Origin of the sequence: Pseudooctadecabacter sp., assembly GCF_965657175.1 — a bacterium.
GTDB lineage: Bacteria > Pseudomonadota > Alphaproteobacteria > Rhodobacterales > Rhodobacteraceae > Octadecabacter.
Genome location: NZ_CBFHNH010000003.1, coordinates 112,268 through 166,553 on the forward strand (window position 1 = coordinate 112,268; position 54,286 = coordinate 166,553).

59 protein-coding genes (2 of these 59 cut by a window edge) are annotated in these 54,286 nt (G+C 60.8%); 21 read left to right on the top strand and 38 right to left on the bottom strand.

The features are described from left to right. The 5 genes from pheT to pheS all read right to left on the bottom strand — a co-directional run. Positions 1-931, bottom strand: the start of a protein-coding gene (gene pheT / locus ACTG36_RS04535) for a phenylalanine--tRNA ligase subunit beta (protein WP_375279973.1). The gene continues 1,469 nt to the left of window position 1, outside the view; only the first 931 of its 2,400 coding nucleotides appear in the window; its start codon is at positions 929-931; the stop codon falls past the left edge of the window. Positions 932-991: 60 nt separating this feature from the next. After that, positions 992-1,192, bottom strand: a complete 201-nt coding sequence (locus ACTG36_RS04540; protein WP_375279974.1) for a phenylalanyl-tRNA synthetase subunit beta — start codon at positions 1,190-1,192, stop codon at positions 992-994. Continuing rightward, positions 1,189-2,391, bottom strand: a complete 1,203-nt coding sequence (locus ACTG36_RS04545; RefSeq protein WP_375279975.1) for a PqqD family peptide modification chaperone — start codon at positions 2,389-2,391, stop codon at positions 1,189-1,191. The genes ACTG36_RS04540 and ACTG36_RS04545 overlap by 4 nt, the downstream gene beginning before the upstream one ends. A 16-nt stretch (positions 2,392-2,407) precedes the next feature. Then, positions 2,408-2,800 carry a hypothetical protein gene (locus tag ACTG36_RS04550; RefSeq protein WP_375279976.1) on the bottom strand — a complete coding sequence of 131 codons (393 nt, stop codon included), beginning with the start codon at positions 2,798-2,800 and terminating at the stop codon, positions 2,408-2,410. A 107-nt stretch (positions 2,801-2,907) separates the two neighbouring features. Beyond that, positions 2,908-3,972: a phenylalanine--tRNA ligase subunit alpha gene (gene pheS / locus ACTG36_RS04555; RefSeq protein ID WP_375279977.1), complete on the bottom strand. Its 1,065-nt coding sequence runs from the start codon at positions 3,970-3,972 to the stop codon at positions 2,908-2,910. 126 nt (positions 3,973-4,098) lie between these two features. Here pheS and ACTG36_RS04560 point away from each other — a divergent pair, with 126 nt between their 5' ends. Beyond that, entirely contained in the window at positions 4,099-5,178 is a 1,080-nt protein-coding gene (locus tag ACTG36_RS04560; RefSeq protein WP_375279978.1) for a GGDEF domain-containing protein, read from the top strand. A 78-nt stretch (positions 5,179-5,256) separates the two neighbouring features. On the opposite strand, the gene rplT is transcribed toward ACTG36_RS04560, so the two are convergent. From rplT to pyk, 4 genes are all read right to left on the bottom strand, one after another. Further along, entirely contained in the window at positions 5,257-5,619 is a 363-nt protein-coding gene (gene rplT / locus ACTG36_RS04565; RefSeq protein ID WP_375279979.1) for a 50S ribosomal protein L20, read from the bottom strand. Between the two features lie 14 nt (positions 5,620-5,633). After that, positions 5,634-5,834 carry a 50S ribosomal protein L35 gene (rpmI, locus tag ACTG36_RS04570; protein WP_085865235.1) on the bottom strand — a complete coding sequence of 67 codons (201 nt, stop codon included), beginning with the start codon at positions 5,832-5,834 and terminating at the stop codon, positions 5,634-5,636. A 134-nt stretch (positions 5,835-5,968) separates the two neighbouring features. After that, the gene (locus tag ACTG36_RS04575; RefSeq protein ID WP_375279980.1) at positions 5,969-6,193 is read right to left on the bottom strand and encodes a hypothetical protein; all 225 of its coding nucleotides are present in this window, start codon (positions 6,191-6,193) and stop codon (positions 5,969-5,971) included. A 30-nt stretch (positions 6,194-6,223) separates the two neighbouring features. Beyond that, positions 6,224-7,675 (bottom strand): pyruvate kinase, encoded by a 1,452-nt coding sequence (gene pyk, locus ACTG36_RS04580; RefSeq protein WP_375279981.1) that lies wholly within the window; start codon positions 7,673-7,675, stop codon positions 6,224-6,226. A 112-nt stretch (positions 7,676-7,787) separates the two neighbouring features. Between pyk and ACTG36_RS04585 the strand changes: the two genes are divergently transcribed. Both ACTG36_RS04585 and ACTG36_RS04590 read left to right on the top strand, forming a co-directional pair. Further along, positions 7,788-8,546 carry an N-formylglutamate amidohydrolase gene (locus ACTG36_RS04585; RefSeq protein WP_375279982.1) on the top strand — a complete coding sequence of 253 codons (759 nt, stop codon included), beginning with the start codon at positions 7,788-7,790 and terminating at the stop codon, positions 8,544-8,546. A 1-nt stretch (position 8,547) separates the two neighbouring features. Next, positions 8,548-8,865, top strand: a complete 318-nt coding sequence (locus ACTG36_RS04590) for a DUF1244 domain-containing protein (RefSeq protein WP_375280067.1) — start codon at positions 8,548-8,550, stop codon at positions 8,863-8,865. Positions 8,866-8,951: 86 nt separating this feature from the next. On the opposite strand, the gene ACTG36_RS04595 is transcribed toward ACTG36_RS04590, so the two are convergent. The 3 genes from ACTG36_RS04595 to ACTG36_RS04605 form a co-directional block, all read right to left on the bottom strand. Further along, positions 8,952-9,542, bottom strand: coding sequence for an NADH-quinone oxidoreductase subunit E (locus ACTG36_RS04595; protein ID WP_375279983.1), 591 nt, complete (start codon positions 9,540-9,542; stop codon positions 8,952-8,954). Positions 9,543-9,563: 21 nt separating this feature from the next. Next, complete coding sequence (locus tag ACTG36_RS04600; protein ID WP_375279984.1) at positions 9,564-11,714, bottom strand: OmpA family protein; 2,151 nt, start codon at positions 11,712-11,714, stop codon at positions 9,564-9,566. A gap of 96 nt (positions 11,715-11,810) precedes the next feature. After that, on the bottom strand, positions 11,811-12,671 hold the full coding sequence (locus ACTG36_RS04605; protein WP_375279985.1) for a D-amino-acid transaminase: 861 nt from the start codon (positions 12,669-12,671) through the stop codon (positions 11,811-11,813). Between the two features lie 91 nt (positions 12,672-12,762). Here ACTG36_RS04605 and ACTG36_RS04610 point away from each other — a divergent pair, with 91 nt between their 5' ends. Then, complete coding sequence (locus tag ACTG36_RS04610; RefSeq protein ID WP_375279986.1) at positions 12,763-13,212, top strand: DMT family transporter; 450 nt, start codon at positions 12,763-12,765, stop codon at positions 13,210-13,212. On the opposite strand, the gene dgcA is transcribed toward ACTG36_RS04610, so the two are convergent. Together dgcA and dgcN are read right to left on the bottom strand one after the other, a co-directional pair. Next, the gene (gene dgcA, locus ACTG36_RS04615; RefSeq protein ID WP_375279987.1) at positions 13,209-14,174 is read right to left on the bottom strand and encodes an N-acetyl-D-Glu racemase DgcA; all 966 of its coding nucleotides are present in this window, start codon (positions 14,172-14,174) and stop codon (positions 13,209-13,211) included. The genes ACTG36_RS04610 and dgcA overlap by 4 nt on opposite strands. A 67-nt stretch (positions 14,175-14,241) precedes the next feature. Then, positions 14,242-15,243 (bottom strand): N-acetyltransferase DgcN, encoded by a 1,002-nt coding sequence (gene dgcN, locus ACTG36_RS04620; RefSeq protein ID WP_375279988.1) that lies wholly within the window; start codon positions 15,241-15,243, stop codon positions 14,242-14,244. Positions 15,244-15,477: 234 nt separating this feature from the next. Here dgcN and ACTG36_RS04625 point away from each other — a divergent pair, with 234 nt between their 5' ends. From ACTG36_RS04625 to ACTG36_RS04635, 3 genes are all read left to right on the top strand, one after another. Next, positions 15,478-16,437, top strand: a complete 960-nt coding sequence (locus tag ACTG36_RS04625; RefSeq protein ID WP_375279989.1) for an L-malyl-CoA/beta-methylmalyl-CoA lyase — start codon at positions 15,478-15,480, stop codon at positions 16,435-16,437. 130 nt (positions 16,438-16,567) lie between these two features. Then, positions 16,568-17,530, top strand: coding sequence for an acetyl-CoA carboxylase carboxyltransferase subunit alpha (locus ACTG36_RS04630; RefSeq protein WP_375279990.1), 963 nt, complete (start codon positions 16,568-16,570; stop codon positions 17,528-17,530). After that, positions 17,527-18,021, top strand: a complete 495-nt coding sequence (locus ACTG36_RS04635) for a hypothetical protein (protein WP_375279991.1) — start codon at positions 17,527-17,529, stop codon at positions 18,019-18,021. The genes ACTG36_RS04630 and ACTG36_RS04635 overlap by 4 nt, the downstream gene beginning before the upstream one ends. On the opposite strand, the gene ACTG36_RS04640 is transcribed toward ACTG36_RS04635, so the two are convergent. The 6 genes from ACTG36_RS04640 to ACTG36_RS04665 are packed head-to-tail and all read right to left on the bottom strand — an operon-like array spanning position 18,018 to position 22,171. Further along, positions 18,018-18,734 carry a hypothetical protein gene (locus ACTG36_RS04640; protein ID WP_375279992.1) on the bottom strand — a complete coding sequence of 239 codons (717 nt, stop codon included), beginning with the start codon at positions 18,732-18,734 and terminating at the stop codon, positions 18,018-18,020. The genes ACTG36_RS04635 and ACTG36_RS04640 overlap by 4 nt on opposite strands. After that, positions 18,731-19,267 carry a hypothetical protein gene (locus ACTG36_RS04645; protein ID WP_375279993.1) on the bottom strand — a complete coding sequence of 179 codons (537 nt, stop codon included), beginning with the start codon at positions 19,265-19,267 and terminating at the stop codon, positions 18,731-18,733. The genes ACTG36_RS04640 and ACTG36_RS04645 overlap by 4 nt, the downstream gene beginning before the upstream one ends. Further along, positions 19,268-19,867, bottom strand: a complete 600-nt coding sequence (locus ACTG36_RS04650; RefSeq protein ID WP_375279994.1) for a pyridoxamine 5'-phosphate oxidase family protein — start codon at positions 19,865-19,867, stop codon at positions 19,268-19,270. It abuts the gene before it with no gap. After that, positions 19,864-20,601: a lysophospholipid acyltransferase family protein gene (locus ACTG36_RS04655; RefSeq protein WP_439141572.1), complete on the bottom strand. Its 738-nt coding sequence runs from the start codon at positions 20,599-20,601 to the stop codon at positions 19,864-19,866. The genes ACTG36_RS04650 and ACTG36_RS04655 overlap by 4 nt, the downstream gene beginning before the upstream one ends. After that, positions 20,598-21,500 carry a cell division protein FtsX gene (locus ACTG36_RS04660; protein ID WP_375279996.1) on the bottom strand — a complete coding sequence of 301 codons (903 nt, stop codon included), beginning with the start codon at positions 21,498-21,500 and terminating at the stop codon, positions 20,598-20,600. Before ACTG36_RS04660 ends, ACTG36_RS04655 begins: the two co-directional genes overlap by 4 nt. Beyond that, positions 21,500-22,171 (bottom strand): cell division ATP-binding protein FtsE, encoded by a 672-nt coding sequence (locus ACTG36_RS04665; protein WP_375279997.1) that lies wholly within the window; start codon positions 22,169-22,171, stop codon positions 21,500-21,502. Before ACTG36_RS04665 ends, ACTG36_RS04660 begins: the two co-directional genes overlap by 1 nt. Before the next feature lie 165 nt (positions 22,172-22,336). Between ACTG36_RS04665 and ACTG36_RS04670 the strand changes: the two genes are divergently transcribed. Then, on the top strand, positions 22,337-23,230 hold the full coding sequence (locus tag ACTG36_RS04670; RefSeq protein WP_375279998.1) for a zinc-ribbon domain-containing protein: 894 nt from the start codon (positions 22,337-22,339) through the stop codon (positions 23,228-23,230). 1 nt (position 23,231) lies between these two features. Here ACTG36_RS04670 and ACTG36_RS04675 read toward each other — a convergent pair whose 3' ends face one another. The 5 genes from ACTG36_RS04675 to argH form a co-directional block, all read right to left on the bottom strand. Beyond that, complete coding sequence (locus ACTG36_RS04675; RefSeq protein ID WP_439141607.1) at positions 23,232-25,874, bottom strand: DUF4175 domain-containing protein; 2,643 nt, start codon at positions 25,872-25,874, stop codon at positions 23,232-23,234. Positions 25,875-25,946: 72 nt separating this feature from the next. Continuing rightward, the gene (lysA, locus tag ACTG36_RS04680) at positions 25,947-27,212 is read right to left on the bottom strand and encodes a diaminopimelate decarboxylase (RefSeq protein ID WP_375279999.1); all 1,266 of its coding nucleotides are present in this window, start codon (positions 27,210-27,212) and stop codon (positions 25,947-25,949) included. A 114-nt stretch (positions 27,213-27,326) separates the two neighbouring features. After that, the gene (locus tag ACTG36_RS04685) at positions 27,327-27,647 is read right to left on the bottom strand and encodes a DUF2834 domain-containing protein (protein ID WP_375280000.1); all 321 of its coding nucleotides are present in this window, start codon (positions 27,645-27,647) and stop codon (positions 27,327-27,329) included. Continuing rightward, positions 27,647-27,820: a hypothetical protein gene (locus tag ACTG36_RS04690; protein ID WP_375280001.1), complete on the bottom strand. Its 174-nt coding sequence runs from the start codon at positions 27,818-27,820 to the stop codon at positions 27,647-27,649. The genes ACTG36_RS04685 and ACTG36_RS04690 overlap by 1 nt, the downstream gene beginning before the upstream one ends. Then, positions 27,817-29,211 carry an argininosuccinate lyase gene (argH, locus tag ACTG36_RS04695; protein ID WP_375280002.1) on the bottom strand — a complete coding sequence of 465 codons (1,395 nt, stop codon included), beginning with the start codon at positions 29,209-29,211 and terminating at the stop codon, positions 27,817-27,819. Before argH ends, ACTG36_RS04690 begins: the two co-directional genes overlap by 4 nt. Before the next feature lie 30 nt (positions 29,212-29,241). Between argH and ACTG36_RS04700 the strand changes: the two genes are divergently transcribed. Both ACTG36_RS04700 and ACTG36_RS04705 read left to right on the top strand, forming a co-directional pair. Continuing rightward, positions 29,242-29,829, top strand: coding sequence for a TlpA disulfide reductase family protein (locus ACTG36_RS04700; RefSeq protein WP_375280003.1), 588 nt, complete (start codon positions 29,242-29,244; stop codon positions 29,827-29,829). Between the two features lie 118 nt (positions 29,830-29,947). Next, positions 29,948-30,898 (top strand): helix-turn-helix domain-containing GNAT family N-acetyltransferase, encoded by a 951-nt coding sequence (locus ACTG36_RS04705; protein ID WP_375280004.1) that lies wholly within the window; start codon positions 29,948-29,950, stop codon positions 30,896-30,898. Between the two features lie 50 nt (positions 30,899-30,948). Here ACTG36_RS04705 and ACTG36_RS04710 read toward each other — a convergent pair whose 3' ends face one another. The 3 genes from ACTG36_RS04710 to ubiA are packed head-to-tail and all read right to left on the bottom strand — an operon-like array spanning position 30,949 to position 34,169. Continuing rightward, positions 30,949-31,263 (bottom strand): hypothetical protein, encoded by a 315-nt coding sequence (locus tag ACTG36_RS04710; RefSeq protein WP_375280005.1) that lies wholly within the window; start codon positions 31,261-31,263, stop codon positions 30,949-30,951. After that, positions 31,260-33,152 (bottom strand): OmpA family protein, encoded by a 1,893-nt coding sequence (locus tag ACTG36_RS04715; protein WP_375280006.1) that lies wholly within the window; start codon positions 33,150-33,152, stop codon positions 31,260-31,262. The genes ACTG36_RS04710 and ACTG36_RS04715 overlap by 4 nt, the downstream gene beginning before the upstream one ends. Before the next feature lie 57 nt (positions 33,153-33,209). Beyond that, a complete protein-coding gene (ubiA, locus tag ACTG36_RS04720; protein ID WP_375280007.1) occupies positions 33,210-34,169 on the bottom strand; it encodes a 4-hydroxybenzoate octaprenyltransferase in 960 nt (319 codons plus the stop codon). Positions 34,170-34,180: 11 nt separating this feature from the next. Here ubiA and ACTG36_RS04725 point away from each other — a divergent pair, with 11 nt between their 5' ends. The 4 genes from ACTG36_RS04725 (at position 34,181) to ACTG36_RS04740 (ending at position 37,704) form a co-directional block, all read left to right on the top strand. Further along, the gene (locus tag ACTG36_RS04725) at positions 34,181-34,921 is read left to right on the top strand and encodes a 16S rRNA (uracil(1498)-N(3))-methyltransferase (protein WP_375280008.1); all 741 of its coding nucleotides are present in this window, start codon (positions 34,181-34,183) and stop codon (positions 34,919-34,921) included. Continuing rightward, on the top strand, positions 34,918-35,757 hold the full coding sequence (locus tag ACTG36_RS04730) for a GNAT family N-acetyltransferase (RefSeq protein ID WP_439141578.1): 840 nt from the start codon (positions 34,918-34,920) through the stop codon (positions 35,755-35,757). The genes ACTG36_RS04725 and ACTG36_RS04730 overlap by 4 nt, the downstream gene beginning before the upstream one ends. After that, positions 35,754-36,263, top strand: a complete 510-nt coding sequence (locus ACTG36_RS04735; protein ID WP_375280010.1) for a hypothetical protein — start codon at positions 35,754-35,756, stop codon at positions 36,261-36,263. Before ACTG36_RS04730 ends, ACTG36_RS04735 begins: the two co-directional genes overlap by 4 nt. A gap of 70 nt (positions 36,264-36,333) precedes the next feature. After that, positions 36,334-37,704 (top strand): glutamate--cysteine ligase, encoded by a 1,371-nt coding sequence (locus tag ACTG36_RS04740; protein ID WP_439141580.1) that lies wholly within the window; start codon positions 36,334-36,336, stop codon positions 37,702-37,704. 89 nt (positions 37,705-37,793) lie between these two features. Here ACTG36_RS04740 and ACTG36_RS04745 read toward each other — a convergent pair whose 3' ends face one another. Genes ACTG36_RS04745 through ACTG36_RS04770 form a run of 6 tightly spaced genes read right to left on the bottom strand, consistent with a single transcriptional unit; the run spans position 37,794 to position 41,885 of the window. Continuing rightward, positions 37,794-38,048 (bottom strand): hypothetical protein, encoded by a 255-nt coding sequence (locus tag ACTG36_RS04745; protein WP_375280012.1) that lies wholly within the window; start codon positions 38,046-38,048, stop codon positions 37,794-37,796. Further along, on the bottom strand, positions 38,045-38,647 hold the full coding sequence (plsY, locus tag ACTG36_RS04750; protein WP_375280013.1) for a glycerol-3-phosphate 1-O-acyltransferase PlsY: 603 nt from the start codon (positions 38,645-38,647) through the stop codon (positions 38,045-38,047). Before plsY ends, ACTG36_RS04745 begins: the two co-directional genes overlap by 4 nt. After that, positions 38,640-39,908 (bottom strand): dihydroorotase, encoded by a 1,269-nt coding sequence (gene pyrC, locus ACTG36_RS04755; protein WP_375280014.1) that lies wholly within the window; start codon positions 39,906-39,908, stop codon positions 38,640-38,642. Before pyrC ends, plsY begins: the two co-directional genes overlap by 8 nt. Positions 39,909-39,961: 53 nt before the next feature. Beyond that, a complete protein-coding gene (locus ACTG36_RS04760; RefSeq protein WP_375280015.1) occupies positions 39,962-40,510 on the bottom strand; it encodes a hypothetical protein in 549 nt (182 codons plus the stop codon). Continuing rightward, entirely contained in the window at positions 40,510-40,926 is a 417-nt protein-coding gene (locus ACTG36_RS04765) for a hypothetical protein (protein ID WP_375280016.1), read from the bottom strand. The genes ACTG36_RS04760 and ACTG36_RS04765 overlap by 1 nt, the downstream gene beginning before the upstream one ends. Then, positions 40,923-41,885 carry an aspartate carbamoyltransferase catalytic subunit gene (locus ACTG36_RS04770; protein WP_375280017.1) on the bottom strand — a complete coding sequence of 321 codons (963 nt, stop codon included), beginning with the start codon at positions 41,883-41,885 and terminating at the stop codon, positions 40,923-40,925. The genes ACTG36_RS04765 and ACTG36_RS04770 overlap by 4 nt, the downstream gene beginning before the upstream one ends. Before the next feature lie 97 nt (positions 41,886-41,982). Between ACTG36_RS04770 and ACTG36_RS04775 the strand changes: the two genes are divergently transcribed. From ACTG36_RS04775 to ACTG36_RS04790, 4 genes are all read left to right on the top strand, one after another. Continuing rightward, a complete protein-coding gene (locus ACTG36_RS04775; protein ID WP_375280018.1) occupies positions 41,983-42,762 on the top strand; it encodes a uracil-DNA glycosylase in 780 nt (259 codons plus the stop codon). Continuing rightward, entirely contained in the window at positions 42,759-43,298 is a 540-nt protein-coding gene (gene moaB / locus ACTG36_RS04780; protein ID WP_375280019.1) for a molybdenum cofactor biosynthesis protein B, read from the top strand. The genes ACTG36_RS04775 and moaB overlap by 4 nt, the downstream gene beginning before the upstream one ends. Positions 43,299-43,385: 87 nt before the next feature. After that, positions 43,386-44,843: an efflux RND transporter periplasmic adaptor subunit gene (locus ACTG36_RS04785; protein WP_375280020.1), complete on the top strand. Its 1,458-nt coding sequence runs from the start codon at positions 43,386-43,388 to the stop codon at positions 44,841-44,843. Between the two features lie 3 nt (positions 44,844-44,846). Next, positions 44,847-48,227: an efflux RND transporter permease subunit gene (locus ACTG36_RS04790; protein ID WP_439141584.1), complete on the top strand. Its 3,381-nt coding sequence runs from the start codon at positions 44,847-44,849 to the stop codon at positions 48,225-48,227. A 10-nt stretch (positions 48,228-48,237) separates the two neighbouring features. Here ACTG36_RS04790 and ACTG36_RS04795 read toward each other — a convergent pair whose 3' ends face one another. Next, a complete protein-coding gene (locus ACTG36_RS04795; RefSeq protein WP_375280022.1) occupies positions 48,238-49,050 on the bottom strand; it encodes a protein-disulfide reductase DsbD domain-containing protein in 813 nt (270 codons plus the stop codon). 115 nt (positions 49,051-49,165) lie between these two features. On the opposite strand from ACTG36_RS04795, the gene ACTG36_RS04800 reads away from it, so the two are divergent. Further along, positions 49,166-49,732 carry a YqgE/AlgH family protein gene (locus tag ACTG36_RS04800; protein ID WP_375280023.1) on the top strand — a complete coding sequence of 189 codons (567 nt, stop codon included), beginning with the start codon at positions 49,166-49,168 and terminating at the stop codon, positions 49,730-49,732. Here the strand turns inward: ACTG36_RS04800 and ACTG36_RS04805 are convergent. Then, positions 49,724-50,677, bottom strand: coding sequence for an L-threonylcarbamoyladenylate synthase (locus ACTG36_RS04805; RefSeq protein ID WP_375280024.1), 954 nt, complete (start codon positions 50,675-50,677; stop codon positions 49,724-49,726). The two genes, ACTG36_RS04800 and ACTG36_RS04805, sit on opposite strands and share 9 nt — an antisense overlap. A gap of 111 nt (positions 50,678-50,788) precedes the next feature. Between ACTG36_RS04805 and ACTG36_RS04810 the strand changes: the two genes are divergently transcribed. Beyond that, a complete protein-coding gene (locus tag ACTG36_RS04810) occupies positions 50,789-52,489 on the top strand; it encodes an acyl-CoA dehydrogenase (RefSeq protein ID WP_375280025.1) in 1,701 nt (566 codons plus the stop codon). Between the two features lie 24 nt (positions 52,490-52,513). Then, entirely contained in the window at positions 52,514-53,542 is a 1,029-nt protein-coding gene (locus ACTG36_RS04815; RefSeq protein WP_375280026.1) for an MBL fold metallo-hydrolase, read from the top strand. Here the strand turns inward: ACTG36_RS04815 and ACTG36_RS04820 are convergent. Both ACTG36_RS04820 and ACTG36_RS04825 read right to left on the bottom strand, forming a co-directional pair. Further along, complete coding sequence (locus ACTG36_RS04820; RefSeq protein WP_375280027.1) at positions 53,530-54,270, bottom strand: class II glutamine amidotransferase; 741 nt, start codon at positions 54,268-54,270, stop codon at positions 53,530-53,532. The two genes, ACTG36_RS04815 and ACTG36_RS04820, sit on opposite strands and share 13 nt — an antisense overlap. A gap of 1 nt (position 54,271) precedes the next feature. After that, positions 54,272-54,286, bottom strand: the end of a protein-coding gene (locus tag ACTG36_RS04825) for a DUF6356 family protein (protein WP_375280028.1). 222 nt of this gene lie beyond the right edge of the window; the window shows 15 of its 237 coding nt (coding positions 223-237); its start codon lies off the right edge, out of view; it ends in the stop codon at positions 54,272-54,274.

Below are 54,286 nucleotides of genomic sequence, written 5' to 3' on the forward strand. Positions count from 1 at the left end.
AAATCACGGTGGCGCCTTCAGGGAAGGTGTAGTCTTTTTCGTCAAGTCCGGTCAGGGCCTCGCCCCCTTCGGCACGGTGCAAACGCAGGGCGTTGCCGGTGATCTTGTCGGCGTCAAAAACGTGCAACGGACGGTTCAGATCATAGGTGAACCAGTTGGTCACATCCACGAGGAACGAAATCGGACGCAAGCCAATGGCGCGCAACTGCTGTTGCAGCCAATCAGGGCTGGGGCCGTTTTTCACACCCTTAATCAGGCGGCCAAAAAACACAGGCGCTTGGCCAAGGGTGTCTGCGTCAATCGTCACCGACACAGGGCACGGGAAAGACGCCTCAACCGGATCAACGGTCAGCGGTTTTAACGTGCCCAGACCACGGGCGGCCAAATCACGGGCCACACCGCGCACGCCCAATGCATCGGGACGGTTGGGGGTGATCGCGATCTCGATCACAGGGTCGACCTTGGCCGCATCATGTTCGGCCAGATAGTCGGCAAAGCTTTGGCCGATCTCTCCGGCGGGGAGTTCGATGATGCCGTCGTGTTCCTCGCTCAGCTCCAGTTCACGCTCGGACGCCATCATGCCGTGGCTTTCGATACCGCGGATTTTGCCCACGGAAATGGTGATGTCGAGGCCGGGGATATAGGTGCCGGGGCGGGCCACAACGACGGTAATCCCTTCGCGCGCATTGGGTGCGCCACAGATGATTTGCGTTGGCCCTTCGCCATACTCCACCGTGCAGACGCGCAGCTTGTCCGCGTCGGGGTGTTTTTCCGCCGCTGTCACCTTACCGATGATAAAATCGCTGAGTTTCGCAGCAGGGTTTTCGATCCCTTCAACCTCAAGCCCGAGATCGGTGAGGGCCTCTGCAATAGCATCCACAGAGGCATCCGTGTCGAGGTGGTTTTTGAGCCAAGAGAGGGTGAATTTCATCGCGTCAGGTCCTGCCAAATAAGGTGTTGGCGGGGGTTTAACGGAAAGGCCCAGCGGGGGCTAGTCCTTGCGGGTCTTCGCCTTGAGCCATTGGTTCACCGCAAAGACCGGCAGAATGATCACCGCCCAGCCCAGTGCGTTAAGACCGGTCAGCCGACGCTTGGCCTCTAACGGAATATCGGGGTCACGCCACAACCCGATATGGGCGACCACGATCAACGTCACGAGGACGGCTAACCCAAGTTTTGACCGCTTTGTCATGTTGCCCTCGCGATGAAGCCCACGCGCAAAAAACGGCGCAGCAGGTCGGTCACGGTGTCGCGCAGTGCGGAACGCTCCACATCCGGCAGAGCATCAGCCAGAAGGTCAATGAGGTCGCTGGGCGAAATTGCCTCCTCAAGCAGGTCCAGAACATGTGCCGCGATTGCGTCAAACTGCAGCATCCGTTCCCCGTCACAGCTGGCCCCGACCCAAACGTCGCCAGCGGGGTACAGGACTGCAAAACGTGTGCGCTGGTAGGCGCGCATAAAATCCAAAGCGGAGCGATCGGGGTGCGGTCCGGGGTGTGGGAACTGCACGTCCTGTCTGGGGGCCGGCAGCAGATGGTCAAGGCCAGACATCACAAGGTCTGCTGCCTCGCCAACATCACTGTAGGTCAGGCGCACCGCTGGGGCGGTCTGGGTCAATGTGATCAATGCGCTCAGCGCTTCGCCCGCTGGCAAGCCACGGGAGAAATTCTGCTTGGCCAGTGCGGCTAGAACGTCCCCCGAAGGCACCTCCGACAGGGTCGTGGGCCCATCGTCTGCACGGTCCAGCAGCACAATTGACCGGATGGGGGCCACCATGCCGTGCGCAGCAACAGTCTGTCCGCCGACATAGCGATACTGCTTGTTTTCAGGACCGGGGTTCGCGCCAACAAAGGTCAGCACCTCGGGCGGCAGCCCCTCTGGCAAAGGCAAACGCAGGCGCGCAGCGATCCCTGTGGCATGCCCAATCAACGCCCCGCTGGGACCGCGGTCAACCAGCAGATAATCATCGGTAAACAATCGCGCCCCACGGGCCATCAGTGCCACAGACAGGGTCGATTTCCCCGCCCGTCGCAAGGCCGGGAACAGTGTCAGCCCGCCATCGCCCTCAACAGCGGCGGCGTGAAAACACAACCTGTCCGGCGATTGCGCGATCAACGCCGAGGCGAGAATGCTCAGCAGATCGCAGATGACATTCACCTGAGTCTTGTGGATGCGGGGTTCAGTGGTGTGAGGGGACTGGATCAACCATGCGGTGCCATTAAAGGCCAGCACGGCGCAAGGAACCTCGGGGCCGTATTCGGCCGGTACGGTCCGTTTTACAGTAAAGGGCCAGCAGGGAACGTACCCCGCCAGCCCTGTCACCAGATCATCGCAATCAACGCAGCGGACTGGGGCCGAAAGCCCCTGAAACCAGATATCGTGAACGGTCACTGCACCGATGGGTCAATTAGTTTGCGATGCGCAGACCGGCATCGGACAGACAGGATTCAAAACTGCTCTGGCTGGTGCTGGACGACTGGCAGTTGCCAATGGACGCATCAATATTGGCATCGCCCGTAGACGCGATGGACGGTGCGCTCCAATCGGAGGCCTCAGAGGCGGAGGGTGCTGATGCAGCAGAATAGGCCGACGACGCGGAGGATACCGAAGACGCCGACGAAACCGACGATGCGGGCGAAACCGATGAAGCGGACGAAACCGATGAAGCGGACGATGCTGAAGACGTGCCAGAGCTATGACTGGCCGCCATGACCGACATGGTCGGAGCGAAGACACCGGCTGTGGTAAGTCCAGCAAGACGCGTCAGCGCCGCACGACGGGACAGGGTTTTGGTTGTCATGATTTAATCCCTTAAGACTGATTAGGCCAAAACATGGCTTCTGCCTAGTTATTAGGCAATTAAGTCCTAAAGATGGCATCAATCATGGCGGACTTTCGCCGGCGGTTTCAGGTGCCGCCATGCACTGTTGGGACCTGCAACGCGCTAAACCCGTAGTGTTTCAGCCAACGTAGATCGCTTTCAAAGAAGGCGCGCAGGTCGGGGATGCCGTATTTCAGCATCGCGATCCGGTCGATCCCCATCCCGAAGGCAAACCCCTGCCATTCATTGGGGTCGATGCCGCCCGCTTGCAGGACTTTGGGATGCACCATGCCGGACCCCAAAACCTCAAGCCAATCGTCGCCTTCGCCCACTTTCACAGTACCGCCTGAGAAATCGCACTGGATGTCGACCTCGGCGCTGGGTTCGGTGAACGGGAAATGCGACGCACGGAAACGGGTTTTCACCTTGGTGCCGAAGTAAGCGGTGAAGAATTCCTCTAGCGTCCATTTCAGGTTCGCCATTGAGATGTCTTTGTCGATGGCCAGACCTTCGACCTGATGGAACATAGGCGTGTGGGTCTGGTCATAATCGGCACGGTACACGCGGCCGGGGCAGATGATGCGGATGGGTGCACCCTGTTCTTCCATAGACCGGATTTGTACGGGGCTGGTGTGGGTCCGCAGCACGTGGGGCGGGCGGTTATCGCCTTCGGCGCGGTGGGTGTAGAACGTATCCATCTCGGCCCGCGCGGGGTGGTGGCCGGGGATGTTCAGCGCGTCGAAATTGTACCAGTCGGATTCGATTTGCGGGCCTTCGGCAGTGGCAAAACCCATGTCCGCGAAGATAGCTGTGCATTCTTCCCAAACCTGACTTACCGGATGGATCGTGCCCTGACGCCGGTCCCGTCCGGGCAAGGTCACATCCAACCATTCCGCCTTCAGCCGTTCATCAAGGGCGGCATCGGCAAGGCCAGCCTTCTTGGCGGACAGCGCGGCGTTAATCTCATCCTTCAGCGCATTCAAAGCGGGGCCGGCGACCTGCCGTTCCTCCGGCGTCATCTTGCCCAGTTCACGCATCTTGAGGCTGATTTCGCCCTTTTTGCCGACAGCCTGCACGCGCAAGTCTTCGAGCGTGGATTCGTCCGCAGCGTTCCCGATAAGGTCGAGGTATTTGGATTTCAGATCGTCCATGAGGCTGGCCCTTCGTCATTTGATGCCCTGCTACCGTGCAGCCGCCCGTTCTGCAAGACGGGCGGGCGTTAACGCGATCTTAGGGGCCGACCATTTAAGGACCTTCGAAACCTTTAGGCCGACCTTATGACCGATCTGAACGATGTCCTTGACCCTCTGTTTGCGGCGTCCCATCCCGATGTGATGGCGCGCACCACGATGGAGGCCACACTACCGATTGCCTTTTTAACGGATGTGTACGCAGCAGAAGAAAACTCGGATATCCTTGCCGCCTATGCCCGTTGGACCCGGCGGATCATCGGGTCCGAAAACTGTTCAATTTCCCTGATCCAACCGGACACATCCCTCAAGATGTTGGCGATTTCAGGCGAAGAAACGATCGAAACCGATACGGTCCGCGCGCTGACGGCCTCAGCCGTCGGGGCGGTGGTGATGCGCAGGACGGGCCTGTTCGTTCCCTGTTTGGGCGATATACCCGTCGCTGCGGCCCAGACGGCGGCCAATAACGGGTTCCAATGTTCCTACGTGGCCCCGATCCTCGCAGGTGAGACATGTTTTGGCACCCTCACGGCGAGTTTTCGGGTCGAAAGCGTGCGCCCCGCACGCGTTCTGACTGTGATTGAGGCTATGGCCCTGTGCATGGGGTCGCAGATGCTCCTCGTTGAACAGATGACGCGGCTGCGTGATGTCGCGTTAACCGACCCGCTGACCGGCACAAACAACCGCCGCGCGTTGGACGAAGCGACACCTTTGACGTGGGAAAAGTGGGAGAAGGAAAAGGTGCCCTTCGCCATCCTCGCCCTCGATATTGATCACTTCAAATCCGTCAACGACACCCACGGTCATACTGTAGGGGATGAAATCCTCAAACAAATGGCTCAGCGGATCATGGATCAGGTGCGCGAAGACGATATGGTGGTGCGTTTGGGGGGCGAAGAATTCGGCGTGCTGTTGCCGCGCACGAAATACGACACGTCCTTGCAAGTCGCCGAACGCATTCACGCGGCCATCCGGTCTGCGCCCTTTCGAGTGGGGGACCTTGTCTTGCCCGTCACGGCAAGTTTTGGCGTGACCGAGATTGCCTCTGACGATGTGTGCGCCGAAGATGTCTTGGAACGCGCGGATCAGGCACTTTATGCGGCCAAACGGTCAGGACGCGACCGCGTGATCCGGTTCGATCACACCCGGTCCATATCGGCGGCCTAGCGGGGCGCAGCAGGGGCTCAGAAACGCAAAAGGCCGCCCCGAGAGGAGCGGCCTTTCTCAATTCATATCGCATCTGGCTTAGGCCATAGCAGCCTTTGCTTTTTCGACGATCGCGCCGAATGCTTCAGGCTCGTTCACAGCCAGATCGGCCAGAACTTTGCGGTCCACTTCGATCCCAGCCAGGTTCAGGCCGTTGATGAAACGGGAATATGTGAGAGTTTCGTCAAGCGAGCGCACAGCCGCGTTGATCCGCTGGATCCACAATGCGCGGAAGTTGCGCTTACGGTTGTGACGGTCACGTGTTGCATACTGGTTGGCCTTATCAACGGCCTGACGTGCAACTTTGAAGGTGTTGGAACGACGGCCATAATAGCCTTTCGCTGCATCCGTGACCTTCTTGTGACGACGATGAGTAACGGTTCCGCCTTTGGTACGAGACATGGTCTACCCTCCTCTTAGCGTGCGTAGGGCATCATGGACTTGACGATTTTCTCGTCAGCCGCACAAAGCGTTGTGGTGCCGCGCGCATTGCGCAGGAATTTGTTGGTGCGTTTGATCATGCCGTGGCGCTTACCGGCCTGACCGGCCAGAACGCGGCCAGAGGCCGTCACTTTGAACCGCTTTTTGCAGCTCGATTTGGTCTTCATCTTAGGCATTTCCGTCTCCTCTTAGGTGCGGTCATGAAACGCGACTCGGCATGCCAAACTGGCCGGTCGCGCGGGTGGAGTGGGGCGTGTAGCCCGCGTTTGCATGTATGGCAAGAGGATTCGCGCAAAAGTCGGGCGCGATATCAGTTCACGAAGCGGCCAACCACTGACACGAAAACATCCGGTATATCGGCGATGGAATAGCCCCCCGGATTGTCCCGAATGGCCAATACGATCAAACCGCCCGCGATCATCACCGCAATCGACGCAGCACGGGGCACACGTCCATCGGACAACGACCCCATGATTGACGGAATCGAAAACGCACCGACCACAAGGCCGATCACCAACATCAGATCCGGATCCATACCCTACCCTCAACTTACCGTTAAAGAACGTTACTCCGAAGACCCAGCCAAAATCAAACTTTCGTCGCAGGGGGCAACCCGCAGGATATTCGTGCTGCCCGGCGTGTTGAACGGAACACCGGCGGTCACCACGATCATATCGGATTTTCCGGCGATACCGGTTCCGGTCGCAGCGCGGACTGCTTCGATCACAGCGGTCTTGAAACGGTCCACGACTTTCACCGATTTCACGCACGTGGTCCCCCAGCTGAGGCACAAACGGCGGATCGTATTCTGGTCACTGCTCAGCACAACAATCGGCACCCGAGGCCGTTCACGTGACGTCAAAAGTGCCGTGGTGCCGGACTGCGAATAACAACAAATCGCTTTGATGTCGGCCGTTTCCGCAATTTCACGGGCGGCGGCCACGATGCCGTCGGCCACGGTGCGGCCATCGGATTTGCGGCTGGCGGCGATGATGTCGGTGTAGGTTGGATCGGCCTCAACCTCGACTGCGACGTTGTTCATTGTCGTCACGGCCTCAATCGGGAAATCACCGGCGGCGGATTCAGCGGACAACATGATGGCATCGGTGCCTTCGTAGATGGCCGTGGCAACATCGGACACTTCGGCCCGCGTGGGCATTGGGCTTTCGATCATGCTTTCCAACATTTGGGTGGCAACGATCACGGGCTTGGCCGCGGCACGACACTTGCGGATCAGCTGTTTCTGGATCGGCGGCACGTTCTGGACAGGCAATTCCACGCCCAGATCACCACGGGCCACCATAATGCCATCGCTGACGGCAAGGATATCGTCGAAGGATTTTACGGCCGCGGGCTTTTCGATCTTGGACAGGATCGCCGCACGGCCCTTGGCCAGCGCGCGCGCCTCATCCACATCGGCGGGACGCTGCACAAAAGACAAGGCCAGCCAGTCAACACCCAGATCACAGACAAATTCGAGGTCCTTGCGGTCCTTTTCGGACAAAGCCGCCAGGGGCAGCACAACGTCGGGAACGTTCACACCCTTACGGTTGGAAATCGTGCCTGCGACGACGACTTCGCAATCAGCAAAATCGCGGCCGCAGTCTTTGACGCGCAGCTTGATCTTGCCGTCGTTGACCAACAGATGCGCGCCAGGTTCCAGCGCGTCGAAGATTTCTTTGTGGGGCAATTGCACCCGATCTTTTGTGCCGGGCGCATCATCCAGATCCAGTCGGAACGCCTGACCAACCACAAGATCTTCGCCATCATCATTGGCAAAAACACCAACGCGCAGCTTGGGCCCTTGCAGGTCAGCCAAGATCGAAATCGGACTATCAAGGTCCTTTTCAACCTGCCGGATAATCGCGTGCCGCACTTTGATTTCAGCATGGTCGCCGTGGCTCATGTTCAGGCGGAACACGTCAGCGCCCGCTTCATGGAGCGCGCGGATCATCTGGTAGTCGTCGGAGGCCGGGCCAAGGGTGGCAACAATCTTGACGTTGCGATCGCGTTTCATGGTGGTATTCCTCTGGGTCTGCGGCGGAAGGCGGTTCAGTTACCGCTAACGTTGGCGGTCTTATAGCGGAAATCAGGCAGGCTACAACTGCCCTCAGAAGGTTGACAATCAGATGACGGATGCAGGGTTTCAGCCGGTCTATATTCATGGCGAAGATCGGTCATCACGCTGGCTGATCACGTGCGATCATGCCACCAACACTGTGCCGCCTTGCGTGAATGGCGGTGACCTTGGGCTGCCCGCAGCAGACATGGCCCGCCACATCGCCTATGATATCGGGGCTGCAGGCGTCACATGCGCGTTGGCAGACACATTGGGGGCACCGGCGGTTCTGTCGAATTTTTCGCGGATGGTCATTGACCCCAATCGCGGCCTGCATGACCCAACTTTGTTGATGAAGCTTTATGACGGATCGGTCATACCGGCAAACCGGCATGCGGACGCGGATGAAAAAGCGCGGCGCGCCGATGCGTTCTATGCGCCCTATCATGATGCCATCGCGCAGCTGGCCGCCCGTCAGGATGATACGGTCATTGTGGCTGTGCATTCGTTCACCCGCCAACTGCGCGCCCGCCCACCGCGCCCTTGGCATATTGGCATTCTCTACGCGTCAGACAGACGCTTGTCAGACCCGTTGATGGATATCTTGCGGGCCGAAGATGATCTTTGCGTCGGCGACAACGAACCCTATGTCGGGCATTTACCTGGTGACAGTATTGATCAGCACGGATTAAAAATGGGCCGTCCCAATACATTGATCGAACTGCGCAACGACCTGATTGAAGACCCCGACGCACAGCACGCGTGGGGGGCGAGACTGGCCCCCCTTTTGGAACGTGCCCTACAGCAGATGGAGACGACACATGCCTAAACTGGACGCCCAGACCCAGATCGAACTTGAGGCGGCAGCCTTCCGCCGCTTGCAACGGCATCTGATGGAAGACCGCACGGATGTGCAGAACATCGATATGATGAACCTTGCGGGGTTTTGCCGGAACTGCCTGAGCCGCTGGTATCAGGAAGCCGCCGTAGAGCGGGGCATCGAGATGTCCAAAGACGAGGGCCGGGAGGCTTTTTACGGCATGACAATGGACGACTGGAAGGCCAACTTCCAAACCGATGCGACGGCAGCGCAAGGGGCGGCATTTGAAAAATCGTTTGAGGAAAACGTAACTTCAAAACACAGGTGATATCGCCTGCGGCGGGCGGGCGAACAAAATTCCGGAATTTTGTTGCCTCCGGCGGAGGTATTTTTGAACCAGAGAAACAGGGCGCGTTAACGGCGACGCAGGAATGTCGGCAAATCGTTGGTCGCCAAGGCCTTGGCCTGTCCTACCCAATTGTCACGGGTAACCCGACCTTTGAACCCTTCGAGGTTGTCATCCACCCACGCGATTTCGTCATCGGTCCATGCCGCGATCTGGTCGTAGTGGTAGAACCCGAGGTCGTTGCACAGCACCGCAAGCTTGGGTCCGATGCCGCTGATCTTCGTCAGATCGTCAGGAATGCCGTCGCGCGGCGCGTCTAGCCCTGTGGGCATTGTGGACGCGGGAGTTGGGTCTGCCTGTTGCGGGGGCAGTGTTTGCACGGCGTCCGTGGCCACGGTTGGAAAGGACACCGGCGGCGGCGTTGGCCTGCGGTAGCCTCCCCCTTCCATCGGCGGGATGTTTGTGTCCGGGCCTGCGAGGGCTGCTTTCGTGCGGGCACGTTCGCGGTCGAGTTGGGTTTGGAGACGGAACATTTCATCGGCGCTGGCCCGTCCTGCGCCCCCACCCCAGATCAGCTTACCGGCAACCAATCCAACCAAAGCCGCAAGCGCCAGAAGCACCCAGATTTCGGCCAGCAGAAAGCCCCATTCCTCAAACATATCTCGGTCCTTTGATCTGCATTACGGATCGCGCAGTGCGCCTTTTTCGAACCAATCGATCTCGGTCCGTCGGTTGAGGGTCCGACCCTCGGGTGTATCATTGCTGGCCACGGGCCTTTGTGCGCCAAATCCAATTGCGGTGATCGCGCGGGCGGGCACGCCACGATCAACAAGGGCGGCACGCACCGCGGCGGCACGGTCCTGGCTTAGAATTTGGTTTTGGTCCGCGTCACCAGAGGCATCAGTATGGCCGGACACCTCAAGATCAAGATCGGCCTCGACACAAGGTTTGGCGACAGCCGCCAAGGCGTTGATCGTTCGAATGGACGTCGCATCAAGCCGCGCGGAGCCGGACAGGAAGTTGATTTGCCCCGCCTCCAAGATCGCGCGCGATTGCGCGCTGCAGCCATCCAAGGTGGTGGAAAAATCGAGGTCGGGAATCCAGAATCCGTCCAGAAACACCTCGGCCAAGCCCGTGGCCGCATTGATCCGCGCACTGCCTTGTTGCGGCAAGGGCGCCACCGGTTGGATTGAGAACGCGACGTCTGGGGGCAGCCGTTGGGCCAGATCAGTCGCCAACAAATCGATATCGACCGAAGGGGACGTCACCAGATCAAGGGCCATGCCCGCACCATCAGCGGAAAGGGTCAGCCGTTCCAGTTCGGGCAACACGTCCGCAGCGATGGTCAAAATGTCGGAAGCTGCTGTGGGATTATCATCCTCAGCCGCGACGGTTGGGGATCCGAGAACCCGTACGCCCAGCGCCGCGGTCAGGTCATCCGCCGACAGTGTCGTCGGCAAACGCCCCTCAACCGAAGCGCCCGTTTCTGCTGAATAGGTGAGGGACCACGCAGCCGGTGAGCCGTCGTCGATATAGGTTATATCCCGCGTGATGGTGGCCGGGGCGCCGTCCAGCAACCCATCAATCACGCTGCCGATTTGGGGGGACGCCGCCTGACCTGTAAGGGTGATGGTCTCTTCGGTGACGACCAGCGTTCCATTTTGAAGTTGGCCGAGTGCCGCCACACCTGCGTCTGCATTGGCCGCGAATGTTTCGCTGGATACAAAGCTGCCCCGTCCCGTGTCGGTCAGCGGCAGCCCCAAGGGGCTGCGGGGTGTGAAATCTGCGGGGTATTTGCCGGATGCTGTGACAGTTGTGCCAGTAAAATCGATCGTCAGTCGCAAAGGCGCCCCGTCATCCGTGACGTCGAGCGACGGCGCGACCGTGTATGTCGACGGCACATCGCCCAACATCGCAGTCACTTGCGACAGTGCGTCAGGTGTCCCACGTCCGCTGATGTTGATCGTCTGGCCTTCGATCTGCAACCGCCCTTCGTCCAGCAGCGCCAAAGCATCCAATCCTGTGCTGGCCATGGTTGGCCAATCTGTTTGCGCTGCCGGAATGCGTGCTTGATCGATGTCCAAGGCCGCTGTTGGAAACCGGTCCGTCACCTCCGCCAGCGCCATATCTGAGGGCAATTTGCCCGTTGCACGTATGATTTCACCGGACCGCCGCACATCAAGGCTCGGGGGGCGACCATCATCCAGGACGTCGATGCGGTCCTCAAACACAAAGCCAGCTGGCAAGGCCTGCATCACCCCGATAAGCGCATCCCGTTCGAGGGGCCCTGCAACCGTTCCATCAAGGGTGACTGTCCGGTCGCTCACCGTCAAAGCACCGGATGGCAGCGCCGAAAGCCCGTCCAACCCTGTCACGAGAGCTTGCGTCCAGTCCCCATCGGGGGCGCCAGCGGCTAAGGCCAGATCTGCAAAGGCCTGCCCGTCGATGCCGCCCAACACACGTCTGGCGTCTTCGTTGGGCAAGACACCCTCTGCGACCAATTCACCCGTGTCGTCTTTCAGAACGCTCACCACAAAGGGAGATACAACGGGCAGTAAATCCACGCCGGACACGTCCAAAACCCGCAAGCCGTCGATTGCGCCAAAGACGGTGGTGATGGTGTCCAACTGGCCCGACGTCTCAACCACGCCCGTCACTGTCACGTCACGGCCAGACACGGCGACCGTTAAGGGCGGCTGCATTTCCCCTGCCAAAACGTCAGCCTGCGCAGTGATAGCGCGTTCGATCCGCACGGCATGATCCATGCTCGCCCAATAGGCCAACCCGCCTGTTCCTGCGATCAACAGCAAAACGCCGATCAGCTTGCGCACGATGCTCTCCAGCCTGATAGGGCCTTATGCCGACCCTTTGTCGGAGTATGGCTGCCTCAAAGCCGCTATGGCAAGCGACACGGGGACAAAGAGGGCTTAAACGGCGGCTTTGCGGCTTTCTTCGAGGTAGATTTCGCGCAGACGGGTCGCGATGGGGCCCGGTGCGCCAGACCCGATCTGATCGCCATCAATCTCAACCACCGGCATCACAAAGGTGGAGGCAGAGGTGATAAACGCCTCATCGGCGTCTTGGGCTTCTTCGATGGTGAACGACCGTTCTTCAACCTTCATCTGCGCTTCTTTGGCGAACCGCAAAACAGCGGCACGGGTGATCCCATGCAAGATATCATTGCTCAGCTGACGGGTGATGATGCTGTTGCCTTTGACGATATAGGCGTTGTTGGACGTGCCTTCGGTGACTTTGCCGTCCTGCACCATCCACGCATCGTCACAGCCTGCGGCCTTCGCCATCATCTTGCCCATCGACGGATACAACAGCTGGACGGTCTTGATGTCACGGCGCCCCCAACGCTGATCTTCGATGGAGATGACTTTCATCCCTTTTTTGGCCGCAGGGCTATCCGCCAGACCGGGCTTGTTCTGGGTGAACAACACCAATGTCGGCTTCACATCCTCGGACGGATAAGCAAAGTCGCGATCCCCCGCGCTGCCACGGCTGACCTGCAGATAGATCATCCCTTCGTTGATGTCGTTGATGCGGACCAACTCACGGTGGATCTCCAGCAAGTCATCAAATGCCTCGGGCTTTTGCATCTCAAGCTCGTTCAAGGACCGCTCCAACCGGACCCTGTGACCTTCGAAATCAATCAGCTTTCCGTCCAGAACCGACGTGACCTCATATACCCCGTCAGCCATCAGAAACGACCGGTCAAAGATCGAAATCTTGGCGTCTTCTTCGGGCAAATACTCTCCGTTGACGTAGACGGTGCGGCTCATGTGGGTCTCCTTTGGGCATAGCGGATGTTGACTTGGGGGCGGTCCCTCTTTCCACTGATGCGGTAGCGCGGATGGGATGCGAGGGGAAGAGATGTTTTCAAATGGAACAGCGGCAACGGTGATGTTGGTCGCAGGGATCGGCATTCCCGTTCTGGCGGCCATGAACGCCAATCTGGGCCAACGGTTGGGGTCGCCCGCGTCGGCGGCGCTGGTGCTGTTTGCTGTGGCAGGCGTCACGGCTCTTGTTGCGGTGCTGGTGTTTGGTGGGCGGTTCACAGGTGTGGGGGCTGCGCCAAAGCATCTGTTTCTCGCAGGGGCGTTGATCGCGTTTTATGTGCTGTCGATCACGTGGATCGCGCCCAGTTTCGGGGTGGGAAATGCGGTGTTCTTTGTGCTGCTGGGGCAACTGGTCTCTGCGGCGCTGATTGACCACTTCGGCCTGCTTGGGGCGCAAGTCACACCGATTACACTGACCCGACTGGCCGGGCTGGCCGTCATGGGCGCAGGCGTATTCCTGACCCAGATCGCAGGCCGCGCCTAGCCCCATAGATCGACCAAAGGCGGATGAACCCCCTGCCCGTCAAAGGCAAGCGGCACATCGCGGTCTTCAGCCAACAAGAGCGGCCCATCAAGGTCCACAACCTCCGCTCCCTGCGCCACTATTGTGGCAGGGGCCATGGCTAAAGACGACCCGACCATACAACCCACCATCACCTGGTATCCGGCATCGCGTGCGGCCGCATTCAGCCGCAAGGCCTCAGTCAATCCGCCGGTCTTATCCAGCTTGATGTTGACCATATCGTACTTGCCCGCCAGCCCCGCCAAAGTCGCCGTGTCATGACAGCTTTCGTCGGCACAAACCGGCAAAGGCCGTGCAATTTCGGCCAACATGTCATCCTGTCCTGCGGGCAAAGGCTGTTCCACCATGGTAACACCCAGCCGCAACAGATGCGGCGCCAGATCGGAATAGACCTCCGCTGTCCATCCCTCATTGGCATCCACAATGATCGTGCTGTCCGGCGCACCGGCCCGAACGGCCTCAAGACGCGCCATATCATCAGGCGTGCCAAGCTTGATCTTCAACAAAGGCCGATGGGCATGTTTGGCCGCCGACACCTTCATGTTTTCGGGCGTGTCCAAAGACAGGGTAAAGGCTGTGATACAAGGCGCAGGCGCGGGCACGCCGATCATCTCCCACACACGTTGGCCCGCGGTTTTGGCCTCCAGATCCCACAACGCGCAATCCACGGCATTGCGCGCGGCCCCTGCGTTCAAATGATCATACAGCCCCTCACGGGTCACATCCTCAGGCAGGGCCGCAATCTGTGCGGCCACAGAACTCATCGTTTCGTCATAACGGGCGTAGGGCACACATTCGCCCCAACCTGTCACACCGTCCCGCGTGATCCGAACCGTCAGCACCTTCGCCTCCGTCCGCGATCCACGTGAGATCGTGAAAACCTCAGCCAGTTTGAACACATCTTGCGCGACGGTGATGGTCATAGGCGACCCCTGTTTCGTTTTGCCAAAAATACTCCCGCCGGAGGCTCCGACGACAGCCACTCAACGCCTACAGTGCGGCAAGCGCATCCACCAGCCGCCCCGCCCCATGACGGAACGGATCAACCGCCGGAAGGCCCATTCGGTCCTCCACCTCTTGCAGATAGGCATTGGATTCATCTTCGGACAAATGCTGCGTGTTCACGGAAATGCCGATCACCTGACACGCAGGGTTCGCCACGCGCGCCATCGCAAGGGCGGTGTCGCGCAGGTCTTCAAGGCTGGGCTGTTGATAATCGGGCAATCCGCGCATGTGTTTGCGGGTCGGTTCATGGGACAACACCAGGGCATCAGGCTGACCGCCATGGACCAGCGCCATCGTCACTCCCGAATAGCTGACGTGATATAGGCTGCCCTGCCCTTCGATGTGATCCCAATGATCATCATCGTTGTCAGGGGTCAAATACTCCACCGCCCCGGCCATAAAATCCGCCACAACAGCATCCAGCGGCACACCGCCACCGGTGATCAGAATGCCCGTCTGGCCGGTGGGCCGGAACGTTGATTTCATCCCGCGCTTGCGCATCTCTGCATCCATCGCAAGTCCGGTGTACATCTTGCCCACGGAGCAATCCGTGCCCACCGCCAAACAGCGCTTCCCGCTGCGCTTGACGCCATTGGCAATCGGATAGGCCGTCGATGGAATCCGCACATCATGGAGGGACCGGCCATTGACCTTGGCCGCCGCCACCAGATCGTCCTCATCACGCAGCAGATTGTGCAAACCCGACGCGATGTCGAAGCCCATCTTCAGGGCCTCGATCAGGACCTCTTTCCATGCCTGCGAAATCACGCCGCCACGGTTGGCCACGCCGATCACAAGGGTTTGTGCACCGGCTGCTTTGGCCTCTTCCAACGACAGATCGTCAAGACCCACATCCGCACCACATCCGGGCAACCGAATTTGCCCCACGGCATTTTCAGGACGCCAGTCCTTGATGCCTTGCGCCACTTTCGCAGCAAGTTGATCCGGCGCGTCGCCGAGGAAAAGAAGATATGGGGTGGGAATCATGTTGGCCTCCAGGTGCTTTCGCGCAGACTGCGGCGGGACGGACGGGAATTGATGCCGAAATGTCGCCGCAAACAACAAAATTCCGGAATTTTGTTGCGCCAAATGATGCTAACGCACGAAACTTTACTGTCACGCCCTTCGTCCCTTTCGCACTTGCAGCACGTCGCGCAATAATCTACCCGTCCGATCAGCAGAAAACGCAACATCATTACCCGCCCGATGAAAGGTGCCCCCATGTCCTTCCGCCTCCAGCCCGCCCCGCTTGCCCGTCCAAACCGCTGTCAGCTGTTTGGCCCAGGCTCGAACACCAAGCTGTTCGAAAAGATGGCGGCCTCGGCTGCGGATGTGGTCAATCTTGACCTTGAGGACTCTGTCAGCCCCACAGACAAAGACATCGCCCGCGCCAATGTGATTGAGGCCATCAACGCCGTCGACTGGGGCACAAAGACGGTCAGCGTCCGGATCAACGGGCTCGACACACCCTATTGGTATCGCGACGTGGTCGATGTAATGGAACAAGCCGGCGACCGATTGGATCAGATCATGATCCCGAAAGTCGGCTGCGCCGCTGATGTCTACGCCGTTGATGCACTGGTCACCGCGATTGAGGCCGCCAAGGGCCGCACCAAGCCGATCACCTTTGAGGTCATCATCGAAAGTGCCGCAGGCATCGCCCATGTTGGGGAAATCGCCGCCGCCTCCCCCCGTATGGCCGCCATGTCGCTGGGGGCTGCGGACTTTGCCGCGTCCATGGGGATGCAGACAACCGGCATCGGCGGCACGCAGGACAACTACTACATGTTGCACGGCAACACACGCCACTATTCCGACCCATGGCACTGGGCGCAGACCGCAATTGTCGCGGCCTGCCGGACCCACGGGGTGCTGCCCGTAGACGGCCCCTTTGGCGATTTCAGCGACGACGAAGGCTACCGCGCGCAGGCGCGCCGGTCCGCCACCCTTGGCATGGTCGGCAAATGGGCAATCCATCCCAAACAGATTGCGCTGGCCAATGAGGTCTTCACCCCGTCGGACGAGGCCGTCACCGAAGCGCGTGAGATTTTGGCCGCCATGGAAGAGGCCAAAGCACGCGGCGAAGGGGCCACCGTGTACAAGGGCCGTCTGGTCGATATCGCCAGCATCAAGCAGGCTGAGGTCATCGTGAAACAGTCCGAAATGATCGCCAAAGCCTAGACCGGGGCCAAGCCCACACCGATCAAGACCAAACCGCGGCAATGTGCTCACATTGCCGCTTGGTCAAGCGCGCCGTTGCAAACCTGTGTCGACAGGCCTTATATCGCGGGAAAGAACCGGAAGGGCCGACATGACCAACTACCTCGACTTTGAAAAACCGCTGGCGGAAATTGAAGGCAAAGCAGCAGAGCTGCGCGCCATGGCCCGCGCCAATGAGGAGATGGACGTCGAGGCTGAAGCAAAGGCGCTGGATAAAAAAGCCGCCGATCTGCTCGTACAGCTCTACACCGACATGACCCCATGGCGGAAATGTCAGGTGGCCCGTCACCCCGACCGCCCCCATTGCAAAGACTATATCGAGGCGTTGTTTGCCGAATACACACCGCTCGCCGGTGACCGGAATTTTGCCGACGACCACGCCGTTATGGGCGGTCTGGCGCGGTTCAACGGCCAGCCCGTGATGGTGATCGGCCATGAAAAGGGCAACGACACCAAATCCCGGATCGAGCGCAACTTTGGCATGGCTCGGCCCGAAGGCTACCGTAAGGCGATCCGCCTGATGGACATGGCCGACCGGTTTGGCCTGCCTGTCATCACGCTGGTCGACACCCCCGGTGCCTACCCTGGCAAAGGAGCCGAAGAACGCGGCCAGTCCGAGGCAATCGCCCGGTCGACCCAGAAATGTCTGCAACTGCAAGTACCGCTTGTCAGCGTCATCATCGGCGAAGGCGGGTCCGGCGGGGCTGTGGCCTTTGCCACCGCCGACCGCGTCGCGATGTTGCAGCACAGCGTCTACTCCGTCATCTCACCCGAAGGCTGCGCGTCGATCTTGTGGAAGGACGCCGAAAAGATGCGCGAAGCCGCAGAGGCGCTGCGTCTCACCGCGCAGGAGCTGCACCAGCTGGGTGTCTGCGACCGCATCATCGACGAACCGGTGGGTGGCGCGCACCGTCACAAAAAAGAAACCATCGCAAATGTGGGTGGGGTCATCGGATCAATGCTGGCTGAACTGTCTGGCAAATCCGCAGGGGGTCTGTCGACGGCACGGCGTCAAAAGTACCTCGATCTGGGCAAGCGCGGGTTGGCTGCGTGATCCGCCTCGCCCTTGCCTTTGCGTTCTGCGGGCAAGCGGCCGCGGCAGGCGGTCTGATGGACCGCACGGTGACCTTCGGCGCATTGGCCTATGACGACCGCGATGCTCCCATCTATGTGGGCGAACGCCACCCCGCACAGGTCGGCCCCGGTATCGAATACGGGCTTGGGCCAGAGGGTATGCAAAACGGCTGGGATATCGTGCCGTCGATCATCGACATTCAGGACCAAGCGGTCGTTCTGACCTACCCCGAAGGCGTGTCGGGGGAATTCCCCGAACCTGCGTTCAACGGCTATGTCCTCGATTTTCTGACAGAATGTGTGTTGTTCAACGGTGCGGAACTGGACGTCGAAAATTCGACCGTCACCTTGGATCACGATGCGATTTTCGTCGAAGGATCGCGTCTATTTGTGGACGTGGGTGGGGTCACCTTTGGGCCGGATGTCTTTGTGGTGGTCAACGTCGACGTGGCCGACTGCCCGCTGAGTTAGTGGGAAGGGATGTCCGTGTACCGTTCGCGGTGCCATGTGACATAGGTCTGTGCTGCCGTAAGGTTGAGCCGCTGGATCAGCGACCACAAAACGTGATCATCATCATCAACCTCGACCGTTGCTTTCGACCAGCCCATGGCGGTGGCGCGACGCAGGCACGCAGCCAGCGTCGCGGGCAACAGCGCGGGATCCCCACCGATCCACCCCAATTCCTGCCCCTCCCGTAGGCTGGCAAAGGCCCGCGTGCGCCCTTGGGGGCCGTCGCGCAGGGCCAGACCCTCCACCAGATCATCCCCGATGAACACATCCCGAAGGCCGCCTTTTGGCACGCGGGGCGGGTTGCTGTGATGGGTGGTCTGATAATGCCGCCAATGGGCCTGCACCCAGCCGTCCCAAGGGGCGCGTTCGCCGGGGCGAAACCAATGGGTGGCAATGTGATCCGGCGGCGGGGCCGCCAGAACGGGATCGCACTGCGCAGACAGCGGCAGGTCAATCAGTTGCGTGATGCGGTTGGGGGCAAAGCCGTTGGCGGACAGCGCGTCGCAGGCCTGCCCGCGCAGGGCCACGACACGGTAACGGTGGATGATGTCGGGCGGGTTAAAAGTATCCAAATCCTCGGCCAAGGCCTGTGCCAGATCAGGGTGGTCCAGCCCGTCCTCCATCACGGACAACGCGTGGGGATGCAGGTCAGATTGCTGCCATGGCAGGTTCATTCGTCCGGCAGGTCGTCCATGACAACGACGTTGGATACGATACCGTCACCGGCGATCATGACGACACGCAAGCCACGGTCCTGTTGGGTCGGGTCTTCGTACCATCCGGCAATATTGGGGGCCGTGTTCTGCTCGGCCACAAGGCCCAGCAGATCGGCGTAGCGGGCCGTAAAGCCATCCGCGCGGACCTCAAACGCGGGCGTGCGGCGTTCGGTATAGATGGGGGAGATTTCGCAAATACGAGAGGCGCGACCCACCCCGTCAATCGTGCCCCATTGGGCCGAAAACCGGCCGTCATAAATCAGCCGCGCACCGCCATCCGACACGGCGTCGCGCAGGGGGACGTCATCAAACACACCTGGCGTGCGTCCCATGTCTGAAAATGGCGCATCGCCGGTCTGAACGTAAGGCACGCAGTGATCGGTGAGGACACTGGCCAGCCGGTCATCATCGGACACACCTGTCAGCGCATAGAACGCCCAGACACCGATCGCGGCCAACAGCGCACCGGTCAGAAAGCCCCAGCGTTTCATTCACCACATCCTTGTCTTGGCGTATTCGGCATAGCCGTCGTCATAGCTGCGGGCGTCGAATTCAGCCTTTTGTTCTTTGATCATCTGCCCTGCAGTTGGCAGGTCGACGTCCTGATCCGCTGTCCACAACTCAGATCGCATGATCGCCTTGGCGCATTGGAAATACGCCTCCCCCATGGTGACGACGATCACGGATTTGGGGTGGGTGCCGCGCTGATCGAAGGTCTGCGTGACAGCGGGGTCCGCCGTCAGGCTCGCCGTGCCGTTGATGCGGATCACATTGCTGGCGCCGGGCACCATGAACATCAGGCTGATCCGCCCGTCGCGCACGATGTTGCGCAAACTGTCGAGGCGGTTGTTGCCGCGCCAGTCAGGCAGATGCAGCGTGGTGTCATCCACCACACGCACAACGGGGCCGGTGTCGCCACGGGGTGACCCATCTGTGCCCTCGGGGCCCACCGTGGTGACCACGCAAAACCGCGCCGCCTCTAGCCATTTGGCATAAAGCGGCGTGATCCGGCGCACCACTTTATCGAGGGACGCAGGCACGGGCACGTCATAAAGCGTCTCAAGGTCTTCGATGGTGGTGATCTGTGTCATTGCTCAATCGCGGTAAATCCCGCCTCCCGCATCAGCGCGTTTGACCGCGCCTCGACCGAGTGTTCCAGCTGTTCCATGAACGGTTCAAGCTCCATCCCCGGTTTGATGGGGTCCATGAAATCCACCACAGCCACCCCCGGTGCGCGGTAGATGCCGCGCTTTGGCCAGAAGACGCCGACGTTGGCGGCCACAGGCACGCAATCCTGCCCCAGTTCTTTGTACAAAACACCTGTCCCGATCTTGTAGGGCGCCTTCACGCCCGGCGCGATGCGGGTGCCTTGGGAATAGATAATCAACTGACCGGGAAACAGGCGTCCGGCTTCAACGTCTGCGACCATCTTTTTGATCGCGCTGCCGCGCTTGCCCCGTTTGACAGGGATGCAGCCCACGCGCAGGCCGAATTGGCCGACAATAGGCGCGAATTTCAGGACGTCTTTCATGATAAAGCGTCCCGCCGGAATGGCCGAATAGATCATCAGCACGTCCAAGAACGACTGGTGTTTGGCGGCGATCAAGCAGGCATATTGGGGCGGCGTGCCGCGCACCTGACATTTCAGGCCAATGAGCCAACCGGCGAGCCACATGATGAACCAGCAATAAGACCGGCAACACAGGATCGCGGCCTTGCGCGAAAAGACCGCAGGGATCGCAAAGACAAGGCTCCACGGCAGCATGACCGCATACATGATGACGATAAACACAAAGGATCGGATCCATTGGACGGCATAGGTCATGATTGTTCCTTCAAGGTGCGCAAGGCGGCGTGCCGCGTGGCGGCAAAGGCCACAACAGCGGCCAGTATGGGGATGATCAGCGGCCAAAGCCAGTGCCAGCCCTGAAAGCCAAGCCCGGTCAGAAACCCGCCTGCCACATCCGTTCGCGGCAACAACAAGACCGCCAGGGTTCCGGCCAGCGTGCCTGCGGCGGCCCCTGTCAGCGCACGCAGGGTGAACCGGCGGATGAAGGCGCGGGCGATGTAGATGTCCTGCGCGCCCACAAGACGCATCACGCGGATAACTTGCGCATTGGCCGCCAGCGCCGCATTGGCGGCCAGCGTGATCATCGCCGCCGTTGCACCTGCGATCAGGATCATCGACACAATGCCCAACAGGCGCAAACGGGACGCGGCCTCAACCAAAGGGGCGCGCCAGCGGGTATGGTCATCCAGAACCGCGCCGGGCACTTCGGCCTGAAGCCGCGCGCGCAGGCCCGTGGCATCAAACCCCGCATCGCCTTCGACAATCTCGATCAGTTGCGGCACTGGCAGCGTTTCAATAGGCAGATCGGGGCCGAACCACGGGGCCAGAAGGGCGCGTTGTTCATCATCCGTCAGCGCGCGAGCTGAGGCCACACCGGGTGTAGTTTGCAACACGGCCAATGCCGCGTCGCGCTGTGCAACAACCTGACCCGCCGGTGCAGAAATCCGCAAGGTCGATGTCTTGGCCAGTTCAGACGACCAACGATCCGCCAGGCGCCCAGTCGCCAAAGACAGGGCCAGCGCAAAGACGGCCAGAAACGCCATGGCAAAGGCCGACAACACGGTCAGACGTGCGGTAAATCCCGTGGGCGGCACCGCACGATCGGCTTGCGGATCACCCGCCAGAATATCCAGCCATCGGCGCAACATATCCATCACAGATCCGCCCCCGCCAGCTGCAACTTGCGGTCCTTCAGGCGCAACACACGGGCGCTGACCTGCGCCTTTGCGGTACGGATCAGGCTTAGATCGTGGGTGGCAATCAAGATCGTCTTGCCCATTTTATTGAGCTCCAACAGCAGCGCCATCAACCGCTGTGACATCTCAGCATCCACATTGCCTGTGGGTTCATCCGCGAGGATCACATCAGGCGACATGATCACCGCACGGGCCAATGCCGCACGCTGACGTTCACCGCCCGACAGCTCCGGCGGGGTCTGGGCGGCTTGGCGCGTCAGGCCAACCCACCCCAGAAGGTCCGTCACATCACTGGGCTGCGCGCTGCGACCTGAAACGGTCAACGGCAGCGCGATGTTTTCAGCCACAGACAAATGGTCGAGGAACTGGCAATCTTGGTGCACGACACCAATACGCCGCCGGATTTGGGCCACGGCATTGCGATCCATGGCGCGCGCGTCTTCTCCAAACAGCCGGACTTGCCCGCCGGTCGCGATCAATTCGCCATAACACAATTTTAACAGAGTGGTTTTTCCGGCACCCGACGGTCCGGTGAGAAAATGGAACGATCCGGGCGCCAAAGACAGGTTCAGCGCGGAGAAAAGCTCTGCCCCGCCATAGGAATAAGCGACATTGTCCAGCTCGATCACGGTTGCCCCCGTTCGTTACATCGGTTTTGGCGCAAAGAAGCGTTACATGCAATCAACAGACCCATTGATTTTATTGCCAAACCTACCCGAGGGGACTTTTCGCCCGTTAAGAATTAGGAAACAATGACACAGTAACCCATTCGATTAAGGCAAGGGAACACAACAATGCGGCTGATCTGCCCGAATTGCGGTGCGCAATATGAGGTCGCGGATGATGTCATCCCGCAGGCCGGTCGTGACGTGCAATGTTCCAACTGCGGGCATACCTGGTTTGAAACGCCCGGCGCATCCGTGGCCGATGAACACCCGACGCCAGTCGCGACCGACCTGCCAGAGCCAGCCCCAGAGGCTGACCCCGCGCCCGAGCCAACGCCAGAGCCTGACCCCGAACCAACGCCAGAGCCTGAACCAACGCCAGAGCCTGAACCCGATCCGGAACCAGAGCCTGAACCCGAAGCGCCAGAACCTGAGCCGGAACCCGAACTGCAGCGCCGTGAACTGGACCCGGGCGTCGCCGACATCCTGCGTGAGGAGGCCGAATTCGAAAAGGCCGCCCGCGCCGCTGAGGCGGACCCGATTGAAACCCAGCCGGAAATGGACCTATCCCAAGACCCCGACGAAGACCGCCGCAGCCGTGAGGCCCGTGACCGTCTGGCGCGTCTGCGCGGCGAACAGGACACCACGACCAACGCGGCAACGGCGGCAGCCGTGGGGGCGACGATGGCCAGCCAAACCGACGCCCCGCGACGCGAACTGTTGCCCGACATCGAAGAAATCAATTCCACCCTGCGCCCTGACGAAACATCACAGTCTTCTGACGATGATGTTGAGGTCAGCACAGGCAAAAGTGGTTTCCGCCGTGGCTTTATGTTGATGGTTTTGATCGCCCTGATCGCGCTGGCCGCCTACGTCTTTGCGCCCCAAATTGCGGCAGCCGTGCCCCAAACCGAAGGGCCGTTGATGGCCTATGTGAATTGGGTCGACGGCATGCGTTTGTGGCTCGATGCCCAGATCGGCAATCTGGTGGAACAAGCCGGATCCGGTGAGGGCGACAGCTGACCTAGAACCGGTCGAGCAAGCGGCGCAGATAATCCAGTTCTTCTTGCGGGCGGGTCTGTTCTGACGACCGATCCCGCAATTCGCGCAGCAGTTCTTCCGCGCGGCGGTTCAATTCATCCTGCAGCATGGATTCTTCGGACCCGAACTGACCTTGGGTGCCCATCTGGCGGCCCAATGGGTCGCGACGTTCAGGTTCTGGCCGGCCTTCGGCATTGCCCGTTTGGGTGCCTTGGCCTTCGCGCAATTCGTCCGTTTGGTTTTCGGCCAGTGCCTGACCAAGGCTGCGCAACCCGTCCCGCAGGGCGTCCAAGGCTTCGGCCTGTTGATCGATCGCACCGGGCAAGTCGCCTTCGCGCAGGGCATCTTCGGCGTTGTCCATGGCCCCTTCGGCGCGTTCCAGCGACCGCTCCGCGTTGTCGGCGGCATCGCCGGTCAGACCGGGCAGGCCATCGCGCAGCTGGTTTAGGCCCTGACGCAACGCCTGCTGGCGTTCGGCCAGTGATCCCGCATCCCCACCGCCGCCTTCGCCGCCTTGCCCGCTGTCATCAGTCAAACCACCTTGGGTGTTGTCACCCTGACCTTGGCCTTGGCCTTGCTGCTGGCCTTGTTGGCCCCCTTGGCCTTGCTGGCCATCCTGCCCTTGCTGGCCTTGCTGCTGCCCGGGTTGCTGGCCCTGTTGTTGACCCTGCTGCTGGCCCTGGTCCTGACCTGGTTGTTGTCCTTGTTGCTGGCCGTCCTGCTGGCCCTGATTGAACTGCTCCTGCAATTCGCGGAACGCTTCATCGGACAGCTGTTGCTGGTCGCGCAACGTTTCGGCGAGGTCTTCCATGCTTTGCTGGCCCGGCGTCTGGGGACCACCTTCGCCGCCCTCCCCTTGGGTGACTTGCAGGTTTTCCATCAACTCATTGAGCTGTTCCATCAGCTCCATCGCTTCGGCCATGCGGCCTTCTTCCATCAGCTCCTGAATACGGTCCATGAGGGCCTGCAATTCGTCTTGGGTGATAGTCTGGCTTTCGCCCTGCTGTGGCTGATCGGTCCCGTCATTCGGTTCCGCATTCTGCGCCAGCATGTTCATATAATCGTTCATCGCCTCACGCAGTTCCTGCATCAGTTCGGCGATTTCTTCGTCAGAGGCACCATTGCGCATCGCCTCTTCCAGCCGCTCCTGCGCCCGTTCAAGACGGGCGCGGGCATCGGCGAGGGACCCTTCCTCAAGCTGAACGGCAAGCTCCCACAAGGCATCCACGACCTCATCGCGGACGTCATCCGTCAAACCGACCTCCTCGATGTTTTCCAAACGACGGATGATGAACCGCAGACGCAAATACGTGGTCTCATCGGGGAAAATATCGTCGGGGCGGTGGGACACGGCGCGCAAAACCTGTGCCGCGCGGACGGCATTGGTTTTCGACCAAAGGATATCGCGACGCTGTTCCACCACCGCCCGCGCGATGGGTTGAAAAAAGCGGCGCCCGGGCAAGATGATCGGCTCAGGCTCGGTCGTGCCGGTCTGGCCCAGCGCATCTTCGACCTGCAAGGTGATCGTGACGGGCATGTTGGCAAACGGGTGTTCGCTGAAATCGTCGATCAACATCTCTTCGAAATCGGCGCGGTCGCCTGAAAACGGCATCGGCAAGTCGATCACCACCGCATCGCGCGGGTCCGGATCGACCGTCAGACCATAGCGGCGGTCAACGCGCGCCAGATCAAGGGCGATGGTCGCGGTGCCCGCGACAACGGCATAATCATCCATCGCCAAAAAAGGTTGCGACATCTCGCCATTGGCATCGGCCTCTACGGGACCGGTCAGATCAACCGTGGGCGCTTGGTCGTCCAGCAAAAGGATATTCCAACGGGCCCCACCGTCCCCATCAATCGAAATCGTGCCGGATTGCGTGACCTCAAACCCCTGCTGTTGATCCGTGGCAGGGGGGATGTCATCTGTCCGGCCGGATACGGTTTCGGACACAGTCAGGTCACCCGTGTCGCCATAAAGACGGATGGTCACAAAGGACCCTTGCGGGATTTGCACACGGTTCGCGATGATATCGGCAAGGTACAGCGTCGGCTTGCCGGTATAGGCGGGCGGTTCGATCCAGCCTTCCCAAACAGGCCCCGTCACCAGCGTGGCATCCGCACCGCTGGCCATATCAGCCACGGTGCCAACCCGCCAGATCGACCCAAACAGAAGGGCGACCACCATCACCAGCAACGCCATATAACGAAGGCCGAAGGGGTCCTTGGAAGATACCCGAAGGTCAGGTTCGACCGCACGGGCGTCACGGGTCTTGGCGGCCATTCTGTCCAGATGCGCAGCCCAAACGGCCTCGGATGCGGGATCACCTGCACCAATGGCCTGACTGTCGTTCAGCGCGGCAATGGGCCGACCCGGCAGGCGCGCATCCACGCGGGCTATCGCCTCAGCCTCTGACGGCCAGGCGAACACGCGAACACCGCGATACAACGTATAGAGCAACGTAAGGGCGGCGATAACACCGCTCCCCCATAACACCTCAAGCGGGACGATCTCATGCCACCCCATCATCAGCGGCGCAAACACCACAAAGAGAACCGTCCAGACGGGCCAGAACGCCTGCGTCACACGTTCAGCCACAAGGCCGGCACGGGTCAGGGCGATGGGCAGTTTCAGGTGCCGTGGGACGGGGTGATTGGGGGTCAGATGCCCTCTCCTGCTGATTTGGCTACGTCGAAACGATCATAGCCATTCAGGTATGGTATCTCGATTGATCATCTCGTCAAAGGTGGGACGTCGGCGGATAACCGCGAATTGATCCCCTTTCACCAAAACTTCAGGGATCAAGGGGCGCGAATTGTATTCGCTCGACATCACCGCGCCATAGGCCCCGGCGGAGCGAAAGCCGACCAGATCACCGGCAGACAGCGTGGGCATCAGGCGTTCCTTGGCAAAGGTATCGCCGGATTCGCAGACAGGGCCGACAATATCATAGGGGGTAAAATCGTGGCCCGGCGCGGGTTCAACAACGGGAATGATGTCGTGCCAGGCTTCATACATGGCAGGACGGATCAGGTCATTCATCGCCGCATCAAGGATCAGAAATTTGCGCCCCTCACCGGATTTCACATAAATGACGCCAGCCACCAAAAGCCCCGCATTGCCCGAAATCAAACGGCCCGGTTCAATCTCAATCTCACATCCCAAATGGCCGACTTCTTCTTGCACCATGGCGCCATAATCGGTGGGCAAAGGTGGGGCGGAATTGTCGCGGGCATAGGGAATGCCCAGACCGCCCCCCAGATCAAGGCGCGTAATCTCGTGCCCGTCGGCACGCAGTTGTTCAGTCAGCTCCGCAACCTTGCGATAGGCCAGACGGAAAGGCTCCAACTCGGTCAACTGGCTGCCGATATGCACATCAATGCCAATCACCTTCAGCCCCGGAAGGGCAGCTGCCATGGCATAGACCTCACGGGCGCGCGAAATCGGGATGCCGAACTTGTCTTCCTTTTTGCCGGTCGAGATTTTGGCGTGGGTTTTGGCGTCCACATCCGGGTTGACGCGAACGGTGATCGGCGCCTGCACGCCCAAACCCACCGCCACGTCGGACAGGGCTTCCATCTCAGGCTCGGATTCGACGTTGAACTGACGGATGCCACCCTCAAGCGCTATGCGCATTTCCTCGCGCGTTTTACCGATACCGGAAAAGACGATCCGGTCGCCGGAAATGCCCGCCGCCCGCGCCCTGCGGTATTCTCCGCCAGACACCACATCCATTCCAGCGCCCGCGTCGCCCAACAGCGTCAACACCGCCTGATTGGACAGCGATTTCATCGCAAAGCACACAAGGTGGTCTGTCCAAGCCAAGGCCTCATCAAACAGTTTGAAATGCCGCAGCAAGGTGGCCGACGAATAGACGTAGAATGGCGTGCCCACCTCAGCCGCGATCTGCGCAATCGCCACGTCCTCAGCCATCAACTGGCCGTCCCGATACAGAAAATGATCCACGACATGACCCTCCGGATTCGCGTCTCCCGTTGACCTAACAGATTACGCGCGCGGTCCAACCTTCATCTGGCCCGAAAAACTCCCGCCGGAGGCAACAAAATTCCGGAATTTTGTTTACCCGCCCGCGGCACGCGCCTTGGTCATCCGGATAAAAATGTACAAGGGCAGCCCGCAACTGACGCCAATTCCAAAGGTCGCGGGGATCGCAACAAGCCGCACCCATTGGCGGGTCTGCACGGCTTCGTAAATCACCCAAACGGTCAGGGCGACCGCCGCCACTGTCAGGTCCCAAACCAAACCCGACGACGCATCATTGGCATGCCACGCATCGACCATCGCCATGATGTCCCATGTATTCGCCTGAAACCACGCGATAAAATAGGACATCGGATGGATCGTCCCCCACACGGCCAGCGCCGCGAACACCCAACGCATCAAAGCGACAGCCCCACGTTGAAGGTGCCGTTCGTGGCACCCACGCCCACATTCGGCGTCACACCATTGGGTCCAACAGACACGCCTACATTGCCGGTCGGGCGAAACGGCGGATCATCCGCTCCACAGGCGGCAACCACGGTCAAAGCGACGAGGGCGAAAACAATCTTCATGACAAAACCTCTTTCCAGCGGGCGATCTGGGCGCGCACGTTGTCGGGCGCAGTGCCCCCGTAGGATGTACGGCTGCGCACGGAGTTGTCCACTCCCAACACCTCAAACACCGCATCGGTAATGTCCGCATGGACCGATTGCATATCCGCCAGCGTCAGGTCGGGCAGGTCCACGCCCTTATCTTCAGCCATAGCCACCAGCGATCCGGTCACATGGTGTGCATCGCGGAATGGCAGGCCCAATGCGCGCACCAACCAATCGGCAAGGTCGGTGGCGGTGGAAAAGCCCATGGCCGCAGCCACGCGCAAATCGTCAGGCCGACCTTTCATGTCAGCGACCATCCCTGTCATCGCAGCCAGACCCAACATCAGGTTGTCCGCCGCGTCAAAGACTTGTTCTTTGTCTTCCTGCATGTCCTTGGAATAGGTCAGCGGAAGGCCCTTCATCACCGTCATCAGTGCCACATTCGCCCCGAAAATCCGCCCGATCTTGGCGCGCAGAAGCTCTGCCGCGTCGGGATTGCGTTTTTGCGGCATGATGGATGAGCCCGTGGACCACCGGTCCGACATGGAGACAAACCGGAATTGGGCTGAGGACCAGATCACCAGTTCTTCGGCCAGACGGCTCAGGTGCATGGCGCAGATGGACGCCGCCGACAGGAATTCCAACGCGAAATCACGTGCCGCCACGGCGTCCAGCGAATTGGCCATAGGCCGGTCAAAGCCCAGCGCCTCAGCGGTCATCTGGCGATCCAGCGGAAAGGATGTGCCCGCCAATGCTGCGGCCCCCAAGGGGCTTTCATTCATCCGCGCGCGTGCATCCGCAAACCGCGCACGGTCGCGGGCGAACATTTCCACATAGGCCATCATGTGATGGCCCCACGTTACAGGTTGGGCCACTTGCAGGTGGGTAAAGCCAGGCATGACCCAATCGGCGCCCTCTTCGGCCTGTCCCAAGAGCGCTTTTTGCAACGCCACCAACGCCTCCATCGCGGCATCGCACTGGTCACGGACCCAAAGGCGGAAATCGACCGCCACCTGATCGTTGCGCGACCGGCCTGTGTGCAAACGGCCCGCAGGCTCACCCACGATCTCTTTCAGGCGCGCTTCGACGTTCATGTGGATATCTTCCAATTCCACCCGATAGGGGAACGTCCCGCCCTCAATTTCTGACAACACCGTGAGGAGGCCTTCCCTAATCGCCTCCGCATCGTCATTGGTGATGATACCAGTGGCGGCCAACATGGCAGCATGGGCACGGGACCCTGCGATATCCTGACCGGCCAATCGGCGGTCAAACCCGATGGAGGCATTGATGGCTTCCATGATCGCGTCCGGCCCTGCGGCAAACCGCCCGCCCCACATTGCATTCGAGGTTGTTTTGTCCGACATGAATTGCGTCCTTAAGCACGGGTGTCCCGAATGAGAAAACAGCTGATCCTTGCCGCTGCCGCCGTCATCGGTGTTGCCGGTGGGCTATACCTAGCGAGCGAGACCGAGGGAACCCCCGGCCTGCCAGAGATAGATTTTGCCGCCGTCGAAGCGATGCGCGAAGGCGACATGCAAAAGCTGCAGTTCGGCGTCGATCGCGGGTCGGACGTGGTGTTTGTGAACGAAGACGGGTCAGACATGACCTTGGCCGCGTTCCAAGGCAAACATGTGGTGCTGAATTTCTGGGCCACGTGGTGTGCGCCCTGTCGCAAAGAAATGCCGCATCTGTCGGACCTGCAAAGTGAGTTGGGCAGCGACACCTTTGAAGTCGTGACCGTTGCCACCGGCCTCAACCAGCGGCCTGCGATGGAACGGTTTCTGGATGAAATTGGCGTGGACAACCTGCCGCTACACACCGACCCCAACTCCGCCCTCGCCCGCGACTTCGGCGTTGTCGGCCTGCCGGTCACGCTCATCCTCAACCCCGAAGGTTACGAAATCGCCCGACTGATCGGAGATGCCGACTGGGCGAGCGAACCTGCAATGAAAATTCTGCGGGCGTTGGTGGCAGGCGAGTAAGGACGATACTTAAGAACCGCAACAAATGCCCGCTTCGAGCCCAACCTTGCGTGTTGTTGCATCGAAGCGAATGTCGGCTATCGGTAGACAGGGTGAAAATTGGTTGTATGATACAACTATGGGCCAACTCGTTTCCACACAGCGTATCGACGAACTGCGAGCAGCTTCACGTGAGATCGTCCGGCAGCTTGGATTCATGCAGAAAGGGTTAGCTGGGACATCGCTGTCTCCGTCGGCCGTGCATACGATCATTGAGTTGGGCTACGGCACCGTCAAAAATGCAGGTGATTTGGGCGAGATGCTACATCTGGAGAAGTCGTCGGTCAGTCGGCTCGTCCAAAAGCTCGCTGAAGATGGATTGATCGAGGCAAGGTCGAACCCTTCCGACCGGCGATCTCGACAAATCGGCCTCACGAAAGAAGGCAAAGCACTTCTGAAATCGCTTGAGGACTTCGGGCGCAAACAAATGAAGTCGGCCTTCGTGCATCTTGCGAAGGATGATCTCGCCAAGGTTGAATCAGGTCTGACGCTTTTTGCGAAAGCGCTGCGAGGAGAAAAAAGCCGCCACATCAACACGAATGCGGTGGAGCTTCGCCAAGGCTATTGCCCCGGAATGATCGCGTCCGTCGTTGGCCTGCATGCCTCGTATTACGCGACTAACTATGGGTTTGGTGCCGTCTTTGAGCGGAAGGTTGCAACCGAAATGTCAGAGTTCATGGGGCGCATTGCGAACCCTACGAACACGACATTCTCCGCTTTTCTTGGCGAAACACTTCTCGGCTCGGTATCTCTTGATGGAGAAGACCTCGAAGAAAGTGTCAGTCATCTAAGATGGTTCATCGTCAGTCCCGAGTCGCAAGGCATGGGTATCGGTAATCTGCTTCTTGAAGCGGCGACCTCATTTGTGGACTCGGCAGGTTTCGAGAAGACGCGGCTCTGGACATTCAAAGGGCTCGATGCAGCCCGCCACTTGTATGAAAAGCACGGCTTTGAGTTGGTCCATGAAAACCGTGGCAGCCAATGGGGTACGGAAGTTGTTGAACAAGAGTTCGAACGAAAACGGACGTAATCCATCTGGACTTGAACGGCGGCAAAGTCCGCAGAACGACCTCCGCTTGCTTATCCCTGCAACTGACCGCGCAGGTGTTCGGCCTCTTGTCTGGCGTCGCGCAATCCGTCCATCGCGGCGCGCAACTCGGCCTCGGTCTGGCTCAGCTGGTTGGTAATCTCGGCTTCGCGTTGTTGCAGATAGGTGATCGCCTGATCGCGGGTTTCTTCGGCCTCGTGCAGGGCTTGCGCCATCCGGTCCAATTCACCCACTTCGGCTTTGGACACGCGGGTGAAGCGGTTGATCAGCCAACTGGCAAACCAGCCCAGACAAAACGCAACAAAGAGGATGATCGCTGTGGCGACGATGAATTCGGTTCTGTTCATTCGGTGGCCTCGTCCCCGGTCTCTTGTTCGGCGGCTTCTGCTTCGATCTGCTCAAGCGCTGTAAGTTCTTCGGTACTTTCTGGCACGATCAATGTAAACTCAATCCGGCGGTTCGCCTCACGGCCCGCTTCGGTTTCATTGTCGGCGATGGGGTTTTCTTCGCCGTATCCCACGGACCGGAAACTAGACACCGGCACACGGCGCACACGCAACGCATCAAGCACCGCATCGGCACGCTGCTGGCTCAGACGTTGGTTGCCTTCTTCAGACCCTTGGCTGTCGGTGTAGCCCGCAATTTCCAGACGCAAATCGGAACAACGGCGCAGAATTTCCGCGATGTCGTCGATGATGCTTGCACCTTCACCCGCGATATTGGCGGAACCGGGGTCAAATGTGATCTTACGCGCAGTCGTCACAGCCGTGATCTGATCAAGGCATTCTTCCTCGGTCGGCAGCGCTGCAATCGGGTCGAGCGCTTCGACATAGGTCACATCGACCTCAAATTCAGCCGAACTGCCCAGCTTATCCACCAGCAACCGTGTAATGACGCCATTTGCGTCTTCGATACCGGAATTGCCGCGCACGACAACAGTGTCCGGCTGCACCGTGACCGACCCGTTGGACAGCGATGACAGGGCCTCAACCCCAGCCAGAACGCGCATGGGCCATGTGCCAGGCAGGCCATCGGACACGCGCGTGGCCATGGAAATGTCGTTGGATCCGAACTTGGCACGGGCGAAGTTTTCGGCAGTGGTGTTCAACAATTCATCGGACACCCGTCCGCGCAATTGTACCAGACCTTCGGGGCTCAACGTAGCGACAAACTGCGGCGGCCCTTCTTGGCCGGATGTCGGTGCGGCGGGCAAAATCGCCTCAAGCGCGAAGGCCTCCGGCAGGGTGTTTTCCAGCTCCCCCGCGATGCGATCAAACAGCCCCTGGACTGCGCCTTGCTGCCCCACAAGGGTAACTTCGGTGTCGGACACCGTGACGGTGCCGCCGCCCAATTCATCGACTGCCTCAAGCGCCATTGTCACTGCATCCGCCCAGCGCGCGGTTGGCGCGCCCAAGGCGACGGTGCAGCCCACGCGGCCCTCAACACCGGCAGCTTGCGCTGCGGCAACGATGCGGCGTTCGGCGGCAGGGGTATCGGCCACACAGCTGTCAAACCGCGCGCCATCGGCGTCCTTGATAAAGCGCGTCACGAAGGGCGACACCACCTGACGGGGCGCCATGATGTTCAACGTCACCAACTGACCGGCGGGCGTGATCCGGCGCAGTTCATTTTCGAATCTGGCTTTTTCCTCAGGCGAATCTGAAATCGCCTCAACCGAAACGCGGCCCGCGCGCACGGAAATCTTCGACCGTGGAAGCTGGCGCAAAGCCCGCAGGGCAAAATCCACCGAATCGTCCCAGCCCACTGGGGTTTCATAATCCGCCGTCTCAAGGAAATCCGCGAAGTTGCCATCGCGCCCTGCAAGGCCCGCAAACCGTGCGGTCAGCGCCTCACGGTCCGTGGCAGCGGGGATCAGCCCGATCAGCGACACACCGCTGTCATTGCGCAAAATCTCCATCGAGAATTCGGGCGCTTGCAACGCCTCCGAGGCTTTGACGGTCATGTTGTCGATCACGCGGCTGGCGTCGACCATGGACCCCGCGGTGGAAATGGCGCGAAAGCGGTTGGCTTCGGTCGGGGCTTCGCCTTCAAGGATCACTTGCAACCCGTCGCCCAGCACGGTCGCGAAGTCGTGCCCGTTCTCCTGCAAGGCCACCTGCACCGCCTCAACCGACCGCGTCTCTACGGTGGCGACGGCAAAGCGCGCGCCCACAACGCAGATGAGGGCTGCGACGGCAAACGCCGCGAGGCGCACAAAAAGTTCTGACAGCCGCATGGCGGATCCTTTGAAACCTGTGGGGTGTCGTTTAGGCGGTTCGGGCCTTGGGTTCAATCATAGGAAAAACGCGACGGCGAAAAACGGCAAGGGGATCAGGCCTGCATCGCGGTTGGACCGGAACAGGCGCAGCAGGTGGGGGCCGTCGTCCGCGTCAAACGTGCGCAGCTGCCACGCCAGATGCCAACCCATGGCCCACGGCCCACCCAGCGCCACCACCAACGCCAGAATAGACGCGTTTTGCGCGGCCCAAACGATGGCAAGGCCCAACAGCACAATCGTGTTCATCAAGAACAAACGCAGCCATTTGCGGGTCGCATCGCCAAAGAGCCGTGCTGTGGATTTGACCCCGATCAACGCGTCATCTTCGGCGTCCTGATGGGCATAGATGGTGTCGTAGAAAAGCGTCCAGGCGATGCCGGCCAGATAAAGGACAAAGGCGGGCCATTCCAATGCGCCGGTGTGGGCTGTCCATGCCAGCAGCGCCCCCCAGTTGAAGGCAAGGCCCAAAAACACCTGCGGCCACCACGTGAACCGTTTGGCGAAGGGATAAATGGCCACCGGAATGAGAGACGCAAAGCCAAGAAAGACCGCATTGGGGGGGAAGGTCAGCAGAATCAGCAAAGCCACCAGCGATTGCGCAGCCATCCAGATCAGCGCGGCCCGCACGCCCACCTGCCCCGATGGAATGGGCCGTTGCGCCGTGCGTTCCACCGATCCGTCGATGTGCCGGTCGGTGATGTCGTTCCACGTGCACCCCGCACCACGCATGAGAAACGCGCCCAACGCACAGCCAAGCGCGATCCATGCATCATAAAGGCTGGCGCTGCCCGTGTGCAGCATCGCCAACAGCAACGACCACCAGCAGGGCAGTAACAACAGCCACGTGCCGATCGGCCTGTCCGCACGGCTTAACCGCAGAAAGGGCCGCGTGCGCGCAGGGGCCCAAGTGTCGACCCAATTGCCGGTCACAGCATCGGCAATCGGCCCCTCTGGTGTCCCGTCTTGATGGGTCATATGGTCCTCACATGGCACGGAAAAACAATCACATTCGGCTCTATGTAGATCATCCTTTGGGGGCGGCGCAAAGGGTCAGCCTGACGCGGGATCAGGCGCATTATCTGTTCGGGGTTATGCGGTTGGGGCTGGGCGGCCCCGTAGCCCTGTTCAACGGGCGCGACGGCGAATGGCACGCGCAGGTGAGTGAGACTGGCAAGAAAGGCGGCGTCCTGACCTGCGTCGACCAGATCCGCCCGCAAACCGCCCCGCCGGATCTGTGGCTGGTCTGTGCGCCGATCCGCCGTGAACGGCTGTCGTTTATGGTGGAAAAGGCGGTGGAATTAGGGGCCGCGCGGATTGTGTTGATGCAGACTGAGTTCACTCAAGACGCCAAGCGGGTCCGTGTCGACAAATTGCAGGCCACCGCCATCGAAGCAGCGGAACAATGTGAGGCGCTGGTGGTGCCTGAAGTCACCGAGGTCACCAAGTTCAAAACCCTGATGGACGGCTGGGACACCACCCGCCACATCATGTTCTGCGATGAGGCCGCCGCCGGGGCCGCCACTGCCCTGCCCGACGCCTCCGCCCCGAATACCACCAACCCGTGGGCCGTATTCATCGGACCCGAGGGGGGGTTTTCCGACACCGAACGCGCGCGCCTGCGTGAGGTGGCGTCGCCTGTCTCGCTCGGCCCGCGCATCCTGCGTGCAGAAACGGCAGCGATTGCAGCCCTGACACTGTGGCAATCGCGGCTGGGGGACTGGACGTGACTTGGCGACGCGTCACGCAGGCCGATGTCCCGCTGGTGGAGGCTTTCTTGAAACGCCACATCGAAACGTCCGTTTTTCTGGTGACCAACCTACGCCGCTATGGCCCCGACGGCGGCCCAGAGGCCTACGCTATGACATATTGGATGACCGGCGATCCAGTGTCTGGCGTGATCGCGCAATCTACGACCGGCACAGTCATGGCGCAATGGCCGGACGCGGGCGATTGGGCTAAGGCCGCAGCCGTTCTGCCTGCCCCTGTCACGGGCGTCATTGCCGATGGCGATCAGATGCAGGCGTTTTTGGCGGCAACCGGATTGACGACGGCGCCGACGATGCTGGATGCCGACGAAACCCTCTATGCTCTCGACCTTGCTGACCTGAACGCGCAGCCCGGGCCTGCGCAATTGCGGGCCCTGACCGACGCGGACCGAGGCATCTTGGTTCCGTGGCGCACAGACTATGCCGTCCACACATTGGGCGAGCCTGAAAACACCGCCCCCGCCCGTGCTGAAGCCGAGATTACCCATTTCATCGCAGCCAGATCCCACCGTCTTTTGGTAGATGGTGAAGTGGCATTGTCGATGACCGGCTTCAACGCGGTGGTCGATGATCTGGTGCAGGTCGGCGGAGTGTATACTCCGCCAGCCGAACGCGGGCGTGGACTGGCGCGGCGTGCGGTGGCTTTGCATCTGGAAGAGGCACGCGCGTCGGGCGGGACCCGTGCGATCCTCTTTGCCAACGATCCGTCAGCGATGGCTGCTTATAAGGCTGTCGGATTTCACTCCATTGGACGGTTCCGGTTGGTGACTTTCACAAACCCGCAGGTGTTGGCATGATCCGCCCCGAAGTCAAAACGCTCGCCTGGAAATGGCGGGAGGTTCTCTTTGCCGCCGCTGTGGCGGGGCTTGGTTTGTGGTGGGGCGCGGTATCCTTCGGGGTGATGGTCTGGCTGGGCTATGGCGTGGCGGCAGTGGCAGTGATGCTGGGGATCGCTGCGGCCCAAAAGGTGCGGTTTCGCGGGGACAGCGACGGGCCGGGCGTGGTCGTTCTGGATGAACGGCGCGTGACCTATTTGGGGCCTGAGGATGGGGGGGTCGCAGATTTGGACCTGATGGTGCAACTTGATGTGACACCGGCACCTGCGTGGCGGCTTATCAACGGGGATGGCAACTACATCGACATCCCCACAAATGCCAAAGGGGTTGAGGTTTTGTTCGACGCCTTTACCGCGCTTCCGGGCCTTTCGACGGAACACATGCTGTCGGTTCTTCAGCGCACAAAGCCTGCGCGCATGACCGTCTGGATGGCACCAGACCACAGACCTTACAAACAGGTGCATTGACACCGCCGCCCACAGGGGCCAACGATGAAGTCCCAACGCGGAAAACGGCCCAAGTTCAGGAGCGCCCATCATGTCCATTCCACAGTCCGGCGGCGGTCCGATTGAACGCCACGAACAACTTGCCGAATATCTTGCCGAGGGATGCAAGCCCAAGCAGGATTGGCGCATCGGCACCGAACATGAAAAATTCGGCTACTGTGTTGAGACCCACAAACCCCTGCCATTTTCTGGTGAACGATCCATTGAGGCCGTGCTGTCCGGCCTGCGCGATCGCTACGGCTGGGCCCCTGTGACCGAAGGCGGGTTCCTCATCGGGTTGGAAAAGGACGGCGCCAACGTATCGCTGGAACCCGGCGGCGCGTTGGAGCTGTCAGGCGCACCGGTTGAGACGATCCACCAGACCTGTGACGAAGTGAATTCTCATTTGGCCGAGGTCAAATCCATCGCCGATGAGATCGGCGTGGGCTTTATCGGGCTGGGCGCGGCCCCTGAATGGTCCCACGATGAGATGCCCCTGATGCCCAAGGGCCGCTACAAGCTGATGGATGCCTATATGGATAAGGTGGGCACCAGCGGCAAAATGATGATGCGCCGGACCTGTACGGTTCAGGTGAACCTCGATTTTTCATCTGAGGCGGACATGGTGCAAAAGATGCGCGTGGCGTTGGCGTTGCAGCCCGTGGCTACGGCGCTCTTTGCCAATTCGCCGTTCTGGGAAGGCAAACCCAACGGTCACAAATCATGGCGCAGCCGCGTGTGGCGGCATCTGGATGATGCGCGCACGGGCATGTTGCCTTTTGTGTTTGAGGACGGCTTCGGGTTTGAACGGTGGGTGGAATACGCCCTCGATGTGCCCATGTATTTTATCTACCGCGATGGGGAATACGTAGATGCGCTGGGTCAGTCATTCCGTGATTTTCTGCGCGGCGAACTGCCCGCTCTGCCCGGTGAAACGCCGACCCTGTCGGATTGGGCGGACCATCTGACGACAGCCTTCCCCGCAGCGCGGTTGAAGAAATTCATCGAAATGCGCGGGGCCGATGGCGGGCCATGGCGGCGGTTGTGCGCGTTGCCCGCGTTTTGGGTCGGTCTGACCTATGACCAAGAGGCTTTGGATGCAGCTTGGGACCTGTGCAAAAATTGGGACGCGGAGACACGCGAGGCGTGGCGCGTCGCAGCTTCGGTCGACGGGTTGCAGGCGCGCGTGGCCGGGCAGTCCATGCACGACATCGCCCGCGAGGTTGTGGCGATTGCCGAAACGGGCCTCAGGAACCGCGCGATGCCCGGTGCGGGCGGCTTGGTGCCCGATGAGACCCATTTTCTGAACGCGTTGAAGGAAAGCATCGAAACCGGCAAGACACCGGCGGACGAATTGCTGGACGATTATAACGGGGACTGGGGCGGCGATCTGAGCAAGATTTACGCGGCCTATTCTTATTAGGATCGAATTTGGCTACGCCAAATCCGACCAGCTGGGGGTTTCACACCCCCAGACCCCCGTGGAGTATTTGAGGCAAAACGAAACGAAAATCAGCCGCGGACGGTGAGGTCATCGACAAAGGCGCGCACTTTGGCCTCCGTCATTTCACACGGTTTGAGAAGGTCGCCTGCGGCAAGGTGATAGAGGTTGAGGCTGATATAGTCTGATCCGTCCAGCGCCTCGGCCACCAGTTTTTCGCCTTTGCCGTTTGCGACATGGGCGTGGGTGACGATCCAGTCCTTGCCATGGGCCTGACCGCGAAAGGTGCCCAAGGGCAACTGGGCAAGCTTTTGGGCGAAGCTCACTTTTGGCCGATTTTGCTTTCCTCGCCAGACACAAGGCGATGAATGTTGGTGCGGTGACGTGCGAAGATCAGCGCCCACAGCGCGGTTGTCAGTACGAAGACACCGGGCCAACCAAAGAACGCCGCAATGGGCGCGCTGAGGGCGGCCACCAGCGCAGCCAGTGACGAGTACCGCAAGAGTGCGGCAGTCGCGAGCCAAGCAACGGCGGCGACGACGCCCACGGGCCAGAGGACGCCGAACAGGACGCCATAGAAGGTGGCGACGCCTTTGCCGCCGTTGAATTTCAGCCAGACGGGAAAGCAATGCCCGATCATTGCCGCAAAACCCGCCAGTTGTGCCACATCCGGCCCCGCCACAGCGCGCGCCAACAGGACGGCCACAAGGCCTTTGCCAGCGTCAAAGAGCAACGTCAGCGCCGCTGCCTTTTTGGACCCCGTGCGCAAGACATTCGTCGCGCCAATGTTGCCCGACCCGATGTCGCGCAGATTGCCCAGCCCCATCACGCGCGCGATGATCACGCCGGACGGAATAGACCCGATCAGATAGGCGATCACAGCCCAGAGTGCGAAGGTGGGCAGGGTATTGACGATCTCAGGCATCCAGAGCCTCCGTCATATTCACGCCGCCCACGTAAGTGGCTGTGACCTGACCTTGTAGGATTGCCCCGTCGAAGGGGGTGTTCTTGGATTTTGATTTCAGCGCGAAACGGTCCAGCCGGTGGCTGGCATCGGGATCAAACAGCACCAGATCGGCCGGCGCGCCCGGCGTCAGGCGCCCGCAGGTCAGACCCAGCCTGTTGGCGGGGTTCAGCGACAGGGCGCGGAACAAAGTGGGCATATCCAGATGGCCGTTGTGCACCAGCCGCAGGGCGGCGGGCAGCAGGGTCTCCAAGGCCACGGCACCGCTGGCGGCCTCCTCATAGGGCAGGCGTTTGGATTCCTCATCCTGCGGGGTGTGCATGGAGGAAATGATGTCAATCAGGCCGGAGGACACGGCCTCAACCACCGCCAAACGGTCCTCTTCGGCGCGCAGAGGCGGTTTGAGTTTGAAGAACGTGCGGTAGTCAGCCACGTCCATTTCATTCAACGTCAGGTGGTGGATGCCCACACCTGCGGTGATGTCCAACCCGTTGGCCTTCGCCCGTTCCAGCGCAGGCAAGGCGCGGGCGGTGGTGATTTGATCCACGTGGTAGGCCGCACCGGTCATTTCCAGCAGCGCCACATCACGGTCGAGCCCCATGCGTTCGGCCATGGGCGACACGCCGGACAGCCCCCGTAGGGTGGCGAATTTGCCGGACGTCACGGCCCCGCCAGAGGACAGGCCCGGTTCTTGCACATGGCCGATGACCAGCGCGCCGCAGGATTTGGCATAGGTCAGCGCGCGGCTAAACACCTTGGTGTCGGTGATCACGCGGTCGCAATCGGTAAAGGCCACGGCACCTGCATCCATCAAGAATCCGATTTCGGTCATCTCACGACCCGCGCGGGACTTGGTCAGGGCGGCCATGGGCAGCACGTTGACGGCGGCATCAATGCTGGCACGACGTTCGACAAATTCCAACGTCTCAGGCGTGTCGATGGCAGGATCGGTGTCAGGGCGGGTGACAATGGTGGTAATGCCACCAGCCACAGCGGCGCGGCCTGCTGAGGCGAAGCTTTCTTTATGACGCTCACCAGGTTCGGAGACTTTGACGCCGATGTCGACAATGCCAGGGGCAAGACACTGACCATGGCAATTGATCCGCGCGTCCGGTGTATCGCCCGGATCGCCGATCACCCCGCCGTCAATCATCAGCGAACCGATGGTATCGGTGCCGGTTTCAGGATCAATCAGGCGGGCATTTTCAAGGAGCGTCTTCATGAGGTTCCTTTTGCACCGCATGCAGGCGGCGGTAAATGTATTTGTGCGCCTGTCTAGCCTGCAACCCAGATCATCAGCCAGACCAGCAGGGCCATCAACAGCAAAGCCACAGTGGCAATCCGGCCGGACATGGCCGCGTCCGACGGCTTTTTTTTCTGCGGCGGGTCTTCCAGTACAGCCTCTGGGTCGGGGTTGGGCAAAGGCTCAAACGCGATGTCAGCCTCTGGTTCACGCAAGGTGGCAACCAATATGGCCTCCCCATCGGTGTTGAGCGTCACGGGACGGTTTTTGAAGGCACCGGAGCGGATCAACAGCAGCAGACCGTCAAAATCATCCAACCCGTCAAGGGCCGCTTTGTTGGCGGCGATGTCGTCCTCATTGACCTCATAGCCTGCGCGCAGAAAGTCGGTGACAGTCATGTCGTCGAGGCTGCGGGTCTGCAGCTGTTGCACATCACTTGCATCAATCACGTCGATGCCCAAAGCGCGGCACAGCCGGTCATAAACGCCCATGTGGCCGATTTCCATGGCCAGTTGGTAATCCGCTTTGAACACCCGCACGAGGCCATGTTCATGCATGCTTACTGTAGTGCCGTCGATCATCAGGGGTCCCCTTTGGCGGTCATGATGGCGCGCGCCAAGGCAGCACCATCTTCTGGGTAGAACAACTTCGGACCCTTGCCGATGTTCCCTGCCAGTTGGAGGCGCACGCCGTTGCCTTCGGCGCGCGTGTTCTCCACGTCGTCCAATGCAATCGAGTGTCCGCCTTGCTGGATGATCCGCCGGTTGGTGATCCATGCGCGGTGGCGGCCCAAACGCACCCGTTCTTGGGCGAGCAATACGGTCGTGACGAACAGGGGCACCGCGGGCCAGAATGTATCCGGAAAGACGATCAAGAAGGCCGCGACCGGAAACAAAGTCAAAACGATCATCAACAGAGCCGTGCGTTTGAACCGACGCAAGGACGGCACGTGATCAAAGACGACCTGCTCGCCGTCTTCCAGCGGTGGGCCGCTCATGCCATGACGCCCGCCGCTTTTGCGCCCCGTGCTGCGCGCAGGTTGCGCGCCAAAAGGTCCATGGCCGCCATGCGCACGGCCACCCCCATTTCAACCTGTTCCTGAATGACGCTGCGGTTAATGTCGTCGGCGATCTGCCCGTCGATTTCCACGCCGCGGTTCATGGGGCCGGGGTGCATGACGATGGCATCATCCTTGGCATAGGACAGCTTTTCGGCGTCCAGCCCGTAGCGGTGGAAATATTCGCGCTCAGACGGGATGAACCCGCCGTCCATGCGTTCCTTTTGCAGGCGGAGCATCATGACAACGTCCACGTCGCGCAAACCCTCGCGCATGTCGTGGAAAACCTCGACCCCGAACTCTTCCACCCCGCTGGGCAACAACGTGGGCGGGCCGACCAGACGCACGCGGTTCTCCATCTTGCCGAGCAGCATGATATTTGACCGCGCCACGCGGCTGTGCGCCACATCGCCACAAATCGCAATCGACAGCCGGTGAAGCCGCCCCTTGGCACGGCGGATGGTCAGGGCATCCAGCAGGGCCTGCGTGGGGTGTTCATGCCGCCCGTCACCTGCGTTCAAAACAGCGCAATTTACCTTTTGCGCCAGAAGGTCGACTGCACCGGAATTGGGGTGCCGGACGACCAGCAAATCAGGACGCATGGCGTTGAGGGTCAACGCCGTATCAATCAACGTCTCCCCCTTTTTGATGGAACTGGCCTGCATCGCCATGTTCATGACATCCGCGCCAAGGCGCTTGCCCGCGATCTCAAAACTCGCCTGTGTGCGGGTGGAGTTTTCGAAGAACATGTTGATCTGGGTCATTCCCTCCAACACGTCGCGGTGCGGGCGGCCGATGCGATTGTGTTCGGCGTATTGGTCCGCCAAATCCAACAGGGTCGTGATTTCCGTCGGGTGAAGGTGTTCGATGCCAAGAAGGTGCGACGCGCGAAAAGACATGGGGCCTCCGATCCGGGTTTTGGCGGTTATAGGGGTGTGCCGGGGGCGCGGCAAGATCAGCGCGTGAAGTCCCCGTTCCGGCGCGCTAGGATGGGGCATGGAATCGGCTGTGGACTATTGGACATCGAAAGCGCTTCTCGACTGGCAGGTTGAGATGGGCGCGGATGAGGCCATTTGCGACACCCCCGTCGACCGTTATGCGCTTGAGGCGAAAAAGCCCGCACCCAAAGCAGCCCCCGTGGCCGACGCCCCGCCCCCCGTGCCGGAAACCATCGAAGTGGACGCCGTGCAAACCGCCCGTGAGGCCGCCGCCGCCGCGTCCGACATCGACGGGTTGCAGGCCGCCCTGTTGGCGTTTGAACATTGCGAACTCAAAGACAGTGCCCGAAGCTTTATCTTTGCCGATGGCGTGCCGGGGTCCGATGTGATGATCGTCACCGACGCGCCAAACCGGACCGACGACCGCGCAGGTCAGATCATGTCAGGGCCTTCGGGCGTTTTGTTTGACAAGATGATCGGCGCCATTGGCCTGTCCCGCGTGGGCGAAACGTCGGTCTATATCGCGCCGGTCTGCCCGTGGAACCCGCCCCAAAACCGTGACGCCAATGCAGCAGAACTCGCCATGATGGAGCCGTTTTTGAAACGTCACATCGAACTGGCCGCCCCCAAACTGGTCGTGCTGATGGGCAACGGCCCCTGTCAGGCCCTGCTAGGCCGCAGCGGCATGACACGGTTGCGCGGCACATGGGCCAATGCGGTGGACCGCCCTGCCCTGCCAATCTTTGCGCCGTCTTTCCTGATGGCCAACGGGGCGGCAAAACGGGATGCTTGGGCAGACCTCTTGGCGCTGAAAGCGCGGTTGAAAGACGTGACATGACCCTTGATATGACCCGCGATTTCATTCCCGTGCGCATCGCCATCCTCAGCGTCAGCGACACCCGCAGCCTTGACGAAGACCGGTCCGGCCAGACGCTGGTGGACCGTCTGCAAGACGCAGGCCACATCCTCGCCGATCGTAAAATCCTGCGCGATGAACGCGCCCAGATCGCGGACCAATTGCGCGCATGGTGCGCGAACCCGGATGTTGACGTGATTTTGTCCACGGGCGGCACCGGCCTCACGGGGCGCGATGTCACTGTCGAGGCGCACCGCGACGTCTATGAAAAAGAAATCGACGCCTTCGGCACGGTCTTTACCCACGTGTCCATGGCCAAAATCGGAACATCCGCGGTCCAAAGCCGCGCCACGGGTGGTGTGGCCAACGGGACGTATCTTTTCGCGCTGCCCGGCAGCACCGGTGCATGCAAGGATGCGTGGGACGAAATCCTCGTCAAACAGCTCGACTATCGGCACCGGCCCTGCAACTTCGTCGAAATTCTTCCGCGATTGGATGAACACCGGCGACGGAAATGATCTGTCGGCCCGTAAGATCCGTAATACCTACGACTTGGAACCGCACAGGTGCGGCCTAAGTTATTTGGGGATCATAGGAGAATTCGCATGCAGTTTCTGAGACGGTCTCTGGTTGGTATCTTTTTGTTGGCGGTCACCTTGGCGCTGTTCGCATGGGCCGGCAACACGGTCCGGCTGGCCGTACAAGAACGCATGAACGCCGAACCCCGCAGTTTTCCCCAACGTGAACGGGTGTTGTCGGTGAATGTCGTCGACGTCATCCCGCAGGTGATCGCCCCTGAATTGATTGTTTTTGGCGAACTGGCCAGCGCCAACACCCTCGACATCCGCGCATTGGCCGGTGGCACCGTGCTTGAGGTCTCTCCCAACTTCGTGGACGGCGGACGTGTCGCCGAAGGGGAGGTTCTGGCCCGTATTGACCCGCGTGACGCCCAATCCGCCCGTGACAGGCTCGCCGCTGATCTGCGCGATGCCGAGGCCGAATTGCGCGATGCCGACCGTGCGCTGATCCTCGCCCGTGACGAATTGGCCGCAGCCGAAGATCAGGTCGTGTTGCGGCAACAGGCCTTGACCCGCCAACAGGACCTCGCGGATCGTGGTGTGGGCACAGCTGCCGCAACGGAAACGGCGGAACTGGCCCTGTCCGGCGCGCAGCAGGCGGTGCTGGCACGGCGCCAAGCGCAAGCACAGGCGCAAGCGCGCATTGATCAGGCGGCCACGCGGTTGGACCGTGCTAAACTCAACCTCGCGGATGCGGACCGCGCTTTGACCGACACTGAAATCGTGGCACCTTTCGCTGGCACTTTGGCGGGCGTATCCGTGGCGCGGGGTGAACGGGTCACCGCCAACGAAACCTTGGGCGAGTTGATCAAGAAAGACGATCTTGAGGTGTCGTTCCGCCTGTCCACCGCCCAATACGCGCGACTTGTGGGCGAAGACGGCACGCTGAACGCAGCCCCCGTCACTGTCGCCTTGGAAGCACAGGGCCTGACGTTGATGGCAACGGGTGAAATCACCCGCGAAAGCGCCGTTGTGGGCGAAGGCCAGACGGGCCGATTGCTCTTTGCCAAGATCGACACCACCGCAGCCCTGCGGCCCGGTGATTTCGTGACCGTCTCAGTGACCGAGCCTGAATTGCGCGGCGTGGCCCGTGTGCCGTCCACCGCTGTGGGGGCCAATGAAACCGTGCTGATGCTGGGCGACGAAAACCGTCTGGTTGAGGTTTCAGTCGATGTGTTGCGCCGCCAAGGCGACGATGTCCTCATCCGCGCGCCCGAGGCCTATGGCAAACAGATCGTGGCCGAACGCTCCCCCCTTCTGGGGCAGGGCATCGCGGTGCAACCGATTGATCCGAATGCCGAACCAGAGGTTCCTGAACAGGTTGAAATGATCACGCTTGAAGACGACCGTCGCGCGCGCCTGATCGCCTTTGTCGAAGAAAGCCGCATGCCGCCGCCCGTCAAAACGCGCATCATCGGGCAGTTGGAACAAGATGAGGTCCCCTCTGACGTGGTTGCCAATATCGAAGACCGGATGGGGAGCTAGACCATGCTCAAACCCGGCGGCATTCTGTCCTACCTCACCCGTCATCGCACAGCGGCAAACCTGTTGATGGTGGTCCTTCTGGCCGCTGGCATCGCGGCCTACCCCAAGATGCGCGCGCAGTTCTTCCCAGATGTAATCATCGACAATGTGACTGTGTCTGTCCAATGGTCCGGCGCAGGCGCAGAAGACGTGGACGCGGCCATCGTTCAGGTCTTGCAGCCTGCGCTTTTGGCGGTTGAGGGGGTCACGAACACGACCTCGACGTCATCCGAAGGCAGCGCGCGGATTTCGATGGAGTTTGAACCCGGCTGGGATATGGCCAAAGCCACCGAAGACGTGCAACTGGCCGTGGACGCCACATCCAACCTGCCCGACGACGCAGAAGACCCCAACGTGCGGCGCGGGCAATGGTCGGACCGAGTGACGGATGTGGTTATCACTGGCCCCGTCGCCCCCGAACAACTGGGCCGGTTTGCCGATGAATTCACCGTGCGGCTGTTCGCCCAAGGCGTCACACGCACCACCATTCGCGGCGTTGCGGCCCCGTCCACCATCATCGAAGTGCCGTCGCTGGCGCTCATTCGCTACGACGTCACCATGCAGGACATCGCCGCCGCCATCGCGGAGGAGGTCAACGCGGACCCCGCAGGCGATGTGTCAGGGGCCGCCCGCGTCCGCACCGGTGTCGAAAAACGCACCGCCGATGAGATTGAAGCCATCGCCCTGCGCACAGACGCAAGCGGCGCGACCTTGACCATTGGCGATGTGGGGCAGGTGTTCGTCGAAGGTGTCGACCGCGAACGCGCGTATTTCGTGGGCGATGATCCGGCCATCACCATCCGCGTGGATCGCGCTGCGACAGGTGACGCCATTGATGTGCAAAACACCGTGCAACAGGTGGCAGATGCCTATGACGCGACACTGCCCCAAGGGGCCAGCATTGAACTGATCCGCGCCCGCGCTGAATTGATCACGGGCCGTTTGAATATCCTGTATGAAAACGCGGCCTTGGGATTGGCCCTCGTTGTGGCGCTGTTGTTTCTGTTTCTGAACGCGCGCATCGCGTTTTGGGTCGCCGCCGGTATTCCTGTGGCCTTGGCCGGTGCCATTGCACTGATGTGGGCGGCGGGTCTGACGATCAATATGATCTCCCTCTTTGCGCTGATCATCACGCTTGGCATCGTGGTCGATGACGCCATTGTGGTGGGCGAACACGCCGATTATCGCCACCGCAAGCTGGGTGAAAGCCCCGCTGAGGCGGCTGAGAATGCGGCCAAAAAGATGTTTAGTCCCGTGTTCTCGGCCACGCTGACAACCATCATCGCCTTTTTCGCGCTGGTCCTCGTGGGTGGGCGGTTCGGTGATCTGATCGCCGACATACCGTTCACCGTCATCGTTGTTCTGATCGCGTCGCTGATCGAATGTTTCCTGATCCTGCCCCACCACATGTACAAAGCGCTGAAAGCCGGTGAAGGCGGGCAAAAGTGGTACGACGCCCCGTCCCGCGTGGTGAACCGTGGCTTTGACTGGGTCAAAGACCGCCTGTTCCGGCCCTTTATGGCCGGCGTGATCTGGGCACGCTATCCGGTCATGGCGCTGGCCGTGGTGTTGCTGGCCGTGCAGGTCAGCGGGCTGATCCGTGGCGACGTGGCATGGCGGTTCTTCAACGCGCCCGAACAGGGCAGCGTGACCGGCAATTTCGCCATGCTGCCTGGTGCCACCCGCGAAGACACGCTGGAAATGATGCAATCGCTGCAAGAGGTGACCGAAACCTTGGGCGCGGAGTATGAAGAAGAATACGGAACCAACCCGCTGAACTACGTCATCGCTGAAATCGGTGGCAATTCGGGCCGTGGCATCGCGGGGGCCGCCACAAAAGACGCGGACCAATTGGGGGCCATCGCAATCGAATTGATCGACGCCGACAGCCGCCCCTATTCCAGCTTTGCCTTTGTGGCCGAACTGCAAGACCGCGTGATCCGCCACCCCATGGTCGAAACCGTCAGCTTCCGGTCTTGGGCAACAGGTCCAGGCGGGGACGACATCGACATCCAGTTGTTCGGGGCCAATTCCGACGTATTGAAAGACGCGGCAGAGGCGTTGAAAGCGGAACTGGCGCAGTTTGGCGAAGTCTCCGCGTTAGAAGACTCGCTGTCCTACGACAAAGAAGAATTGATCCTTGAATTGACCCCGCAGGGTCAGGCCTTGGGCTTTACCATCGACGGGTTGGGCCGTGTGTTGCGCAACCGTCTGGGCGGGATTGAGGCCGCGACCTACCCCGACGGGCCCCGGTCTGCCACGATCAGGGTGGAACTGCCGGATGGCGAGCTGACGGCGGATTTCCTCGACCGGACGCAAATGCGCGCGGCCAGTGGCATTTACGTGCCTCTCGCCGATATCGTGACGGTGCAATCGCGCACGGGGTTCAGCACGGTGACCCGCGAAAACGGGGTGCAGCTGATCTCCGTCACCGGCGATCTGACCGATGACGACGCCGACCGCGCTACCGAAATTCAGGAACTGATCCAGACCGACATCCTGCCCCGCATCCAAAGTGCGTTCAGCGTGTCGTCGTCCCTGTCGGGCCTGAGCGAACAGGAGGATGAATTCCTCAACGATGCGCGCATCGGGCTGATCTTCTGTCTGACGGGGATTTTCCTTGTGCTCGCGTGGATTTTCCAAAGCTGGTCGCGCCCGCTGGTCGTCATGGCGATCATCCCCTTTGGTCTGATCGGCACTATTTACGGCCACGCCGTGTGGGAGGTTCCCCTGTCGATCTTCACGGTCGTGGGGCTGCTCGGCATGACTGGGATCATCATCAACGACAGTATCGTGCTGGTCAAAACCATCGATGAATACGCCGAAACACGCGGGTTGGTGCCTGCGATCATCGACGGCGTCAGCGACCGGCTCCGCCCTGTCTTGTTGACCACTTTGACGACGGTTCTGGGCCTCGCGCCGCTGTTGTACGAAGGGTCATCGCAGGCCGAGTTCCTCAAACCCACGGTGATCACGCTGGTCTACGGTCTGGGCTTTGGCATGGTGCTGGTGCTGTTCATCGTGCCGTCCTTGATGGCCATGCAGGGCGATGTGGGCGTGCAGGTGCAATCGGCCAAACGCGGGCTGGCCAGCGGCACCCGCGCCATTGCGCTGCCGGTGCGCATTGCCGCCCTCGGCGTGATCGGTTTGTTTGCCGCGATCGTCTTGCCGACCCTTGCCACAGGCGCACCTTGGGCGCCCTTGGCCGCAATCTTGCCGATGCTCTATGCGGGTACGGGTGCTGCTTTGGGGATGTTTGTGCTGGCGACGATGGTCTGGCTGGTGCTGGTCTATATCGTGGCCGGATTGGTCGTCGCGTTCAGCCGCCGACGCCGCACGGCCTAGGGTCCTGACCCTAGCCCGCAGCGCAGCCGCGAATATCCACGGACTGTCCGCCCGCGATCACCGTGATCCGCATGTCGGACCGGTTCACCGTAAATCCGTCGCGGTCGACGTGGATCATGTCGGAGGACGCAAAAAGGCTTCGACCTTCGCGCCACGTATGGGGCTCGGACACCCAGACCTGCTGATCACCGCTTTCGATGACGACCTCTTCGTCCGTGCCCATGGGCGGCATCGGAATTTCCGCAATCACCCGCAGACCGCCGTCAATCGGGGCAATGGCGCAGGATACATCGCCCACACCCGCCTCAGCGACGGTGCGGGGACGATCCACCAGCGATGCCACAATCGCCGCGTCACGCCGTCCGTCGACGGGCAAGGCCGCATCAAAGGACAGCATCACCGGCACGCAAATTTCTTCGCAAACACCGATCTGCACCCGACCCGCCATTCGCGCAGGCGCGCCGGCATCGTCCAGCGCCAATTCGACGGGGATCACGACGATCCCTTCATAGCCGATAGAACGCATGTTGTTGATGCGGCTGACCTCCGGCACGGGCCAATGCAGCGCGACGCCTTGCAAGTTTTCGGACCCGTCCCACGCAAAACGCGGCGGGATACCGCCATCACCGGGCACGCGCCAATAGGTTTTCCACCCCGGTGCCAACGTGATTTCCAGCCCTGCCATATGGGTGCCAGCCTGCGTGCGCCAGCCGGGCAGCACCTCAAGCTCCACCACCCCGTCAGCGGGGTTGGCGGCGAGGGCGTTGGCAAACGGCAGGGCGGTCAAAGCCGCAAGGGCCAGGTTGAGAATCCGGTGTGTCATGCCCTTTCTTTCGCCGAAGCAAGTCACAATAGAAAGTCACGTTTGGGTTAGGTCTTTGTCATATCCGCGCCTGTGCCCCCTTGCACAGCGCCCGACCCAACCCCACAGTTGAAACATGATGGACACAACAGACCTCACCGGAAAACTTTTGATCGCAATGCCCGATATGGGCGATCCGCGGTTTGAGATGTCGGTGATCTACATGTGCGCCCATTCGCGCGAGGGGGCCATGGGCCTCATCGTCAACAAACCCACGCCGGAGATCAGGTTCAGCAACTTGCTGGAACAGCTCAATATCGATGATGGCGAATTGGCGACGGACGTGCGCGTCCACTATGGCGGCCCTGTTGAAACAGGGCGCGGGTTCGTCTTGCACACCGCCGACTACGCGTCAGGTGCCGGCACGATGGAGGTTGGGTCAGGCATCGCCATGACAGCGACCCTCGATATCCTCGAAGATATCGCCATGGGGGCAGGTCCAAAACGATCGATGCTTGGGCTGGGCTATGCAGGCTGGGGTCCCGGTCAGTTGGAGGGCGAGATTGCGCAAAACGGCTGGCTGGTCGCTGACGCGACCGATGACATCCTGTTTGGCCGTGCCGCAGAACACAAATGGACAGCCGCCCTGAAGGTGCTGGGCATTGATCCGCTGATGCTGTCGTCCTCGGGCGGGTCAGCCTGACCGGGGTGCAGCAGCCCGCCGCAGCCTGTCATTGATCGCCGCCCCAAGCCCGTGATCGGGGATCGGGGAAACCGCAATCCGCGCAGCCCCCATGGCATTGAGCCGGTGCAGCGCATCAAAAAGGCGCGCGGCGGCCTCCACCAGATCGCCACTGGGCGACAGGTTCAGCTGGGCATCAACCGCGCCGAACCCCAGCAACACCTCTCCGTCTTGGGCCTCCACCGCGTTTAACCGCACGGTCCCCTTGGGCGCGTAGTGGGACGCAAGCTGCCCCGGTGACGTCGGCGCATCGGCATCCCCCGCCATGGCCAGATCTTGGCCCACGGCGCGGGCAATCGCCTCCGCCGGAAGGCCACCTGCCCGCAACAAGGTGGGGCGGGGCTGGGTCGCGAGAATCGTGGATTCCACCCCCACAGCGCAATCCCCGCCGTCGACGATCCTGTCGATCACGCCCGTCATATGGTCCGCCACATGGGCCGCCTTCGTGGGGCTGACCTGCCCCGACGGATTGGCGGACGGGGCCGCAATCGGCCCGTCAAAGGCGGCCAGCAGTGCGGCCGCCACCCCGTGATCCGGCACCCGAATGGCCAAGGTGTCCAACCCCGCCGTCACCAGCGGCGAAATACCGGCATCGGCGCGCAGGGGCAGCACCAACGTTAACGCACCGGGCCAAAATGCCTGCGCCAATGCGCGCGCTGTGTCGTCAAATTCGACATACGTCTCTGCTGCGTCCAAGGACGCCACATGCACGATCAACGGATTGAAACTGGGCCGTCCTTTGGCGGCATAAAGCCGCGCGACCGCGTCCGAATTGCGCGCATCAACGCCAAGGCCGTAAACTGTCTCGGTCGGGAAGGCGACAAGCCCGCCGCGTGCCAGAACACCAGCCGCTTCGCCCAAGCCAATGGCATCAGACGCAAAGGTGCATGTGGTCACCCCAGTCATGACGTCGCGTTTTGGTTGCTTGGGCGGCCCATGGCGATCACCTTTGTTGTAACATCCGCTCTCTACGCGCCCCAAGCGCCGAATCCAAGAACCGTCCCCAAGGAGCTTTCCATGCCCTATCGTTCGCCCGCCAACGAATTCCGTTTCCTGATGGACCACGTCGTCGGTTTTGATCAGGTCGCGGCCACCGACCGCTACGCCGAAGCGACACCGGACACCTGCGACGCCATCATCACCGAAGCCGCCAAGCTGTGCGACGACATCATCGCCCCTTTGCAACGGCCCGGCGACATGCACCCTGCGAAACTGGAAAACGGCGTCGTGCGGACGTCTCCGGGGTTTGGCGACGGGTTCAAAGCCATTGCGGAAGGCGGCTGGATCGGCATTTCCGCAGACCCGGAATACGGCGGCATGGGCCTGCCGCTGACGCTGGCCACATCCGTCAACGACATGATGGCCGGTGCCTGCCTGTCTTTGCAACTGAACCCGCTGATGTGTCAGGGCCAGATCGAGGCTCTGGAACATCATGCGTCGGATACGATCAAGGACACCTATCTGCCCAAGCTGATCTCAGGCGAATGGACCGGCACGATGAACCTGACCGAACCGCAAGCCGGGTCCGACGTGGGCGCATTGCGGTCCAAGGCGGAACCCAAGGGCGACGGGTCCTATGCGATCAGCGGGCAGAAAATCTACATCTCATGGGCCGACAATGATTTCACCGAAAACGTCTGCCACCTTGTGCTGGCCCGCCTGCCCGATGGCGTGCCCGGCACCAAGGGCATCAGCCTGTTCATGGTCCCGAAATTCATCCCCAATGAAGACGGCACTTTGGGCGACCGCAACAGCCTGCGGGTGGTCAGCCTTGAACATAAAATGGGCCTGCACGGCTCCCCCACGGCGGTCATGGAATACGATAACGCCCGTGGCTGGCTGGTGGGGCCGGAACACGGCGGCATGGCGGCCATGTTCACCATGATGAACAACGCCCGCGTGGGTGTCGCCACCCAAGGCGTCGGCGTGGCCGAGGCCGCCTACCAACACGCGCTGGCCTATGCGATGGATCGCAAACAGGGCCGCGCCGGGGGCAGCGGTGCCATTGTCGAACACGCCGACGTGCGCCGGATGCTGGCGTCGATGAAGGCCGACACCTTTGCCGCCCGCGCCATCACCATGGCCAATGCCGTTGCCATCGACATGTCCAACGCCACGGGCGATGCGGGCTGGAAAGCGCGGGCCGCACTGCTGACGCCGATCTCCAAAGCCTTCGGCACCGATATCGGGGTTGAGGTCGCGGCCACTGGCATTCAGGCCCACGGCGGCATGGGCTTTATTGAGGAAACAGGGGCGGCGCAATATGCCCGCGACGTCCGCGTGGCCACGATCTATGAAGGGACCAACGGCATTCAGGCCATGGATCTTGTGGCGCGCAAGATGATGGACGGCGGCGATGCCGCCGTTGCCCTGCTGGATGAGATTGAGGCCGCTGCCGAAGCCGCCAAAGACACGCTCCCCGATCTGGTGGAACCGGTTTGGCAGGCCTGCGAATCCTTGCGCGAAACAACTGAATGGCTGGTCGGTCAGGACATGAATGACCGCTTTGCGGGGGCTGTCCCCTACCTGCGTGCCTTCGCGCGGGTCTTGGGCGGGCACTACCACCTGACCGCCGCCTTGCAGGGTGACGAGACCCGTAAGCGTCTGGCGACGTTCTATATCAAACGCCTGCTTCCCGAACACGCAGGCCTTCTGGCCCATGTGCGCGAAGGGGCGGATGATCTGATGGCGTTGTCTGTGGATGATCTGGTGGCCTGACGGAAATTCCGCTAGGCCGCTGCCATGACAGCCCCCATCACATACCCATGGCCCGAACCACCCCAAGCGGGTGAGGCGACCCCCGTGGCCGACGGCATCCTCTGGATGCGTCTGCCGCTCCCCATGGCGCTGGATCACGTGAACGTCTACGCGCTAGATGACGGCGACGGCTGGACGGTCATTGACACCGGCTTTGACAGCCGCAAGACCCGCCTGATCTGGGAAGGCCTGCTTAAGGGACCACTGGCGGGCAAACCCGTCACCCGCGTCATCGGCACGCATCACCACCCGGATCACATCGGCCTTGCCGGTTGGTTTCAGGACGCAGGCGCCGAATTGGCCATGCCGCGCACCGCGTGGCTGATGGCGCGGATGCTGACGCTGGACGAACAGCCCGCCTACCCCGCACGGTCGATGGAGTTCTACCGCCGCGCCGGCATGTCCGCCGAAATGCTGGACAAACGCGCCACCGAACGGCCCTTCAACTTTGCCGATTGCGTGCATCCCATGCCGCTGGGCTTCACCCGCCTGCAAGAGGGCGGAACGATCCGCATGGGCGGGCGGGTGTGGGACATCCGCATGGGCAATGGTCACGCACCGGAACATGCGACCTTCTGGTCGCGCGATGACAATCTGGTCATCGGGGGCGATCAACTGCTGCCGTCCATCAGCCCCAACATCGGCGTTTACCCCACCGAACCCGATGCCGATCCGCTGGCCGAATGGTTGGAGGCCTGCGAACGTCTGGCCCCCTTCGCGCAGGACGATCATCTGGTTTTTGGCGGCCACAAACTGCCCTTCACCGGTCTGCCCACACGGATGCGCCAACTGATCGACAATCACCACGGCGCGCTAAAACGGCTGTTGGCCTTCATCGACACGCCCAAACGCGGCGGTGATTGTTTTGCCCCCCTTTTCAAGCGGACCATCGACGAAGGCACCTACGGGCTGGCCTTGGTTGAGGCGCTGGCCCATCTCAACCACCTGCACCAAACCGGCCAAGCCACGCGCACCTTGGGCGATGACGGGGCCTATCTGTTTCAGGCGACCTGACGGACGGCGGGGTTTGTCAGCCTGACGATCCGGTTTTCTGGCACAGCATCCCACTGACCACCGTCCAGCGCCTCAGACGCAAACGCGCGCCCCCCATTGTCGAGGATACCAGAGGCATAAAGGGTCGGCGCAGGCCCTTGGGACGCATACCGAAACCCGTAAAGCGCCTCGCCGTCTGAAAACACGCATGTGATCTTGACCGGCGCGGGGCCGTGGCCCAACACCTCCAACGTGCGCGCCATGGCGACGTCCGGATCATCGGCCAGACCGTGGGCCAATAGCGTCAGAAAAATCATCTCACTGTCGGTGGACCCGCGCCGTGCAGCGTATGGATTATCAGGCAAAGCCTCCTCCAACCTCCGGCGGATCGCTGGGAAATGGGGCACCTGACCGTTGTGCACGAACGACCAGCGGCCCACCTGAAACGGGTGGCAATTTGGGCGGCTGGTCTCCCCCATGGTGCTGGCGCGCACGTGGGACAAAAACAGCCGTGACCGGACCATCCGGCACAGCGACGTCAGATTGTCATCGGCCCAAGCGGGCAACACATCGCGATAAAGGCCCGGAACCTCGCCGTGATCATACCACGCGATGCCAAAGCCATCGCCATTGACGGCCAGCTTGGCCTCCGTCGCGTGCTGGCTTTGCTCAAGCAGGGAATGACGCGGCTTGATGATGATATTTTCCAGCGGAATAGCAGGACCTGTGTAGGCTGCGATGCGGCACATATCAGTGCCGCGCGTC

Bases quoted from the DNA above. Each gene is read 5' to 3' on its own strand.
- ACTG36_RS04540 (WP_375279974.1), bottom strand. From the start codon at position 1,192: ATGACAAAGCGGTCAAAACTTGGGTTAGCCGTCCTCGTGACGTTGATC.
- ACTG36_RS04550 (WP_375279976.1), bottom strand. From the start codon at position 2,800: ATGACAACCAAAACCCTGTCCCGTCGTGCGGCGCTGACGCGTCTTGCT.
- pheS (WP_375279977.1), bottom strand. From the start codon at position 3,972: ATGGACGATCTGAAATCCAAATACCTCGACCTTATCGGGAACGCTGCG.
- ACTG36_RS04560 (WP_375279978.1), top strand. From the start codon at position 4,099: ATGACCGATCTGAACGATGTCCTTGACCCTCTGTTTGCGGCGTCCCAT.
- rplT (WP_375279979.1), bottom strand. From the start codon at position 5,619: ATGTCTCGTACCAAAGGCGGAACCGTTACTCATCGTCGTCACAAGAAG.
- rpmI (WP_085865235.1), bottom strand. From the start codon at position 5,834: ATGCCTAAGATGAAGACCAAATCGAGCTGCAAAAAGCGGTTCAAAGTG.
- ACTG36_RS04575 (WP_375279980.1), bottom strand. From the start codon at position 6,193: ATGGATCCGGATCTGATGTTGGTGATCGGCCTTGTGGTCGGTGCGTTT.
- pyk (WP_375279981.1), bottom strand. From the start codon at position 7,675: ATGAAACGCGATCGCAACGTCAAGATTGTTGCCACCCTTGGCCCGGCC.
- ACTG36_RS04585 (WP_375279982.1), top strand. From the start codon at position 7,788: ATGACGGATGCAGGGTTTCAGCCGGTCTATATTCATGGCGAAGATCGG.
- ACTG36_RS04595 (WP_375279983.1), bottom strand. From the start codon at position 9,542: ATGTTTGAGGAATGGGGCTTTCTGCTGGCCGAAATCTGGGTGCTTCTG.
- ACTG36_RS04605 (WP_375279985.1), bottom strand. From the start codon at position 12,671: ATGAGCCGCACCGTCTACGTCAACGGAGAGTATTTGCCCGAAGAAGAC.
- ACTG36_RS04610 (WP_375279986.1), top strand. From the start codon at position 12,763: ATGTTTTCAAATGGAACAGCGGCAACGGTGATGTTGGTCGCAGGGATC.
- dgcA (WP_375279987.1), bottom strand. From the start codon at position 14,174: ATGACCATCACCGTCGCGCAAGATGTGTTCAAACTGGCTGAGGTTTTC.
- dgcN (WP_375279988.1), bottom strand. From the start codon at position 15,243: ATGATTCCCACCCCATATCTTCTTTTCCTCGGCGACGCGCCGGATCAA.
- ACTG36_RS04625 (WP_375279989.1), top strand. From the start codon at position 15,478: ATGTCCTTCCGCCTCCAGCCCGCCCCGCTTGCCCGTCCAAACCGCTGT.
- ACTG36_RS04630 (WP_375279990.1), top strand. From the start codon at position 16,568: ATGACCAACTACCTCGACTTTGAAAAACCGCTGGCGGAAATTGAAGGC.
- ACTG36_RS04640 (WP_375279992.1), bottom strand. From the start codon at position 18,734: ATGAACCTGCCATGGCAGCAATCTGACCTGCATCCCCACGCGTTGTCC.
- ACTG36_RS04645 (WP_375279993.1), bottom strand. From the start codon at position 19,267: ATGAAACGCTGGGGCTTTCTGACCGGTGCGCTGTTGGCCGCGATCGGT.
- ACTG36_RS04650 (WP_375279994.1), bottom strand. From the start codon at position 19,867: ATGACACAGATCACCACCATCGAAGACCTTGAGACGCTTTATGACGTG.
- ACTG36_RS04655 (WP_439141572.1), bottom strand. From the start codon at position 20,601: ATGACCTATGCCGTCCAATGGATCCGATCCTTTGTGTTTATCGTCATC.
- ACTG36_RS04660 (WP_375279996.1), bottom strand. From the start codon at position 21,500: ATGGATATGTTGCGCCGATGGCTGGATATTCTGGCGGGTGATCCGCAA.
- ACTG36_RS04670 (WP_375279998.1), top strand. From the start codon at position 22,337: ATGCGGCTGATCTGCCCGAATTGCGGTGCGCAATATGAGGTCGCGGAT.
- ACTG36_RS04685 (WP_375280000.1), bottom strand. From the start codon at position 27,647: ATGCGTTGGGTGTTCGCGGCGCTGGCCGTGTGGGGGACGATCCATCCG.
- ACTG36_RS04690 (WP_375280001.1), bottom strand. From the start codon at position 27,820: ATGAAGATTGTTTTCGCCCTCGTCGCTTTGACCGTGGTTGCCGCCTGT.
- argH (WP_375280002.1), bottom strand. From the start codon at position 29,211: ATGTCGGACAAAACAACCTCGAATGCAATGTGGGGCGGGCGGTTTGCC.
- ACTG36_RS04700 (WP_375280003.1), top strand. From the start codon at position 29,242: ATGAGAAAACAGCTGATCCTTGCCGCTGCCGCCGTCATCGGTGTTGCC.
- ACTG36_RS04705 (WP_375280004.1), top strand. From the start codon at position 29,948: ATGGGCCAACTCGTTTCCACACAGCGTATCGACGAACTGCGAGCAGCT.
- ACTG36_RS04710 (WP_375280005.1), bottom strand. From the start codon at position 31,263: ATGAACAGAACCGAATTCATCGTCGCCACAGCGATCATCCTCTTTGTT.
- ACTG36_RS04715 (WP_375280006.1), bottom strand. From the start codon at position 33,152: ATGCGGCTGTCAGAACTTTTTGTGCGCCTCGCGGCGTTTGCCGTCGCA.
- ubiA (WP_375280007.1), bottom strand. From the start codon at position 34,169: ATGACCCATCAAGACGGGACACCAGAGGGGCCGATTGCCGATGCTGTG.
- ACTG36_RS04725 (WP_375280008.1), top strand. From the start codon at position 34,181: ATGGCACGGAAAAACAATCACATTCGGCTCTATGTAGATCATCCTTTG.
- ACTG36_RS04735 (WP_375280010.1), top strand. From the start codon at position 35,754: ATGATCCGCCCCGAAGTCAAAACGCTCGCCTGGAAATGGCGGGAGGTT.
- ACTG36_RS04740 (WP_439141580.1), top strand. From the start codon at position 36,334: ATGTCCATTCCACAGTCCGGCGGCGGTCCGATTGAACGCCACGAACAA.
- plsY (WP_375280013.1), bottom strand. From the start codon at position 38,647: ATGCCTGAGATCGTCAATACCCTGCCCACCTTCGCACTCTGGGCTGTG.
- pyrC (WP_375280014.1), bottom strand. From the start codon at position 39,908: ATGAAGACGCTCCTTGAAAATGCCCGCCTGATTGATCCTGAAACCGGC.
- ACTG36_RS04760 (WP_375280015.1), bottom strand. From the start codon at position 40,510: ATGATCGACGGCACTACAGTAAGCATGCATGAACATGGCCTCGTGCGG.
- ACTG36_RS04765 (WP_375280016.1), bottom strand. From the start codon at position 40,926: ATGAGCGGCCCACCGCTGGAAGACGGCGAGCAGGTCGTCTTTGATCAC.
- ACTG36_RS04770 (WP_375280017.1), bottom strand. From the start codon at position 41,885: ATGTCTTTTCGCGCGTCGCACCTTCTTGGCATCGAACACCTTCACCCG.
- ACTG36_RS04775 (WP_375280018.1), top strand. From the start codon at position 41,983: ATGGAATCGGCTGTGGACTATTGGACATCGAAAGCGCTTCTCGACTGG.
- moaB (WP_375280019.1), top strand. From the start codon at position 42,759: ATGACCCTTGATATGACCCGCGATTTCATTCCCGTGCGCATCGCCATC.
- ACTG36_RS04785 (WP_375280020.1), top strand. From the start codon at position 43,386: ATGCAGTTTCTGAGACGGTCTCTGGTTGGTATCTTTTTGTTGGCGGTC.
- ACTG36_RS04790 (WP_439141584.1), top strand. From the start codon at position 44,847: ATGCTCAAACCCGGCGGCATTCTGTCCTACCTCACCCGTCATCGCACA.
- ACTG36_RS04795 (WP_375280022.1), bottom strand. From the start codon at position 49,050: ATGACACACCGGATTCTCAACCTGGCCCTTGCGGCTTTGACCGCCCTG.
- ACTG36_RS04800 (WP_375280023.1), top strand. From the start codon at position 49,166: ATGATGGACACAACAGACCTCACCGGAAAACTTTTGATCGCAATGCCC.
- ACTG36_RS04805 (WP_375280024.1), bottom strand. From the start codon at position 50,677: ATGACTGGGGTGACCACATGCACCTTTGCGTCTGATGCCATTGGCTTG.
- ACTG36_RS04810 (WP_375280025.1), top strand. From the start codon at position 50,789: ATGCCCTATCGTTCGCCCGCCAACGAATTCCGTTTCCTGATGGACCAC.
- ACTG36_RS04815 (WP_375280026.1), top strand. From the start codon at position 52,514: ATGACAGCCCCCATCACATACCCATGGCCCGAACCACCCCAAGCGGGT.
- ACTG36_RS04820 (WP_375280027.1), bottom strand. From the start codon at position 54,270: ATGTGCCGCATCGCAGCCTACACAGGTCCTGCTATTCCGCTGGAAAAT.